Annotated in this window: 46 protein-coding genes, 1 tRNA gene and 2 pseudogenes; 29 read left to right on the top strand and 20 right to left on the bottom strand. The window is 62.0% G+C overall.

Going from position 1 to position 50675, the window contains the following annotated elements; all coding sequences use genetic code 11:
• On the bottom strand, positions 1–1053 hold a 1053-nt coding region (locus tag G3N97_RS08940), incomplete at its 3' end, for a YihY/virulence factor BrkB family protein (RefSeq protein WP_205992891.1).
• Between the two features lie 312 nt (positions 1054–1365).
• On the opposite strand from G3N97_RS08940, the gene fdnG reads away from it, so the two are divergent.
• The 7 genes from fdnG (at position 1366) to G3N97_RS08905 (ending at position 10614) form a co-directional block, all read left to right on the top strand.
• A complete protein-coding gene (gene fdnG / locus G3N97_RS08935; RefSeq protein WP_205992890.1) occupies positions 1366–4437 on the top strand; it encodes a formate dehydrogenase-N subunit alpha in 3072 nt (1023 codons plus the stop codon).
• A 9-nt stretch (positions 4438–4446) separates the two neighbouring features.
• Entirely contained in the window at positions 4447–5394 is a 948-nt protein-coding gene (gene fdxH, locus G3N97_RS08930) for a formate dehydrogenase subunit beta (protein ID WP_205992889.1), read from the top strand.
• Positions 5381–6007 (top strand): formate dehydrogenase subunit gamma, encoded by a 627-nt coding sequence (locus G3N97_RS08925; RefSeq protein ID WP_065059524.1) that lies wholly within the window; start codon positions 5381–5383, stop codon positions 6005–6007. The genes fdxH and G3N97_RS08925 overlap by 14 nt, the downstream gene beginning before the upstream one ends.
• Positions 6008–6118: 111 nt before the next feature.
• Entirely contained in the window at positions 6119–7051 is a 933-nt protein-coding gene (fdhE, locus tag G3N97_RS08920; protein ID WP_205992888.1) for a formate dehydrogenase accessory protein FdhE, read from the top strand.
• Between the two features lie 89 nt (positions 7052–7140).
• A complete protein-coding gene (gene selA, locus G3N97_RS08915; RefSeq protein WP_241030480.1) occupies positions 7141–8562 on the top strand; it encodes an L-seryl-tRNA(Sec) selenium transferase in 1422 nt (473 codons plus the stop codon).
• A complete protein-coding gene (gene selB, locus G3N97_RS08910) occupies positions 8559–10472 on the top strand; it encodes a selenocysteine-specific translation elongation factor (protein WP_205992886.1) in 1914 nt (637 codons plus the stop codon). Before selA ends, selB begins: the two co-directional genes overlap by 4 nt.
• Positions 10473–10518: 46 nt before the next feature.
• Positions 10519–10614: transfer RNA gene (locus G3N97_RS08905), tRNA-Sec, on the top strand.
• Between the two features lie 148 nt (positions 10615–10762).
• Here the strand turns inward: G3N97_RS08905 and G3N97_RS08900 are convergent.
• Positions 10763–11920: an AraC family transcriptional regulator gene (locus G3N97_RS08900; protein WP_346778036.1), complete on the bottom strand. Its 1158-nt coding sequence runs from the start codon at positions 11918–11920 to the stop codon at positions 10763–10765.
• Here G3N97_RS08900 and G3N97_RS08895 point away from each other — a divergent pair.
• Positions 11807–12763: an SDR family NAD(P)-dependent oxidoreductase gene (locus G3N97_RS08895; protein WP_205992895.1), complete on the top strand. Its 957-nt coding sequence runs from the start codon at positions 11807–11809 to the stop codon at positions 12761–12763. The genes G3N97_RS08900 and G3N97_RS08895 overlap by 114 nt on opposite strands.
• Before the next feature lie 58 nt (positions 12764–12821).
• Here G3N97_RS08895 and G3N97_RS08890 read toward each other — a convergent pair whose 3' ends face one another.
• Positions 12822–13706, bottom strand: a complete 885-nt coding sequence (locus G3N97_RS08890; RefSeq protein WP_205992884.1) for a LysR family transcriptional regulator — start codon at positions 13704–13706, stop codon at positions 12822–12824.
• A 128-nt stretch (positions 13707–13834) separates the two neighbouring features.
• Here G3N97_RS08890 and argC point away from each other — a divergent pair, with 128 nt between their 5' ends.
• Positions 13835–14764 carry an N-acetyl-gamma-glutamyl-phosphate reductase gene (gene argC, locus G3N97_RS08885; protein WP_205992883.1) on the top strand — a complete coding sequence of 310 codons (930 nt, stop codon included), beginning with the start codon at positions 13835–13837 and terminating at the stop codon, positions 14762–14764.
• Positions 14765–14905: 141 nt separating this feature from the next.
• Here the strand turns inward: argC and G3N97_RS08880 are convergent, their stop codons facing one another.
• The 3 genes from G3N97_RS08880 to G3N97_RS08870 all read right to left on the bottom strand — a co-directional run bounded on the left by G3N97_RS08880 (position 14906) and on the right by G3N97_RS08870 (position 17033).
• Positions 14906–15961, bottom strand: a complete 1056-nt coding sequence (locus G3N97_RS08880; protein WP_205992882.1) for a hypothetical protein — start codon at positions 15959–15961, stop codon at positions 14906–14908.
• Between the two features lie 355 nt (positions 15962–16316).
• Positions 16317–16676: a hypothetical protein gene (locus G3N97_RS08875; protein WP_205992881.1), complete on the bottom strand. Its 360-nt coding sequence runs from the start codon at positions 16674–16676 to the stop codon at positions 16317–16319.
• Between the two features lie 183 nt (positions 16677–16859).
• Positions 16860–17033 carry a hypothetical protein gene (locus G3N97_RS08870; protein ID WP_205992880.1) on the bottom strand — a complete coding sequence of 58 codons (174 nt, stop codon included), beginning with the start codon at positions 17031–17033 and terminating at the stop codon, positions 16860–16862.
• A 273-nt stretch (positions 17034–17306) separates the two neighbouring features.
• Between G3N97_RS08870 and thiM the strand changes: the two genes are divergently transcribed.
• On the top strand, positions 17307–18086 hold the full coding sequence (gene thiM, locus G3N97_RS08865) for a hydroxyethylthiazole kinase (RefSeq protein WP_205992894.1): 780 nt from the start codon (positions 17307–17309) through the stop codon (positions 18084–18086).
• A 27-nt stretch (positions 18087–18113) separates the two neighbouring features.
• On the opposite strand, the gene nrdG is transcribed toward thiM, so the two are convergent.
• The 3 genes from nrdG to G3N97_RS08850 form a co-directional block, all read right to left on the bottom strand.
• The gene (nrdG, locus tag G3N97_RS08860) at positions 18114–18587 is read right to left on the bottom strand and encodes an anaerobic ribonucleoside-triphosphate reductase activating protein (protein WP_205992879.1); all 474 of its coding nucleotides are present in this window, start codon (positions 18585–18587) and stop codon (positions 18114–18116) included.
• A gap of 36 nt (positions 18588–18623) precedes the next feature.
• Entirely contained in the window at positions 18624–20774 is a 2151-nt protein-coding gene (gene nrdD / locus G3N97_RS08855; RefSeq protein WP_205992878.1) for an anaerobic ribonucleoside-triphosphate reductase, read from the bottom strand.
• 447 nt (positions 20775–21221) lie between these two features.
• A complete protein-coding gene (locus G3N97_RS08850; RefSeq protein ID WP_205992877.1) occupies positions 21222–21947 on the bottom strand; it encodes a class II aldolase/adducin family protein in 726 nt (241 codons plus the stop codon).
• A gap of 140 nt (positions 21948–22087) precedes the next feature.
• Here G3N97_RS08850 and G3N97_RS08845 point away from each other — a divergent pair, with 140 nt between their 5' ends.
• Both G3N97_RS08845 and G3N97_RS08840 read left to right on the top strand, forming a co-directional pair.
• Positions 22088–22816 (top strand): LysR family transcriptional regulator, encoded by a 729-nt coding sequence (locus tag G3N97_RS08845; protein WP_205992876.1) that lies wholly within the window; start codon positions 22088–22090, stop codon positions 22814–22816.
• The gene (locus tag G3N97_RS08840) at positions 22720–23058 is read left to right on the top strand and encodes a LysR substrate-binding domain-containing protein (RefSeq protein ID WP_346778035.1); all 339 of its coding nucleotides are present in this window, start codon (positions 22720–22722) and stop codon (positions 23056–23058) included. Before G3N97_RS08845 ends, G3N97_RS08840 begins: the two co-directional genes overlap by 97 nt.
• Before the next feature lie 349 nt (positions 23059–23407).
• Here the strand turns inward: G3N97_RS08840 and G3N97_RS08835 are convergent, their stop codons facing one another.
• Complete coding sequence (locus G3N97_RS08835; RefSeq protein WP_205992874.1) at positions 23408–24943, bottom strand: methyl-accepting chemotaxis protein; 1536 nt, start codon at positions 24941–24943, stop codon at positions 23408–23410.
• Between the two features lie 9 nt (positions 24944–24952).
• Complete coding sequence (locus G3N97_RS08830; RefSeq protein WP_205992873.1) at positions 24953–25357, bottom strand: hypothetical protein; 405 nt, start codon at positions 25355–25357, stop codon at positions 24953–24955.
• A 367-nt stretch (positions 25358–25724) separates the two neighbouring features.
• Here G3N97_RS08830 and G3N97_RS08825 point away from each other — a divergent pair, with 367 nt between their 5' ends.
• The 3 genes from G3N97_RS08825 (at position 25725) to G3N97_RS08815 (ending at position 27802) form a co-directional block, all read left to right on the top strand.
• Positions 25725–26300: a carboxymuconolactone decarboxylase family protein gene (locus tag G3N97_RS08825; protein ID WP_205992872.1), complete on the top strand. Its 576-nt coding sequence runs from the start codon at positions 25725–25727 to the stop codon at positions 26298–26300.
• Positions 26301–26340: 40 nt separating this feature from the next.
• Positions 26341–27012: a peroxiredoxin-like family protein gene (locus G3N97_RS08820; protein ID WP_205992871.1), complete on the top strand. Its 672-nt coding sequence runs from the start codon at positions 26341–26343 to the stop codon at positions 27010–27012.
• Between the two features lie 73 nt (positions 27013–27085).
• Positions 27086–27802, top strand: coding sequence for an SDR family oxidoreductase (locus G3N97_RS08815; RefSeq protein WP_205992870.1), 717 nt, complete (start codon positions 27086–27088; stop codon positions 27800–27802).
• 9 nt (positions 27803–27811) lie between these two features.
• Here the strand turns inward: G3N97_RS08815 and G3N97_RS08810 are convergent, their stop codons facing one another.
• On the bottom strand, positions 27812–28705 hold the full coding sequence (locus G3N97_RS08810; RefSeq protein ID WP_205992869.1) for a LysR family transcriptional regulator: 894 nt from the start codon (positions 28703–28705) through the stop codon (positions 27812–27814).
• 184 nt (positions 28706–28889) lie between these two features.
• Here G3N97_RS08810 and G3N97_RS08805 point away from each other — a divergent pair, with 184 nt between their 5' ends.
• A complete protein-coding gene (locus G3N97_RS08805; RefSeq protein WP_346778034.1) occupies positions 28890–29597 on the top strand; it encodes a glutathione S-transferase family protein in 708 nt (235 codons plus the stop codon).
• Positions 29594–29761, top strand: coding sequence for a hypothetical protein (locus G3N97_RS08800; protein WP_205992868.1), 168 nt, complete (start codon positions 29594–29596; stop codon positions 29759–29761). Before G3N97_RS08805 ends, G3N97_RS08800 begins: the two co-directional genes overlap by 4 nt.
• Positions 29762–30197: 436 nt before the next feature.
• Here G3N97_RS08800 and G3N97_RS40140 read toward each other — a convergent pair.
• Positions 30198–30374 (bottom strand): annotated as a pseudogene (locus tag G3N97_RS40140) (DUF2837 family protein); the annotation flags it as partial.
• Between the two features lie 173 nt (positions 30375–30547).
• Here G3N97_RS40140 and G3N97_RS08785 point away from each other — a divergent pair.
• Complete coding sequence (locus tag G3N97_RS08785) at positions 30548–30982, top strand: heme-binding protein (RefSeq protein ID WP_205992867.1); 435 nt, start codon at positions 30548–30550, stop codon at positions 30980–30982.
• Between the two features lie 313 nt (positions 30983–31295).
• Here the strand turns inward: G3N97_RS08785 and G3N97_RS08780 are convergent, their stop codons facing one another.
• From G3N97_RS08780 to G3N97_RS08755, 6 genes and pseudogenes are all read right to left on the bottom strand, one after another.
• A complete protein-coding gene (locus tag G3N97_RS08780; protein WP_205992866.1) occupies positions 31296–32537 on the bottom strand; it encodes a PepSY-associated TM helix domain-containing protein in 1242 nt (413 codons plus the stop codon).
• A 465-nt stretch (positions 32538–33002) separates the two neighbouring features.
• On the bottom strand, positions 33003–33506 hold the full coding sequence (locus tag G3N97_RS08775) for a prolyl-tRNA synthetase associated domain-containing protein (RefSeq protein WP_205992865.1): 504 nt from the start codon (positions 33504–33506) through the stop codon (positions 33003–33005).
• Positions 33507–33584: 78 nt separating this feature from the next.
• Entirely contained in the window at positions 33585–34997 is a 1413-nt protein-coding gene (locus G3N97_RS08770) for an aspartate ammonia-lyase (protein WP_205992864.1), read from the bottom strand.
• Positions 34990–35973 (bottom strand): LysR family transcriptional regulator, encoded by a 984-nt coding sequence (locus tag G3N97_RS08765; RefSeq protein WP_205992863.1) that lies wholly within the window; start codon positions 35971–35973, stop codon positions 34990–34992. The genes G3N97_RS08770 and G3N97_RS08765 overlap by 8 nt, the downstream gene beginning before the upstream one ends.
• Before the next feature lie 50 nt (positions 35974–36023).
• Positions 36024–37391, bottom strand: coding sequence for an MFS transporter (locus tag G3N97_RS08760; protein WP_346778037.1), 1368 nt, complete (start codon positions 37389–37391; stop codon positions 36024–36026).
• A 273-nt stretch (positions 37392–37664) separates the two neighbouring features.
• Positions 37665–37880, bottom strand: a pseudogene (locus G3N97_RS08755) (LysR substrate-binding domain-containing protein); the annotation flags it as partial.
• Between the two features lie 251 nt (positions 37881–38131).
• Here G3N97_RS08755 and G3N97_RS08750 point away from each other — a divergent pair.
• From G3N97_RS08750 to G3N97_RS08710, 9 genes are all read left to right on the top strand, one after another.
• Positions 38132–38611, top strand: coding sequence for a DUF2946 domain-containing protein (locus G3N97_RS08750; protein WP_241030474.1), 480 nt, complete (start codon positions 38132–38134; stop codon positions 38609–38611).
• A 173-nt stretch (positions 38612–38784) separates the two neighbouring features.
• The gene (locus tag G3N97_RS08745; RefSeq protein ID WP_205992860.1) at positions 38785–39147 is read left to right on the top strand and encodes a DUF2946 domain-containing protein; all 363 of its coding nucleotides are present in this window, start codon (positions 38785–38787) and stop codon (positions 39145–39147) included.
• Between the two features lie 283 nt (positions 39148–39430).
• Positions 39431–39910, top strand: a complete 480-nt coding sequence (gene traD / locus G3N97_RS08740; protein ID WP_205992859.1) for a conjugal transfer protein TraD — start codon at positions 39431–39433, stop codon at positions 39908–39910.
• 300 nt (positions 39911–40210) lie between these two features.
• Complete coding sequence (locus tag G3N97_RS08735; RefSeq protein ID WP_205992858.1) at positions 40211–41809, top strand: cytochrome ubiquinol oxidase subunit I; 1599 nt, start codon at positions 40211–40213, stop codon at positions 41807–41809.
• 3 nt (positions 41810–41812) lie between these two features.
• Positions 41813–42946, top strand: a complete 1134-nt coding sequence (gene cydB, locus G3N97_RS08730; RefSeq protein WP_205992857.1) for a cytochrome d ubiquinol oxidase subunit II — start codon at positions 41813–41815, stop codon at positions 42944–42946.
• Between the two features lie 11 nt (positions 42947–42957).
• Positions 42958–43191, top strand: coding sequence for a hypothetical protein (locus G3N97_RS08725; RefSeq protein WP_205992856.1), 234 nt, complete (start codon positions 42958–42960; stop codon positions 43189–43191).
• A gap of 53 nt (positions 43192–43244) precedes the next feature.
• Positions 43245–45074, top strand: coding sequence for a thiol reductant ABC exporter subunit CydD (gene cydD, locus G3N97_RS08720; RefSeq protein WP_205992855.1), 1830 nt, complete (start codon positions 43245–43247; stop codon positions 45072–45074).
• Positions 45071–46861: a thiol reductant ABC exporter subunit CydC gene (cydC, locus tag G3N97_RS08715; RefSeq protein WP_205992854.1), complete on the top strand. Its 1791-nt coding sequence runs from the start codon at positions 45071–45073 to the stop codon at positions 46859–46861. The genes cydD and cydC overlap by 4 nt, the downstream gene beginning before the upstream one ends.
• Positions 46862–47208: 347 nt before the next feature.
• Positions 47209–47835, top strand: coding sequence for a hypothetical protein (locus G3N97_RS08710; RefSeq protein ID WP_205992853.1), 627 nt, complete (start codon positions 47209–47211; stop codon positions 47833–47835).
• Between the two features lie 110 nt (positions 47836–47945).
• On the opposite strand, the gene G3N97_RS08705 is transcribed toward G3N97_RS08710, so the two are convergent.
• Complete coding sequence (locus tag G3N97_RS08705; protein WP_241030473.1) at positions 47946–49592, bottom strand: ABC transporter ATP-binding protein; 1647 nt, start codon at positions 49590–49592, stop codon at positions 47946–47948.
• Between the two features lie 293 nt (positions 49593–49885).
• Between G3N97_RS08705 and G3N97_RS08700 the strand changes: the two genes are divergently transcribed.
• Positions 49886–50389, top strand: coding sequence for a sigma-70 family RNA polymerase sigma factor (locus G3N97_RS08700; protein ID WP_241030475.1), 504 nt, complete (start codon positions 49886–49888; stop codon positions 50387–50389).
• Positions 50390–50416: 27 nt separating this feature from the next.
• On the top strand, positions 50417–50675 hold a 259-nt coding region (locus G3N97_RS08695), incomplete at its 3' end, for a DUF4880 domain-containing protein (RefSeq protein ID WP_205992850.1).

The raw sequence follows: 50675 nt of genomic DNA, 5'->3' as shown, positions 1-50675 counted from the left end.
GCTGCCGACGTTAGCCGGAACCACTGCACCAACCGCGCCGTCCACACTTCCCGCCGCCACGGCGCGCGCCGTCTGCAAGCCCGCCGCGGCTTCGCGCATCGGCGCGATGGTGGATGCGGCCAGCACCGAAGCGAGCTTGGCGCGGCTGCCCGGCGGCGTTTCTTCGAGCATGCCCCACGCGCCGCGCGGATCGTGCAGACGGCCGCGCGCGGCGGAAAATTCCGCGCCGAGCAGCAGCACCGCCGCCGAGAAATACAGCCACATCAGCAGCACGGCCAGCGAACCGGCGGCGCCGAACGCCGTCGCCATGCCCGCGTGCGCCAGGTAGAGCGCGAACAACTTCTTGCCGACCGAAAAGAGCACCGCCGCGACGAGGCCGCCGACCAGCGCATCGCGCCAGAGCACGGGCGCATCGGGCAGAAAGCGCAGCAATCCCGCGAACGCGACCGCGAGCACCAGCAGCCCGACCACCAGTTGCACGACATTGCCGATGATCAAATAAGTCGACTCGCCCATCAGCCACTGGCCGACGAAGGTGATACCCGCGTCGAGCACGAGCGAAACGATCAGAAGAAACGCCACGCCCAGCACGAGGCCGAACGAGATCAGCCGCACACGCACGAGCGCGATGACCGACGAGGCGCGCGGCCCTTCCAGCGGCCACACTATATTGAGTGCGGAATTGAGCGACGAAAACGTTGCGGAAGCGCCGATCGCCAGCATCGCCAGCGAGATCAGGGCGGCCACGCCGCCTGCGTCGCCCGCGCGATGGGCGTTCTGCACGATGGTGGTGATGGCGGCGGCGGCGTCGTTGCCGAGCACGTTGTGGACTTCGCGGAACAGCTGGCCGCGCGCCGCATCCGCGCCGAAGAACCAGCCCGCCACGGCGATCACCATGACCAGCGTGGGCGCGAGCGAAAACGCGGAATAGAAGGCGATGCTGGCGGCGAGCGACGGGCAGCGGTCGGCGATGAACTGGCGGCAGGCGCCCACGGCCCACGACGCTTCTTTGCGTGCGGCCGATTCGAGCCGCTCGGAGGAAATAGTTGCCATGATCGACGTCTCGCGGTTCGGCGTGAAAACAGGTGACGGACTTGCGGCAGGCTGCGGCGGTGGCATCGTCCGGCCGGTCGCGGCGCGCGCAACCGATGCCGCCGGCGTGGCGCGGATCCGGACTCGGCAGCGCGCCTCGCACACCCCTCGGGCCAGCGCCGGCGCGGCCGCCACCACGCGCTCGTCACACGAATATAGCAAGCTGGATGCCCGGGTGCGCCGCACCTGCGCGCGCGGTGCATCTCCCGCGATCCGGCGCCCAAAACGTCTTATACTGAAACGACCCACAACCAGAAAGCCGAGGACGCAATCATGTTGCAGATGTCCCGGCGTCAGTTCCTCAAGGTCACGGCTACGTCGCTGGCGGGATCCAGCCTCGCGTTGATGGGCTTCGCGCCCGCCGACGCGCTTGCCGAAGTCCGACAATACAAACTGGCGCGCACTACTGAAACCCGCAATACCTGCCCGTACTGCTCGGTAGGCTGCGGCATCCTCATGTACGGTCTCGGCGACGGCGCGAAAAACGCCACCGCGAGCATCATCCACATCGAGGGCGATCCCGATCATCCGGTCAACCGCGGCACGCTCTGCCCGAAGGGCGCGAGCCTGATCGACTTCATCCACAGCCCGAACCGGCTCAAGTATCCGGAATACCGCGCGGCGGGATCGAACGAGTGGAAACGCATCTCGTGGGACGAGGCGCTCGACCGCATCGCGAAGCTGCTCAAGGAGGATCGCGACGCGAACTTCATCGAGAAAACGGCGGACGGCAAGACCGTCAACCGCTGGCTGACCACCGGCATGCTGGCCGCGTCGGCGGGCAGCAACGAAGTCGGTTATCTCACGCATAAAGTGGCCCGCTCGATGGGCCTGCTGGCATTCGACAACCAGGCGCGTGTCTGACACGGCCCGACGGTGGCAGGTCTTGCCCCGACGTTTGGCCGTGGTGCGATGACGAACCATTGGGTCGACATTCGCAATGCGGACGTGATTCTGGTGATGGGCGGCAATGCGGCCGAGGCGCACCCGTGCGGCTTCAAGTGGGTCACGGAGGCGAAGGCGCACCGCAAGGCGCGGCTCATCGTGGTGGATCCGCGCTTCACGCGCACGGCATCGGTCGCGGACTATTACGCGCCGATTCGCACCGGCACGGACATCGCGTTCCTTGGCGCCGTCATCAACTGGCTGCTCACGAACGACAGGATCCAGCACGAGTACGTGAAGAACTACACGGACTTCTCGTTCATCGTGCGCGACGATTACGCGTTCAACGACGGCATCTACTCGGGCTACGATCCGGCGAAGCACGCATATCCGGACAAGACGTCGTGGAACTACGAAATCGGAGACGACGGTTTCGTGAAAACCGACGACACCTTGCAGAATCCGCGCTGCGTGTATCAGCTGCTCAAACAGCATTACTCGCGCTATACGCCCGAGATGGTGGAGAAGGTCTGCGGCACGCCGAAGGATAAATTCCTGAAGGTGTGCGAAATGCTGGCGAGCACGGCCGTGCCGGGCCGCGCCGGGACGATTCTCTACGCGCTCGGCTGGACCCATCATTCGATCGGCGCGCAGATGATCCGCACCGGCGCGATGGTGCAACTGCTGTTGGGCAACATCGGCATCGCGGGCGGCGGCATGAACGCGCTGCGCGGGCATTCGAACATCCAGGGTCTCACCGACCTCGGGCTGATGTCGAACCTGCTGCCCGGCTACATGACACTGCCGAGCGAGGCCGAGCAGGACTACGACGGCTACATCAAGAAGCGCGCCTCGCAGCCCATGCGGCCCAATCAGCTGAGCTACTGGCAGCACTACGGTGCGTTCTTCGTGAGCTTCATGAAGGCGTGGTGGGGCGACAACGCGACCCAGGAAAACAACTGGGGCTACGACTGGCTGCCCAAGCTCGACAAGCCCTACGATCTGCTGCAGACCATCGAGCTGATGAATCAGGGCAAGGTCAACGGCTATATCTGCCAGGGCTTCAACGTGATCGCGTCGGCGCCCGACAAGGCCAAGACGCTGTCCGCGCTCGGCAAGCTCAAGTGGCTCGTCATCATGGATCCGCTCGCGACCGAAACGTCCGAGTTCTGGAAGAAGTACGGCGACTTCAACGATGTCGACACGTCGTCGATCCAGACCGAGGTGTTCCGTCTGCCCACGACCTGCTTCGCGGAAGAAAACGGCTCGCTCGTGAGTTCGAGCCGCGTGCTGCAATGGCACTGGAAGGGCGCGGAGCCGCCGTTCGAGGCGCGGAGCGATCTGGAGATCATGTCGGGTCTGTTCCTGCGCATTCGCGCGGCGTATCAGAAGGATGGCGGCAAGCTGCCCGATCCGATCGTCAAGCTGAGCTGGCCGTATTCCGATCCCGCGAGTCCTACGCCCGAGGAACTGGCGAAGGAATACAACGGCAAGGCGCTCGCCGATCAGACCGACCCGAAGGACCCGACCAAGGTGCTCGTGAAGAAGGGCGAGCAGCTTGCCGGCTTCGCGCAACTGAAGGACGACGGCACGACCGCGAGCGGCTGCTGGATCTTCTGCGGCGCGTGGACCCAGGCGGGCAACCAGATGGGCCGGCGCGACAACTCGGACCCGACCGGCATCGGTCAGACGCTCAACTGGGCGTGGGCGTGGCCCGTGAACCGGCGCATTCTGTACAACCGCGCCTCGTGCGATACGGCGGGCAAGCCGTTCGATCCGACCCGCAAGCTGATCGGCTGGAACGGCGCGGCGTGGACGGGCGCGGACGTGCCCGACTACAAGGTCGATGAAGCGCCCGATCTCGGCATGGGTCCGTTCATCATGAACCCCGAGGGCGTGGCGCGTTTCTTCGCGCGCGACGGCATGAACGAAGGACCGTTCCCCGAGCATTACGAGCCCTTCGAGAATCCGCTCGGCTACAACCCGTTCCATCCCAACAATGCGCAGGCCACCAGCAATCCGGCGGCGCGCGTGTTCCCGGACGACCGCAAGACGTTCGGCACCGCGCAGAACTTCCCGCATGTCGCGACCACGTATCGCCTCACCGAGCACTTCCACTTCTGGACCAAGCACGCACGGCTGAACGCCATCATCCAGCCGCAGCAATTCGTCGAGATCGGCGAGGAGCTGGCGAAGGAAGTGGGCGTGGTCGAAGGCGGACGCGTCAAGGTGTCGAGCAACCGCGGCTATCTGATCGCGGTGGCCGTGGTCACCAAGCGCATCAAGGCGCTCATGATCGACGGCAAGAAGGTGCACACCGTGGGCGTGCCGCTGCACTGGGGCTTCACGGGACTGACGAAACCCGGCTATCTGACGAATACGCTCACGCCGCCCGTCGGCGACGGCAATTCGCAGACGCCCGAGTTCAAGTCCTTCCTCGTGAAAGTGGAAAAGGCCTAAGGGGGGAACATGGCACTACAGTCACTCGACGTCAAACGCCTCTCGGCCACCACCACGCCGCCGCCGGGCGTGCGCGAGCCCGTCACGGGCACGGTCGCGAAGCTCATCGACGTCACCAAATGCATCGGTTGCAAGGCGTGTCAGACGGCGTGCATGGAATGGAACGACCTGCGCGACGAAGTCGGCATCAATACCGGCGTGTACGACAATCCGCGCGATCTCACCGAGCACTCGTGGACCGTGATGCGTTACACGGAATACGAGAACCCGGACGGCAACCTCGAATGGCTGATCCGCAAGGACGGCTGCATGCATTGCGAGGATCCGGGTTGTCTGAAGGCGTGTCCTTCGCCGGGCGCGATCGTGCAGTACACGAACGGCATCGTCGATTTTCACGAGGAAAACTGCATCGGTTGCGGCTATTGCATCACGGGTTGTCCGTTCAATATTCCGCGGCTCTCGAAGACGGAACATCGCGTGTATAAATGCACGCTCTGTTCCGACCGCGTGGCCGTGGGCCAGGAGCCCGCCTGCGTGAAGACCTGCCCGACGGGCGCGATTGTGTTCGGCACCAAAGAGGACATGAAAGTGCACGCGGCCGAGCGCATCGAAGACCTCAAGGAGCGCGGCTTCGAGAACGCGGGGCTGTACGATCCGCCGGGCGTGAGCGGCACGCACGTGATGTACGTGCTGCATCACGCCGACAAACCGTCGCTCTATCACGGTCTGCCGGACCATCCGCGCATCAGTCCGCTCGTGCGTGTGTGGAAGGGCCTCGCCAAGCCGCTCGCGCTCGCGGGTATCGCGGTCGCGGCGCTGGCGGGTTTCTTCCACTACACGCGCATCGGCCCGAACGAAACGCATGCCGAAGACGAACAGGCCGCCGTGGACGAAGCGCGGCGCATTCGCGAGTCCCGCGGCGAACCTCCCGAGGAGCGCAACGATGAACGATTCTGAACCGCGTCTGATCCAGCGTTACACGGCCAACGAGCGCAGCAATCACTGGATCACGGCGATCACGTTCGTGCTGCTCGCGCTCTCCGGTCTCGCGATGTTTCATCCGGCGATGTTCTGGCTCTCCGCGCTGTTCGGCGGCGGTCAGTGGACGCGCATTCTGCATCCGTTCATCGGCCTCGTGATGTTCGTGTCGTTCATGATTCTCGCGCTGCGTTTCTGGCATCACAACTATCTGGACAAGGCCGACGTGCAATGGCTCAAACAGATGGACGACGTGCTCAACAACCGCGAGGACAAGCTGCCGGAAATCGGCAAATACAATGCGGGACAGAAGCTGTTATTCTTCACGCTGGTGGTTTGCCTCGTGCTGCTGCTCGTGAGCGGCATCGTGATCTGGCGTCGCTATTTCTCGTTCTATTTCCCGATCACGGTGATCCGCGTGGCCTCCGTCGTGCATGCGGCCGCGGCCTTCGTGCTGATCGTCTCCATCGTCGTGCATATCTATGCGGCGCTGTGGGTCAAGGGTTCGATCGGCGCCATGACGCGCGGTTATGTGACGTGGGGCTGGGCGCGCAAGCATCATCCGCGCTGGTTCCGCGAGAGCATCAAATAAGGCGCGCGTGCGCCCGCGCATGGCGCGGGGCGCGCGCTGCCGGCAAGCCGCCCGCCTGCGAAGGCGCGGCGGCTTTTTGTTTGTCGGAGTAGGTGTGGGAGAAGACTCGCCGTGACGCAACGCATTCTCGACCCTGAGCAGATTCAGACACAAGATCCTTCCGCGATTCCGCGCATTCGGCTGCCCGAACGCGCCACGCTGTTCAAGGAACGCGCGGCGCGGCTGCGCAAGCTCGCGGACCGCAATCCCATCGGCGGCTATATGCGTTTGATGGCGGCGCTCGTCGACGCGCAGCAGCAGGCGCTCGATCATTTCGATGCACGCATGCCCGAGCGCGAGGCCATCGATCACGCGCAACGCCATTCGATGCCGATCCTGCCCGCGCTCGGCGGCGAACGCGATCCGCAATGGCGCGAAGTGCTGCGCCGTCTCGCCGACCGCGTGGAAGCGGCGGGCGCGGTCACGCCCGCGCTCGCGAACGTGCTCGACAGCCTGCGCGCGATGAGCGACGCGCAGCTCGACGCGCAAGCCGACGCACTGCTCGCACAGCGTCACGCCGAAGTGTCGCCGGCCACCGCGCCGTTCATCATGGCCGCGCTGCAAGTGGTCTGGACCGATCTCGCGAGTCGCCTGAACGCGCGCGACGTGCCGTATGTCGATGCGCCGGGCGTGTGTCCCGTGTGCGGCACGCCGCCGGTCGCGAGCATCGTGCGCGTGGGCGGCGCGTTGCAGGGTTATCGCTTCACGCAATGCAGCCTGTGCGCCACCGAGCATCACGTGGTGCGCGTGAAGTGCACGAATTGCGATTCGACCAAGGGCATCGCGTATCACGGCATCGAAGGCGGCAATGACGCCGTGAAGGCCGAATCGTGCGACGAATGCCATACGTACCGCAAGATCGGCTATCAGGACAAAGACCTCGACTTCGAACCGCTCGCCGACGATCTCGCCAGCCTCACGCTCGATCTGCTGATGGGCGAGGCCGGTTACCGGCGCGCGAGCGCGAATCCGCTGCTGTATCCCGAAGCGCCTGCCGAGCAATGACGCCCACGCCGCCCATGAGCGAAACGGAACTGCAACACGGGGCTTCGTCCGGCGAGTCCGGCGCAAGCGATGCGCGCGCGCTCAACGCGATGCTCGCGCAGATGCCCGCGGTGGAACGCGTGATCGCGTCTGAAGAGGCACAACCGCTGATCGCCGAATACGGGCGCACGCAGGTGCTCGCGGCGATACGCGCAACCCTCGACGGCTGGCGGCGCGAGGCGCAGGCGGGCACGTTGAAGCCCGACGCGAACGCCAGCGCCGACGCCGCGCCGTTTTCCATCGCCCGCGTGATCGACGCCGCTTCGACCACCTTGCAGGCGCGCGCGCAAAGCGCGCTGCGCGCCGTGTTCAATCTCACCGGCACCGTGCTCCACACGAATCTGGGCCGCGCCTTGCTGCCCGACGAAGCGGTGCGCGCCGTCGTGCAGGCGCTCACGCAGCCCGCGAATCTGGAATTCGATCTGGCGACCGGCAAGCGCGGCGATCGCGACGATCTGATCGATGAACTCATCTGCGAACTCACGGGCGCGGAGGCGGCGACCGTCGTCAACAACAATGCGGCGGCGGTGCTGCTGTCGCTCTCGGCGCTGGCCGCGCGCAAGGATGTGATCGTCTCGCGCGGCGAACTCGTGGAGATTGGCGGCGCGTTTCGCATTCCCGACATCATGGGCCGCGCGGGCACGCGTCTGCGCGAAGTCGGCACGACCAATCGCACGCATCTGAAAGACTACGAGGCTGCGATCAGCGAACGCACCGCGCTGCTGATGAAAGTTCATTGCAGCAACTACGCGATCAGCGGCTTCACGAAGACCGTCGAACTCGACGAACTCGCGCCGCTCGCGCGTCAGCATGGTTTGCCCGTGGCGGTCGATCTCGGCAGCGGCACGCTCGCGGATCTCACGCAATGGGGCCTGCCCGCCGAACCCACGGTGCGCGAAACCGTGGAAGCGGGCGCGGATCTCGTGACCTTCAGCGGCGACAAATTGCTCGGCGGCCCGCAGGCCGGTTTGATCGTCGGGCGCAAGGAACTCATCGCGAAGATCAAGAAGCATCCGCTCAAGCGCGCGCTGCGCGTGGGCAAGCTCACGCTCGCCGCGCTCGAACCTGTGCTGCGGCTCTATCGCGCGCCCGAACTGCTGCGCGAACGGCTCACCACGCTGCGTCTGCTCACGCGTCCCGCGCAAGAGATGCACGACGCCGCCACGCGTGCGCTGCCCGCGCTGCAGCGCGCGCTCGGCGAAGGCTACACGGCCAATATCGAGCCGATGTTCAGCCAGATCGGCAGCGGCGCCTTGCCCGTCGATCTGCTGCCGAGCAGCGGCTTCGCGATCCGCCACGCGGGCAAGGGCGGCAGCGGGCGTGCGTTGCTCAAACTGGAGCGTGCGTTGCGCGCGCTGCCGCGTCCCGTGATCGGCCGCATTGCCGACGACGCCTTGCGTCTCGATCTGCGCTGCGTCGAAGGCGCGGACGAAGCGGCCTTCATCGCGCAATTCGCGGAGTTGCGCCTGTGATCGTCGGTACGGCAGGGCATATCGATCACGGCAAGACCACGCTCGTACGCGCGCTGACCGGCGTCGACACGGACCGCCTCAAGGAAGAGAAGGCGCGCGGCATTTCCATCGAACTCGGCTATGCGTACACGCCGCTCGCGAACGGCGACGTGCTCGGTTTCATCGACGTGCCGGGCCACGAAGAACTCGTGCATACGATGGCGGCGGGCGCGTGCGGTATCGACTTCGCCCTGCTCGTGATTGCCGCCGACGACGGCGTGATGCCGCAAACGCGCGAGCATCTGGCGATTCTGCAATTGCTGGGCGTCACGCACGGTGCGATCGCGCTGACGAAGACCGATCGCGTGGATGCCGCGCGGCTTGCGCAAGTGCGCGCGGAAATCGACGCGTGGCTCGCGCCGGGCGTATTGGCGGGCGCGCCGTGCTTCGAAACGAACGCGACGCAACAGGATGACGCGGGCGTCGCGCAACTCGACGCGTTTCTGCGTGAGCGTGCGACCGCGTGGCAGGCGCGCCGCGACGACGGTCTGTTCCGGCTGGCCGTCGATCGCGTGTTCACGTTGACGGGACAAGGCACGGTGGTGACCGGCACGGTGTTCGCGGGACGCGTGCAGACCGGCGACGCCATGCTGCTCGCGCCCGCCGGCGAAACGGTGCGCGTGCGCAGCATCCACGCGCAAAACCGCGCCGCCGAAACCGGACGTGCGGGCGAGCGTTGCGCGCTCAATCTCGCGGGCATCGACAAGGCGCAGATCGCGCGTGGCGACTGGATCGTCGACGCGCGGCTTGCGCAAATGGCGACGCGTCTCGACGTCGAACTGCATCTGCTCGCCGACGCGGGCATCACGCTCACGCACTGGTCGCCGCTGCACGTGCATCTGGGGACGACGCATCGCGTCGCCAATGTCGCGCTGCTCGACGGCGATGCGCTGGGCGCGGGCGAAACGGCGCGCGTGCAACTCGTATTCGACGCGCCGCTGCATGCGCTGCCGGGCGACCGTTTCATCGTGCGCAATGCGCAGGCGAGCCGCACGGTGGGCGGCGGGCGCGTGCTCGATCCGTTCGGTCCGTCGCGGCGCAGACGCACGCCGGAGCGTCGCGCGTGGCTCGATGCGCTGCGCGTGTGGCTCGACGAAGGACGCATCGATGCGCTGATCGCCGAAGCGCCGCGCGGTCTCGCGCTCGCGACGCTCACGCAGTTGACCGGACAGGCCGCCGATACGCTCGCGTTGCCCGTGGATGCCGTGACGATCGCGGCGCAAGGGCGCACCGAGGAAGCGGTCGTGCTCGCGCGCGATCACTGGACGCGTCTCGCGGCGCGCATCGTCGAAGTGCTGGGCGATTTTCATGCGCGCTCGCCCGACGAACAGGGGCCGGACGCGTCGCGTTTGCGTCGCATGGCGGCGCCCCTGGTCAGCGATACGGTCTGGCGCGCGGCGGTGGATGCGCTCGTCGACGAAGGACGTATCGCGCGCAGCGGGCCGTGGCTGCATCTGCCTTCGCATGCGGTGACGCTGGATGCGCAGGAGGAAGCGTTGGCCGCGCGGCTCATGCCGCTGATCGCGCTAGGACGCTACGATCCGCCGTGGGTGCGCGATCTGGCGAAAGAAGTGCAGGAATCCGAAGAAAAGGTGCGGGCGATGTTGCGTAAATTGTCACGACTGGGCAGGCTTTATCAGATCGTGCGTGATCTGTTTTACGATCAGGATGTGGTGCATGAGCTTGCGCGTCTGGTGGAGAAGCTCGCCCAGGAGCAGGGCGTGGGCGCAGCCGCGTTTCGCGATGCGTCGGGCCTTGGGAGAAAGCGCGCGATTCAGATTCTGGAGTTCTTCGATCGCGTTGGATATACTCGTTTCCAGCGCGAACTGCATGTGTTGAGACCCGATAGCCGTATGCATGAATGGCTGTGAAATATGCGGTCGAAGGTCGACGACATTGGCAGGTTGAGTGGTCACAGGAAGGCAATCGCATCGGGTGGTGCGGCCGGGCTTCAAACCCGGTTGGGGACGTCAGCCGTTCCCGGGATGGTTCGACTCCATCTGCTTTCCGCCAGTTTTTTGGTTGCGTGAAAATCGCGTCCGTTGTTGTATTGAGGTTGCGATTTAAGTGGCAGAGAAGGCCTCTATCCGATGCGCGCTTTCGACAGACGCATCCCGGTGCCGCGCTCGAAGACGACCGCCTCGACGCCGCTTGAGTCGATTCATGCGCCAGCTAGCGTGCATGCGGCTCGAAATTCTCGCGGAGAGTGGCCGACGAGCCGTTTGAATGAATGGCTGAACGCACTATCGGAATCGTAGCCGAGCGATTGTGCGACCTTCGATACCGTCACATCCGATTGCCGCAGCGCGCGCATCGCGAGCTGCATGCGCCAGCGATGCGCGTATTCGAGTGGGCCGAAGCCCATCCGTTGCTTGAAGCGGGCCGCGAAGGTTGAGCGCGAAACATGGCAACGGGCCGCGAGATCCTCGACCGTCCAGCGCCGCGCCGGGTCCGCATGAATCGCCGTGATTCCCGTCGCGATGCGCGAGTCCGCGAGCGCGGCGAGCCAGCCCGTCTCGCCATGCGCGTGCGTCTCGGCATGCACCCGCAGAATCTGCACGAGCATCATGTGCGCGAGGTGGCGCACCATCAGCGATGCGCCGAGCGACGGCGCGCCGAATTCGTGAGCAAGACGCTGCAACGCCCAACGCAGTACGGTCGCCGGTTCGGAGCGACCGCTCACGACGACGACGGGCGGCAGGCTGCCGAGCAGCAGTTGCGCGCTGTCCTCGAACGTGAACCGGCCGCCCACGAGAAAGCAATTCTCCGGCGCGCCATAACGGGCGATGCCATTCTCCATCTCGCGATAGACATCGGCGGCCGCGACCGGCGGCACCGCCAGATCGCTCGCCAGCACAAACCGGCGCGGTGCGGCGAGCAGGAAGCAGTCGCCCGCCTCCAGTCGTATCGGCGGGCCGGCATCCTCGACCGCGAGCCAGCAACTGCCGTCGACCACCGCGTTGAACTTGATGCCGTCGGGCGGCGGGATGTCGACCGCCCAATCGCCGCCCGCGCGCAGGCCGGTGAAATACGAACTGCGCGTTTCCAGCAGCGACAACATGTCGGACAACGGATCCATTGGAGAACCTTGGACGATCTCGATGATATTCCGGAGTTTAAGGCATTCTCTGTCTGAATCTGCTTGTCGACAATACGACGTGACGGCCCGCCGATTCCGGTGCGCGTCATCTATGTGAGCGTGCAGATCATGAACCAGCAGATTCCCGTTTCCTCCGGTTTCGGTGCGACTTCGACGGCGCGCGATGTGCTCGCCGGTATCGATTTGACTGGCGCGACCGCGATCGTGACTGGCGGGCACTCGGGCCTGGGGCTCGAAACAACGCGCGCGTTGGCCGCGGCCGGCGCTCAAGTGGTCGTTGGCGCACGGCAGCCTGACGTCGCTCGCCACGCGACGCGAGAGATCGACGGTGTCGAGATCGCCGAGCTCGATCTCGCGGACCTCGCGAGTGTGCGTGCATTTGCCAGGCACTTTGTCGATGCGCGTCGCGCCGTGCGCATCGTGATCAACAGCGCGGGTGTCATGGCCTGTCCCGAGACGCGCATCGGCCCGGGCTGGGAAGCCCAGTTCGCGATCAATCATCTCGGACACTACGCGCTCATCAACGGGCTGTGGCCCGTGCTCACGCGCGCAGAAGGGGCGCGCGTGATCGCGGTGTCGTCGCTCGGTCATCGTCTGTCGCCGATTCGTTGGGACGACGTGCAGTTCACCGGCGCGTACGACAAATGGCTCGCGTACGGGCAGTCGAAGACCGCCAATGCGCTGTTCGCGGCTCACCTGGATGGACTCGGCGCGCCGCATGGCGTGCGTGCGTTCTCGCTGCATCCGGGAAAGATCGTGACGCCGCTGCAGCGTCATCTGGCGCGTGAAGAAATGATGGCGCTAGGCTGGGTGGATGAGCGCGGTGCGCCGATTGATCCGACGTTCAAAACCGCCGAGCAAGGCGCCGCGACCCAGGTATGGGCAGCGACGTCGCCACGACTCGACGGCCTCGGCGGTGTGTACTGCGAGGACTGTGACGTCGCGCCGATCACGACGGGCAACGAGGAAGGCGGCGTGCGCCCCTACGCAATCGATCCTGAGCAGGCCGCACGCCTCTGGCAACTGTCCGCGCAACTGACGGGGGCGAATGCATTCGCATAGCGTCGCTGAGCGGCGTTGCAGGAAATAGTCGGACCGTGAAACGGAGGTTTGGGATCGACTACGCCAGTCGCAAAGCCCACAACACATCAAGTACATGTTGCGTGGACGGCTCAACGTACCCGGCACGATACGCAATACCGAGCCGTCGCCACAACGCAGGGCGTAGCGGACGCATGACGATGCGCTTGTCGGGTAGCGGCGTCGTGGCTTCATGGGGCAACAGCGCTGCGCCGTAACCCGCCGCTACCAGACTCTTGATCGCATCGTTGTAGTTAAGCTCGATGCGCGGCGCAGGGTGGTGCCCCCCGGCCGCGAACCACTCCGTCGTCAAGCGCGAGAGACGCGTGGTCGCGTCATTGAGAATGAGCGGCTGGGCCGCGAGCCAATCAGGCGTCACACGCGCCGGACATGGCCAATGGGCCGGCACGAAGGCCATCACGGGATCGCGGCGCCAGGGCTTGATGACGAGCCCGGCCACCGCGGGCTGAGGGAGCGCGACCAGCCCGATATCCAGTGTCCCCTCCACCAGCCGCGACAGCGTCTCTTGCGACGTCAGCACGGCAATCTGAATGTCGATGGCGGGGTGATGCTCGCGCAGCGTCTCCAGCGCCTGAGGCAGTAGATGCGCGATCACGCCCGTGGATGCGCCGAGACGCGCGCGTCCTTCGAGCCCTTCGACCTGCCGCTGAATATCGTCCAACGCCTGCTCCGCGTCGGCGAGCAGCCGGCGCGCGCGCTCCACCAGCACATCGCCGATCGACGTCGGCCCCACATGGCCGCGCCTGCGTAGTAGCAGCGGCGCCCCGACGCGTTCTTCGAGTTCGGCGATGTGAAGGCTGACCGTGGGCGGCGCGAGGTGCAATGCGCGCGCCGCATCGGCGAAGGAACCCCGGTCGGTGACTGCAACCAGGGTGCGCAAACGGTCCAGACTGATCTCTCGCATGATATCGACCAGATTCAGAAAAACTGAATGTAGAAGTCACGAAATTCAACTTTCCCTATTCTAACCTTCCGCGCAACATAGGGCTTCTTCTACCTGTTAGCACTCACAATCAGCGGAGCGATCCCCGTATGCGTTCTCCCGTAGTTTTCATCGACGGCGACCAGGGCACCACTGGGCTGCAAATCCACGAACGGCTGCGCGATCGCACCGATATCCGCGTGTTCACGCTCGCGGCCGCCGAGCGCAAAGATCCGAAGCGTCGCGCGGAAGCGATCAACGCCTGCGATATCGCCATGCTCTGTTTGCCGGATGCCGTCGCGCGCGAGGCCGTAGACGCCATCGTGAATCCTGACGTGCGAGTGATCGACGCCAGCTCGGCGCATCGGACCCATCCGGATTGGGTTTACGGTTTTCCGGAAATGACGCCGGGGCAGGCGGAGCGCATCGCGAACGCGCGCAGGGTGACGAATCCCGGCTGCTATCCGACGGGCGCAATCGGCTTGCTGCATCCCTTGATCGCAGCCGGGCTCATACCGGACAGTTACCCGATCAGTATTCATGCGGTTTCCGGCTACACGGGACGCGGGCGTGCTGGCGTGGACGAACATGAAGGGCCGGGCGCGGCCAACGCGCCGTCGTATCAGATCTATGGTCTGGAGCTTGCGCACAAGCACACGCCGGAGATCGAGCGACATGCCGGGCTCGCGCAGCGTCCTGTTTTTGTTCCCGCATATGGCGCGTTCCGGCAGGGCATCGTGCTAACGGTGCCGCTGGTGTCGCGCCTGCTTGCATCCGGCGCGGATGGCGCGACGTTGCACGCCTGCCTCACGCGCCACTATGCCGATGCGGCTCATGTACGCGTCTTGCCACTGCAGGAATCCGGCGCGTTAAAGCATCTGGATCCGCAGGTGCTGAATGGAACGAACGATATGAACCTGTGCGTTTTCCAGAACGTGGAGCACGGGCAGGTACTGCTAGCCGCGGTTTTCGATAATCTCGGCAAGGGCGCATCGGGCGCGGCTGTTCAGAACCTGAATCTGATGCTGGGTCGCGGATAACGAATAGCGAATGGCAAGCGCGTCGCCGCTATTGACGAGCTTCCGGGATCGAGACTGAGTAGCCGTTGGAATCTGTTGCGGGGAACGGCGCGAGTCAGTCAAAAGCCACCGAGTCCGCTAAACAGTTTTTCCCTGACGCTATCAGCCGCGTCGACGCCAGTTCGGCACGGCGCTGAAAATCCGCGCAACGATGGAACCCTGTGCCCGAACCGTTTCTCTTCTCGCGCCACCAGCAAGCGCTCCAGCCGAGGGCTCTGCCTGATCTTCGCCGAGCAGATCGTGAATGGCAGCGTACCCATCGCCGCGGTACACATGCTCGACGAGGCGATGGATCTTGCCAAGGGGCTCGGACAGCCAGTTATAGGTCGATGGCAGATCCGCCGCCGCATGGCTGCAACTCGCGAGAAACGCGTCGAACGCTGCCCGATGGCTGCTGCTTCGTCCGCGGAAGACGTGCAGCATTGACGCCGACGCAGGAGTCTTGACCGTTGCACTGATCACCGAAGGCAGAACCTCGTCGCGAAAGCCGCGCTCGTCGGCGTAATGCGATGCGAGCACATGGTCTTTCAGCGCACTCAGTTCCTCGACCGTCGTACAGCGACGGGCCGCGATACCGTAGTTGTTGGTCTGATAGCGGAAATCATGCGGCTTACGCTCACCCCACTGGAAATCCGGCGTAATGTCGCCAGTGACGAAAGTGGAATGGCGCTCGCTGCCGAGGCGGAACAACGGTGTCACGATGCTGTCGGCATCCGTCTTTGCCGCGCGGATGACCTCCGGCAGATGCGGCGCGAAGAAGTCGTCGTCGTCATGGAAATAGACGTAGCCACTCTCCACCGAAGCACACTGCGCGACAATCGAAAGCTGGTCGAGCGTCAGCATTCTGGCATCGGGGATCGCCGAGATATTGCGGCGCGAAAGCATCGCGACTGCATGCCGGAAGGTAAAGAAGTCGATGGAGAAACGCCGGTTCCATTCGCCGATCAACGACACCAGCCGATCGGGGAAGCCCGGCACAGGATGGTCCGGAACGTAACGGGAAGGATCGATGGCCAGGCCCTGGCGATAATCCCGGGAAAGGCTTTGCCAATCCGGCGATTGTCGACGCACGAAAACGACTGCCGCGGTCACTAGGTACCTCAAATGGGCTGAGACGGCTGGCCGCATCTTCTTGCCGACGATCAACGCGAACGACACATCGCGTGTCCGGCCGGGTGCGCGCCAGGTGCAGATTGCTGCGATCGCAATTGTACCGATGGCGCCTGGAAGGCGTTTACGCTTGATTACGCGGTCTTTCTGATGTTTTCAGGGTTGGGAGACGGCCGCGCGTCGTGCGTCGCTTGCGAGGTAGTTATCGCGCACATCAATAACGTTCTTTCGTGCCCGTCCTTGTGTTGAACGTCGAACGCTGAGCGCTCAATATCGTTCAATTTCGAAAGGGCGGCTCGGGGCGGGCGCTCAGCAGAAAGACTTCTCGTTAGCCGTCGCTGAGGAGGCGAGGGCGTTTGTCGACCCGATGCCGTCCTTCGATCCCAGCAATAGCGGACCATCGTCATCGCTGTTCGGCGGTGAATACAAAAGCCTCTTCGGCATCTGACGATGCCCAACTTACGAGTTCGGAACCAAACCGATTGATCGTTGCAGGTTCCAATTCGACTGCGAACCGCGAGTGCGCGCTTACGAGACGCGTACCACTTCTCTGGCATTCAATCTCGAGTGCCGAATGGCCAACCCCATCGAAAACAAATGCGCGTAGTGCTATCGAGCCGCTTTCAAAGGTAACTTCGTCTTTGGGGGACTGGGGAAACCTGCACAGGGAGCAACCGAAGGCTTCAAGAGTTTCCAGATCGCCGTAGAAATTAACTTTTGCCGCGAAACCAGAGGCTTGGACGGAAAATTGAAATTTCAGCATGCCATCGTGATCTCGCCATAACGGCTCAAGGGTAAGTAGCACTCCAACTCCGAACTCAGGTTCCTGGGATGTTCAAACATCTTTTAACGCAGCAGATGGGTGATCCAAACGTTGAGATTGACGACAATCTCGGCGGCAACTACGACCGTTTGTTCATGGCCGACATCCTGCCTGACGTATCGGTCAGTTATAGCCGAGGATCGCTACAGTCGCAACGTCGGCCCGGTCGACGGGATTGCCGGATAACCAGACGGTTGGTTTTTGTAGCAGCGCCCGGTATGACGTCGAGTTCGTACTGACCTCGCGCTCGTCGCGTTGTGCGCCTTTTTCCTCTGACTTGAATTCGATTTGGCTCATGAGTGATCCTTGTGGACGGTAGCTCAATTCATTCGATACGATGAGTGGTTCAATGAACGTTGTTGCGGGATATTCGCTTCGGCTTGCAGGGGCGAAACGCGACCACTATACCCATCCGTTCTCGCGCTTCGTATGCGCCACGCAGTCGCTACCGGAACGTTGCGCGCTCCGATGTTGGCGCTGGCGGGCGGGGGGCGATCAGCAAGGATGTGCCAGGATCTATGCGGGCGCGCGCAAGCGCAGGATGCGCCCGGAATCGAGGGGAGCGATGTCATGCAGACTGTTTCATGGAAAGACGCAACGGTGCGCGCCGATCTCGCCGCGCTCAAACAGGGGCGGCCGTTTGTCTACGGGCTGACAAACTACATCGCCGCGAATCTCAGTGCGAACGTATTGCTCGCGGTCGGCGCAGCACCGGCGATCGGCGCGGCGATGGACTGGCCAACGCGATTCGCAGCGGGCGCGGGCGCACTGTGGATCAACGGGGCCGCGCTGATGAGCAGCGGTCCCGAGACACTCGAAGCGGCCGCGCGATCCGCACACTCGGCTGCGACTCCGTGGGTCTTCGACCCAGTCGCATTCGGTGCGGGAAGTCTTGAGTACGATTCGCTGCTGAGAGATTTACTCAGGTTTCGGCCGGGCATCATTCGCGGCAATGCGAGCGAACTGATTGCGCTCGCCGGCGGCCATGCAGATGCAAAGGGCGTCGATACGACCGCGCGGTCCGTCGACGCAATTCCGTACGTGCAGCGCCTTGCCCGCGAGTCGGGCGCCGTGGTCGCGGTGAGCGGTGATGTGGACTACGTGACGGACGGCGATCAGGTGCTCGCGATCGAAGGAGGCGATGCGCGACTCACGCAGGTGACCGGCGCCGGATGTGCGCTGGGCGCGCTCTGCGCGGCGTTGCTGGCTCACGCGCCCACGGCGTTACGCGCGGCGGTTGCGGCGCACGCGATCTACGCGGTCGCGGCCGAGCGCGCAGCGCCGGCGCGCGGGACGGGCAGTTTTGCCGTCGCGTTTCTCGACGAGCTTTCCGAACTGTCCGCCGATTAAAGGATGAGCGTCGATCGGCCAATGCAGTCAACAGCGGTCTGCAGCAATACGGCGATCTTCGGTCACGCGAACCAGGCGCTGGTTGTCAGAGCCTCTCCATGGCTTTACGGTCGGATTGTCGGCCTGAAATTTACCGTCAATCAGGACATCGACGAAGTCCATGACGGCAAGGCCTTGTACTTCCTCGAATAGATAGCCTGTCCACATCCAGATATCTTTGTCCGGGTAACGGTATTTGAAAGCGCGGCAAAGCGCGAGGATGCTATCCCGGTTCCTCGGAAAGAGTGGGTCGCCACCCGTTAGACTCAGGCCGTCGTGAGCTACGCAGGAGGCGAGAAGCGCCTCCTGCACGTCGGACGTGAAAGGCCGTCCGGATTGGCGGTTCCATGTCGAGCGGTTATAGCACCCCTCACATGCGTGAGCGCATCCAGTGACGAAAAGCGTGACCCGAAGCCCTTCTCCGTTCACGACGTCGTGTGTGTAGTAGCGGTCGTAGTTCATCTCAGATGCGGTCAGTTGCGCAACCGTGCGCCCAGTTCATTGAGCCTGACCGTGATGGCTATCGGCGAGGTGTTTCACTCGACGCATCACTTCCTTTTGCTTGCCGGCGTTAAATGGCCGTGCGTTCGGGCTACCCAGGTAGCCACAGACGCGTCGGGTTACGGACAGCGACGCACCGTCATGGTTGCCGCAGTGAGGGCAGGTAAAACCGTCGGCGGTAGCCGATGCTTCACCCATAAAACCACACAGCCCGCATGAATCGACTGGCGTATTGGTGCCGAAGTAGGGGACATGCTGACAGGCGTAATCCCAGATGCGTTCGAGCGCTTTCAGGTTGTGTCGCATGTTGGGCAGTTCGACATAGCTGATGTGGCCACCTAACGCCGAACTTGCATACCCTGATTCGAAGTCAAGTTTCTGAAAAGGGTTGACCTTGCGGTAGACGTCAAGATGAAACGAGTTCGTGTAATAGCCCTTATCGGTGACGTCGGCGACGTCGCCGAAGCGATCGCGATCGAGCTTGCAGAATCGGTTGCACAGCGATTCGCTCGGCGTCGAATAGAGAGAAAATCCGAGCTGGGTTTCAGTCTTCCATCGTGCTGCGGTCGCGGCCATCCGGGCAACAAGATCGCGCAAAAACTCCTGGGCTTCCGCGCTATCGAACGGATGCTGGCCGAAAAGCACAACGGCCACTTCATGTAATCCGATATAGCCCAGCGAAATCGATGCGCGGCTATCGCGCAACAAGGTCATGATGTCGTCTTCCGGATTCAGGCGCACGCCGAACGCACCTTCCATATACAGAATCGGCGCGACTTTCGCCTTCACGCCTTCGAGTCGCTGAACGCGTACCATCAACGCCCGGCGGCATACCTCGAGCCTTTCGTCCAGCAAAGAGTAGAACGTTTCAAGACTCCCGTTTGATTCGAGAGCGACGCGAGGCAAATTCAGACTTACCACGCCGAGATTGTTGCGGCCATCGAGCACTTCATGACCGTTTGCATCTTTCCACACCGACAGGAAACTGCGACAACCCATCGGTGACACAGGCACGCTCGAACCTGTCAACTCACGGTTTAGCTTCGCCGAAATGATGTCCGGATACATCCGCTTCGATGCACATTCCAGTGCAAGCTGCTTGATGTCGTAGTTGGGATCGCCCGGGCTGAGGTTGAGGCCCTCTTCGAGAAAGAAGACCAGCTTCGGGAACACTGGCGTTACCCCTTCTTTTCCCAGACCCTTGATGCGAACTTCAAGGATCGCGCGCTGGATCGCTCGCTCTTGCCAGGAACGGCCCATGCCGAACGAGAACGTGACGAACGGCTGCTGACCGTTTGAACTGAACAACGTATTGATCTCGTATTCGCAACCCTGGATTCCGTCATAGGCCTCCTTCTCGGTACGTTCGCGCGCGTAGCGTTCGGCATCGGGGATCCGGTACGCGCGAGCGACCTCGAGGTTCTTCTCGTAGGTCTTTTGCACATAAGGGGCCAGCGTCTGATCGATGTTCGGTATGGTGGTGCCGCCGTACTGATGGCTCGCCACCTGGGCGATGATTTGAGCTGTTACGGCGCATGCGACGCCGACGGACCTCGGGCTTTCAATCTTGGCGTTGCCTAGGCGGAACCCATCAGCGAGCATGCCCTTGAGATCGACCAGACAACAGTTCGTGAAGGGCAGGAAAGGAGAGTAATCGAGGTCGTGATAATGAATGTCGCCGCTGTTATGTGCTTGCAAGATGTCTTTCGGCAGGAACTGACTGGCGAACTGTTTTGAGACGATGCCGGCCATCAGATCACGCATCACGGGGAATACGTTTGCGTCCTTGTTGGCGTTTTCGGTCGTGACATCTTCGTCGGTACTGTGGACGAGGCCCATCAGCTTTGCATGAAGTTCGGAGCCTTGCGAGCGGACATTGTCGCGGTCATGCCGGTACTGAATGTACACGCGAGCGACCTCGGGAAATTCCCGCATCAACGTCATTTCCACACTCGCCTGGATCGCGGGAATGTTGAGCTGCGTTACGTTTGCTGCACGGCATCGCGCGTCGACCAGCGTGGCGACATGTTTTGCCAGCGCTGGGGCGGCGGCGTGGTTGGCGGCGAGTGCGGCTTTTAGACACGCTGCCTCGATTTTCCGAAGGTCGTAGGGCACAACAGCGCCATCGCGCTTGGTTACTTTGAGCATATCCACCCCGGCATTGCTGCGTCATTTTCCGATGTGCTTCAGCCCCATTGGTCGTGGCTGAGTATTGAGATGGGAATTTACTATATGTAGTGTTTTGTTGAGGGTGAAAATCTACGTATGGTGTATGCGTTTTGCTGGAGACCTGATCCGCGTCAAGCGCAAGTGATCGGACCCACGCGGGTGATGCCCGCGGCGACGAGTTGGAGAGCGCCTGTCTCCTGGCGAGAGTTGAGGCGCCTGCAGGGCTTCTCCCTGGCAGGTGATCGATTTACGGCGTTGCGACCGCGGGGTGACGGAGTTCGCGATACATCGGAAAGGTGTACTGAGGAGTTGTCCCGTGTGACAAGTTGGCGGAATTGTCGGCTTGGACGTTGTGATCTTCGAGGCCGTCTGCGGCTCAAACCGGAATCTTGCTTTGGGCTGAAGTTCAGCGCGGCATCGTCGAGATCAGGAAGCGCCTGTGTAACGCTGCCAGAGCGCCCACGGTTTGCCCACCGCGCTCATATTGGTTTTGTCCGCAAGCAATCCTTCTTCTTCGTCGAGGTACGTTACGGGGCCGCCTAGCGCGATGGCTTGCTGCTGGATGACCGCGTTGCGCTCCGTATAGATGGCCCGATAGACAGCGCCCGGCAGCGACTCGCTTGTCGCCACGTAGCCGTGACCGCGCATGAGTGCTACGGGGGCTTCGCCGAGCACCTGCGCGAGCGCGACGCCCTGTTCCGCAGCGCGCACGAGCATATCGGTGCAGCCGAAGCACGTGCGGATGTCGAACACGGGTGCGCCCTTTGCAAGGAAGCCAGCCATATGGTAGACGGCGCGCAGCGGGTGCGTAGCAATGCCGAACGGGATAACCGAGGGCGCGTGGCTGTGCACGACCGCTCGCACATCGCGGCGCGCACGATAGATCTCTGCGTGGATTGGCACTTCGAGGTAAGGCTTGGCGCCTTCGCCTTCGGAGATCGAGCCGTCCAGGCGCATCGTGATGATGTCGTCGACTTCGACGAGTTCGGGCGCGCACGAGCGCGAGATGAGGAATTCGCCTTCGCGATCCGGGTGGCGCACGCTGACGTGACCGAACGCGTCAAGCACACCGTGATGCGCCAGAACGCGGTTTGCGGCGACGAGCTCCCGTTTGAGCGCGAGATGTTTTGTGCAAGAATCGAGGGCGTCCATCGTGGTCGTAACGCATCCGGGTTGACGAGAATTTCAGTCTAACGACGCGACTCCGCGATGTCACACGAGCATTTCTAGCGGCGTGCGCGAGTTTTTCTCGTGCACCTGCGTCCTTGTCGCCTATTTGATGCCATTGCGCTATGCCCACGCCGCTGCCGCCGCTCAACGCGCTCAAGACATTCGAATCGGCCGCGCGTCATTTGAGCTTCCGCAAGGCGGCTGAGGAGTTGCACGTGACGCCCGCTGCCGTTGGGCATCAGGTCAACTCGCTCGAGGCCTATCTCGGCGTGCTACTGTTCGAACGCACCAGGAAGGGCCTCGTGCTGACCCAGGCGGGGCGCCTCTGGATACCGAAGCTCAGCGAGAGCTTTCGCACCATGCGGGAATCGATCGATCTGCTCACGCGCTTCAAGGACAAGGAGACGCTGACGGTTGGCTGCCCGCCTTCGTTCTCGAATCGCTGGCTGATGCCGCGCCTGCATCGCTTCCTGATGCAGCATGCGAATCTCGACGTGCACGTCGTCTCCTGGATGCTCGGCTTCGGTCACTCGTGGACCACACAGGAAGCTGAAGCAGACGCGGTGCGTCAGCGGGTCGATGAAGTCGATGTCGTGATTGTGCTCGGTAGCGGTGACTATGGGCCGCTGCACGTCGACGCGCTACTGCCGCTCACGCTCACCCCTCTACTGCCGCCCGTGCTCGCGGCGAAGGTATCCCCGGAGCGACCCGAGTCGCTCGCCGAACTGCCGATACTGCACGACAACCGGGGATCGTGCATGGGGGTGTGTCTTACTGGCGCAAGTGGGCAGAATTCGCGGGCATTAGCGTTCCGGATGAGTCACAGGGTCACCATTTCTCGCACGCGATGACTGCACTCGAAGCTGCTGCGGATGGTATGGGTGTCGTGGTCAGCTCACCCGCGCTGGCGTTGCCCGATTTGCGCAGCGGCAGGCTGGTGGCGCCGTTCGCCGTGCAGGCGGATTGCGGTGCTGCTTACCACGCGGTTGTCGCTGAACCGAGCCGCAGCACGCAGCTATTCATCGAGTGGCTGCACGCCGAAGTCGATGCGACGACCCTCTCGCTGCAGGAGCTCAAACGCTCAATGCGGTGAGTGAATAGCTGTTGGCAGAGCCTCTCGCGAAGCAACGTACGTGGTAGCCGTGGCGACGCTCAAGCGATTTCTCCCGCAAGTTCTGGCGACACAGAGCGCACGGTCTGCTGCTTTAAGGGCGATGCCTGAAGCTGAGTATTCACGAGACACAACGACGCTGCGACAAATGCGGTTGTGTCGCATCGATTTCATGCTGATGTGCGTGAGGCGGCAGGTTACCCAGCTAAGTTCGAAGTGAACGAGGGCGAGCCGTGTAACTGAAGCCGCTCGCACCAACCTTCGCCGATCGGAAGCGTGCCGTGCGATCCAATGCACCCACCATCGCACCCAACGGCGCAGGTTTTACCGTTCACCCCGCGAACACCGCCACCGCATCCTCCAGCCGCTGCGCCCGCGCGCTCAGCGCCTCGGCTTCGGCGGCCGCGTCCTGCACCATGCGTGCGTTCTTCTGCGTCACGCCGTCGAGCTGCGTCATCGCTACGTTGACCTGGCCGATGCCGTCGGCTTGCTCGCGCGTTGCGAGGCTGATCTCCTGGATCAGGTCGACGACCCGCGTGACCTGCTTCACGATATCGCCCATCGCATGTCCCGCCTTGCCGACCAGTTCGCTGCCCGCGCTGGTTTTCGACACGCTGTCGTTGATGAGCGTCGCGATCTGCCGCGCCGCCGTGGCGCTGCGCTGCGCGAGCGTGCGTACTTCGCCCGCAACCACGGCGAAGCCGCGACCGTGCTCGCCCGCACGCGCCGCTTCAACGGCGGCATTGAGCGCGAGAATATTAGTCTGAAACGCAATGCCGTCGATCACGTCGATGATTTCGCGAATCTTGTGGCTCGACGCGGTGATATCGCTCATCGTCGCGACCACTTCGTGTACCGTATGGCTGCCCGTGCCGGCGGCCGAACTGGTTGCCTTCGCCAGCTTACCGGCCTGGTCGGCGGTGTCGGCGTTGTTCCTCACCGTAGCCGTGATCTGCTCCATCGTCGCGGCGGTTTCTTCCAGGCTCGCGGCGGCTTCCTCGCTGCGCTGGGAGATGTCGCCGTTGCGTTTGACGATGTCGTCGCTCGCGCCGTGCAACGCCTTGAGCTGCGCGCACACGTCGTCAACCAGCGAACGCAAGTTCAAGCCGCTCTGATGAATCGCGCGCTCGATCATGCCGATCTCATCCACGCGATTCAGCCGCGCGTCGCCCACCGCCTGACCCGCCGCGATAGCCTGCGCCTGCGCAAGCACTTCACGCAACGGCCGGCCGATCTGCGCTTCGAGCCACGCTGCGAGCAGCACGGCAATGCCTGCGCTCACGCCTATCAGCGGGCGACTCGCGCCGAGCAGCACAATGCTCGACGCCGTCAACAGAAACGCGGCGAACACACCGCCGCGAATGCGCCAACGCACCGGCATCGTGCGTCGCCACGCGGTCCAGGCAAGCCAGCCTTTGCGCACGACCAGGCCTTGATGAAACCGCAGGCCGCGCGCGGTGCCGGCGAGAAAGTCGACGTAGAGTTTGGCCGCAGCATTGACTTCCTCGCGCGCCGGTTTGGTGCGCACGGAAAGAAAGCCCGCGATGTTGCCGTCGCGATAAATCGGCGTGGCATTCGCGCGAACCCAATAATGATCGCCGTCTTTACGGCGATTTTTTACCAGTGCGGTCCAGGACAATCCTGCTTTCAACGTTTGCCACATATCCGCAAACGCTTGCGGCGGCATATCAGGATGCCGAACGATATTGTGTGAAGAATAAAGCAACTCGTTGGCGCTAAATCCACTCGCCTTGATAAACGCATCGTTAGCGTAAGTAATATTACCGTAAATATCGGTTTGGGAAAGCAGGGTGGTGGCGTCGTCGAGCTCGTACTCGCGTTGAGTGACGGGGAGATTCGTGCGCACGTGGTTCCTTCACTTTGGATTGCGAAATTCGCTGCTAAATTTATCGCGAGAATAATTCATTCGCCAATTCAGGAGAAACGAATACGGCAATGGGGTGTGCATCGCGACAGTACGTCGCAGAGCGCAAACGTTGCCGTTCGAATGGCGCAATAAAATGAAGGGTTGAATGGCAGCGACGCGTTGTTCGTATTGATTTGTGCGTGCACTTATGGCGTCGGCTATCCAGTCGCGATGGCGCATTTCGGTTTCGTCGTCCGCGGGAAAGAGACATTCGAGTTGCAGTTCCTGCGTGACCATGGGGAGATAACGCAGCACGCCGCCTTCGTGGCGAAAGCCGAGCGGTATGAACGGCGTTGCCGCCGCCGACATCGACGATGGCGAAGGCGCCATCCACTTGCGCCAGTCGCGCGGCACGTCGGATCACGCGAGCAAGGCGTCGAGCAGGCGTTGCGTACCGTCGTCGATTGCGCGTCAGATGGTGTCGACAAGCCGATGGGTTGTACTTTGGCCCTTGCGAGCGCACCTGACACGTACTCATCGAACATCGTTCAGAATCAATCACGTCGGTCTCCCTCAGGTTGGCCGAATCCGTCGCGAACATCTTTCGGGGAGCTGCGCGCTCACGCGAAGAATATGACTATAGGCAACACAGTATCGCTGGTGCTTGCAAACGTGGCCGGCCATTCCACGAAGGAATAAGTTCTATCACCGCTGCCTGCCTTCTTGCAGCGCGGCGTCCGCCCGATCATGTGTTCACCGTCAACCCACAGAGGAATCAACGATGAACACCTTCAACGCCTACACCATCGACACCGCACCGGCCGACTCGAAGCCCGTGCTCGAAGGCACGAAAGCAGCCTTCGGCTTCGTCCCCAATCTGCAGTCTTTCATGGCGGAATCGCCCGAATTGCTGGCCGGCTATTCGGCGCTCTGGGATCTGTTTTCGAAAAGCACGCTGACGCCGCACGAACAGCAGGTCGTCTATCTGACCTCGAATTTCGAAAACGACTGCCACTACTGCATGGCCGGCCACAGCACGCTCGCAAAGATGATCAAGATGGACCCGGCCGTGATCGACGCGTTGCGCGCCGGCACCGAACTTCCCGATGCGAAGCTCGAAGCGCTGCATCGCTTCACGACCGTCGTGGTGCGTGAGCGCGGTTTTGCTACCGATGCCGACATCGACGCATTCCTCGCCGCCGGCTACACGCGCCGCAACGTGTTCGAGGTGATTCTCGGCGTGGCGACGAAGGTGATGAGCAACTACACGAATCACATCGTGCATACGCCTTACGACGCCTTCATGAAGGGCAACGAGTGGACCAGGCCGCAGACGAGCGTCGCGGCCAGCGCCTGAGCGCAGGTCCTCACTCGATCATCCGACACAGGAGAAGGGCATGTCACTGCAGGACAAACTCGACGCATTCAAAGCGGACTTCAAGGGCGGCAAAGCGCCGTACTACGCACCGCCGGAGATTCACCCGATCATGGAGCGCGCCACCGCCGAACTGATCGCAAGCGGTCAGGCAACCCGCGCAATCAAGGCAGGCGAGCGCGCGCCCAGCTTCACGCTCAAGGATCAGGACGGCAACGACGTGTCGTCGGCGGAGCTGCTGCGTCGCGGCCCGCTCGTCGTCACGTTCTATCGTGGCGTGTGGTGCCCGTACTGCAACATCGAGCTACAGGCGATCAACGACGTGCTCCCGCAGATCGAAGGATACGGTGCGAGCGTTGTGGCCATCTCGCCGCAGACGCCCGTGAACAGCCGCAAGTCCGTGCGCGATAACAAGCTCGGCTTTCCGGTGTTGAGCGACGCGAAGGGCGAGGTCGGTGCCGCGTTCGGTCTGCGCTTCGCGCTGCCCGATTATCTGGTCGATCTCTACAAGGCCCTGAAAAACGATCTGCCCGCGTTCAACGCCGATCCGTCATGGACGTTGTCGATGCCCGCGCGCTACGTGATTGGCCAGGATGGCATCGTGCTGTATTCGGAAGTGAATCCCGATTACACGCATCGTCCCGATCCGGTCGATATGTTTCCGGTCCTGGAGCGCGCGCAGGCAAAGGTGTGAGCGAACGCGCAGGTCATCGCCGCCTTCGGGCGGTTTTTCTTTTCGCCGACGTTATTTCACTCAATTGACCATCATGACAAAGCGCACTTTTCTGGTAACGGGCGCGACCAAAGGCATCGGTCTCGCGCTCAGCGAGCGGCTCGTCGCGGCGGGGCATCAGGTCATCGGCATCGCGCGTTCGCACGCGGCGTTTCCTGGTAAGCTCATCACGCTGGACCTCGGCGATCGCGATGCCACCAACGTAGCATTGCGCGAGTTGGCACAACGCCATCGTGTCGATGGCATCGTCAACAATGTCGGGCTGGTTCGGCCGCAACGCGTCGAAGCGGTCGATCTCGATGTGCTCGACGAAGTCTTCTCGGTGAATCTTCATCCGGCCGTCCAAACCGTGCAGGCGTTTTTGCCTGGCATGCGCGAGCGCGGCTGGGGGCGCATCGTCAATATCTCCAGCCTCACCATTCTGGGCATCACGCAACGCACGGCCTACGCTGCTGCAAAAGCTGCGCTCGTGAGCTTCGCCCGCACCTGGGCGCTGGAACTTGCAACGACAGGCGTCACGGTGAATTCGGTGGCGCCCGGTCCCACCGAAACGCAGTTGTTCCGCGCGAACAATCCGCCTGGAAGCGAAGGCGAGCAGCGCTATCTGTCGGGCGTGCCGATGGGGCGCTTCGGCAAGCCGCAAGAGATCGCCGCGGCCATCGCGTTCCTGCTTTCCGATGACGCAGGTTTCATCACCGGGCAGACGCTTTTCGTTGATGGGGGCGCTTCAATCGGCAAGGCCGGAATCTGAAGGCCAGTTTTAGGTCTGTCCCGCGAACAGGCTTTCGACGAAGGCGACGAAAGCACGCGCCTTCGTCGTTGCCATCCGCCCGGAAGGAAAGACCGCCCATACATCGACGCCCGGCAGCGTCCAGTCCGTGAGCACCGCCTGCACGGAGCCGTCCGCGAGTTCCGGCGCGAACATCCATTCGGAGGCCACGGCCAGTCCCAGATCGGCGAGGACGGCGGCGCGCATTCCTTCGGCCGCGCTCACCCGAACGCGGCCCGAGACCGTGACGGCCACTTCGGTGCCGTCCGCGTGTCCGAAGGCCCACGCGTCTCCACCGCTGCGCATGGCATGAACGATCGCCCGATGCTGACTGAGTTCCGCGGGCGTTTGCGGCACGCCATGCCGTGCGAAGTACGCCTTCGTGCCGACCACCAGGCGCTTTCCGCTTGCGACGCGACGCGCGGTCATCGCGGAGTCGTCGAGTCGGCCCATGCGCAACGCGACGTCGACGCCTTCTTCGAGCAGATCGATCGGACGATCGTCCATCACGATCTCCACATCGAGTCTCGGGTGCTGCTCGAGGAACGCGCCAAGCGCGGGGATGACGTGCAGCCGCGCGAAGGTCACGGCGGCGCCCACACGCAGCTTTCCGACCAGTCCCTCCGATGACTCACGCACCGAATATTCCGCGCGATCGGCTTCTTCGATCGCGAGGCACGCGTGTTCGTAGAAGCGCTGGCCAGCATCGGTGGGGGTGAGGCCGCGGGTCGAGCGCAACAGGAGGCGTGCGTTCAGATGGTCTTCGAGTTGCGCGATCGACTTCGATACGGCGGGTTGTCCAATCTGCAGCCGACGCGCCGCCGCCGAGAACGAACCCGCCTCTACGACGGCGACGAAGGTTTCCATTGCGGCCAGACGATCCATGCGGGCGGGGTCTCGGGAGTAGGGACGACCGCGCAACTATACAGCAGCCGGATGCAGTGAGCGCAGCGCGGGGCGGCACGCTTTTCCGCAGTCCGCGCAAGGATCGCAATAGCCCCGCGATGACACCGCGCGACCGGCACAGGCGCGCCCATGCCTGCGCGGAATAACTTCTATCGCCGCGACGGTGCTTCCGGTGCAGAGGCCAATCGCCGACAGTTACGTCATCCCATTCACGGTCTCAGGAGTCAATTCCATGTATCGGGTCTACGCGTTTTCCACGCCGAATTCCGTCAAGGTGCCGATCGCGCTCGAAGAACTCAGTCTGCAATACGAGCTGCATTCGGTGAACGTCAGGAAGGGCGAGCAGAAGCACGCCGATTTCGTCGCCTTGAATCCGAATGGAAAGGTGCCGGTGCTTCGCGACGATGAGCGAGGCTTCACGCTGAGCGAGTCGGCGGCGATCCTGGTCTATCTCGCGGAGCGTCACGGCGCGCTGCTCGCGCAGGAGCCGGTGACGCGCGCGCGCACCTTCGAGCAGCTGTTTGTGCATGCGTCAGGCCTCAGTCCGGCCTTCGGGCAGGCCGGATATTTTCTGCGCTCCGCGCCGTCCGGATCGTCGGAGCACACGCTGGACCGCTTCGCGCAGGAAGCCCGTCGTCAGCTCGGATTGCTCGACGCTGTACTTTCCGCACGCACCTTCGTCGCGGGCGATGAATTCTCCATCGCTGACATCGCCCATTTCGGCTGGATCTGGCGCCGGACATTTCCGGACCTGACGCTGGACGGCGCGCCGAACGTGCAACGCTGGTACGACGCTGTATCGAATCGCCCGGCGGTCGGACGGGCAATCGCAAGAATCGAATCGCTCGCTGAAGACCGGCAGGTGGCATGAAAAACGCCGTGTCGACATCCCGTCCATTGATTGCGTTCGTCATTCTTTCGATCGCAGTGGGAATCGTAATTAGCCGCCCTTCGTCGATGCAACGATCCGTGCCGTTATCTGGCGCTGCGGTAAGCGCCGAGCTTGCCCGCGTCATGGGCTTCGGCATGGTGTAGATACGCGCAGTATTTACGAACTTTGAATCAACATCTACGTGAACAAAATGGACAAACTCTTTAGCCCGATCAGTGTCGGACCTTTCGAACTCGATCACCGCGTCGTGCTCGCGCCGCTCACGCGCATGCGCACCGGCCATGTACGGACTACGCGCCTGATTCAGTCACGACGGCGTAACGGAGTGAGTGGGGCGTCGGTGGCGCGCGCTCCGGAAATGATAGGTAGGGCGAGCGGCGCGTCATCGGCGCAAAGCGGCCGTTTGAACGCCCGGTGTCCGAAGTGGCCGAACGTCTGCTCCTGGTCGGGTGCCGCCCCATGCGTATTGCATAGGGCGGCGCACATCGAGTTGAGGCGAGAGTCGGCTCGCGACTCACAAGGGACAGTCGAGCATCTTCGAAGCGGCCGCCCCAGCACACAGTGGACCAGCTCTAACGTCTAGATTAGCTCGGCGACGCTTACGATGATGAGCGCGGCAGGAACAAGGATTATCTGTGCACACACTGTTCCGATGACATGTGCCTCCGCAAGGGTAGTGTTGGTTCACCGAAAGCTATTCCAGGAGATGGTCACTTCGATGACGCAGTCCGTCATCACGGAAACCTGCGGATCGAGTCCGCTGTTTCGTGGGGGATACGCCAGCTATCCCTTCCGTTAATTTGAAAATGTATTTCTTAATGCGGCGTTTTAGAGCGCGCATCGGCAATATACGATGAGATATTCGCTGCCAGGCTGCATCGGCCAGGGATTCCGTTTTGCGGCAACCGCATACCAACGCCAGTTACGAAATGTCCAATTCATCTTCCAGGAATTTTTCCGCCGCCCATCAGCAGATCACCCTTGCTGGCGCGCGCCATGTAATCGCCTTGGCGCACGAGCAGGCACGTCATTTCGGCGTGTCGATCGGAGTGGCCGTGGTTGACCGTAGCGGCGAACTAGTCGCCTTTGAGCGCGACGACAACGCTGCACTTGTCACCACTCATGTAGCCGTTGCAAAGGCGCGGACTGCGGCTCTATTGCGCGCTCCATCAAAAGTGTTCGAAGATTTCGTCAATAGCGGTCTGCCGAGCTTTCTGGCCACACCTGGCGTCACTCCGCTGCAAGGTGGCGTACCCCTGATGCTCGACAATGAAGTCATTGGTGCCGTTGGCGTCAGCGGCGGCTCTGGAGAGCAGGACGTCGCCATTGCCACGTCAGCCGCCGCAGTGTTGAGCTCCCGATGAGGATGAGCGACTCTCTGCAAGGCAAGACTCTTGTGTTGTTGGGTGGCAGATCAGGTTTTGGGCTGCAAGTGGCGCAGTTTGCTGGCGACAAGGGAGCCAGGCTAATTATCGTTGGCCGTAACGGTGATGGCCTCCATGCTGCACAGCAGGTGTCGCGTCAGTGAGGCTGAGGCGAGCACGGCGGATCGATGGTGCAGAGTGCGCTCAGAGATTTCCATGCCTACGCTGGCTTTGTGCTGTCACCAAAGGAAGCGTGTCACGAGGTCGGCGCGTTGCTTGTCGTTCGTTGCACCGTGCCTGGGACCCACTCCCGCTATACGAGCCGATCTTCTACTGGTCTGCGACTTCGGCTGCGCTCGGCCTTTCGCTTGGCCGCGTGCTTGTTCAGGTACATGGTGCACCCCGACACGAACAACACAGTCGGGGAAAGCCCGGCGATGAGCCAGATCGCCTTGATGAAATAGAACGCGCCACCGGGTCCCCATTGCCCGTAATGGACAAACATGATCCAGCTGTCGATGCGCGCATCGAGCGGCACGGAAGCGGGAGATTGAACCTGGATGGTGGCGGGTCCCGTTGCGCGCAAGCTCACGCTTGTCAGTCGAGGCGAAACCAGATGATCCGGCAGGGAGCCGAGCATGACAGTCGTTATTCCTGAGTCGATGTCGACGCGCACCGGGACGTGGGACGGCTCAACCGAACGCGCCAGTTCCACGGCGCGCGAATAAGGGAGCGTCGAAAAAGCCTGGCCGCGCTGCGCGGTAATCGTCGAGGTGGCGGGAATGGCACGTAATGAATCGTGAAGCTTGTCGTTAACCGACAGGAATAACCACCTGGCCGCACTGGGCCATAGATGCAGCGTTGCAGTCGTCACGATGGAAAACAGCACGACGAATACGTAGAAGCCGATCGTATTATGGAGGTCGACCACAATCCGCTTGATGCTCGCGCCGAACTTGATGCGCGTTCGTGCCTTGAATTGTTTGCGAAAATGCTCGACGGACGGCCACCATAGCCAAAGTCCCGACGCTACGAGAACAAGGAGAAAGAGCACTGCATAGGTGTGAAACGTATATCCGATGTCTTCGAGAAGCAGGTGAGCGTGCAGATTATGCACAACGTAGAAAAAAGTCCCGCCTACAAGATGCTCGCCGAGTGCTTTGCCCGTGTATGGATCGATGAACAACTCGTGCCTGTCGTGACGGCCCTGCGCGACAGGCGGGGCGACTGGCGAATACGGATTGATCACTCGGCCATGCCAGTCGGGCGGCGTCGCTGGAATGTAGTTGATGATCATCGAATCATCGAGTGACTGCGGCAGCTGGATCGAGAAATTGGTTACGCCTGCGTGATTTCGTTGAAAGTCCGCGATCAGGGTGTCGAGCGGTAAACGTGTTGTGGGCGTCGGGGTGGCGACCTTGTAGAGATCCGGCGCCAGTGCTCGCTCAATCTCCGATTTGAAAACCAGCGTGCTGCCGGTTAAACCCAGTAATGCGAAATAGGCACCGAGGACGATACCAATCCACAGGTGAGCGAAATGCAAAAGGCCGCGCATTTGTTTTATGTCGAATGTCCAGGCTAAACGAGTGTACGCGAACCATACCGACCGCCCACTGACGCAGAACTGGCAGGATTGTCAAAAACGCGATCTCGCTTCGGCCAGGGTTTGGCATGGGGACGCAAATCTGCTTGCGGCAACATGGGGACCCGCTGCCGCGAAGGTCGCCGATCAGTCCGGCCACCACCATGACGAAGCCGGTTATCTGATACCCATCAGCTTTTCATGTTGATACGCAGGCCACGTCCCTCGTGAGATCAAATCCCAGCAGTGCTCACGACTGCCGAATTCGATCTGTAACGCGACTAAGCTGAGGCGTATTTTGAAGCGCTTCGCGCAGCGGGCGCTGACGCCAAAGTCATTCGACGTGACGATATCGTCCGCTGGTCACCGGTTGTCCAGATCTTTATCCAGCAGAACATTCGCCAGTTCGCGGGCGCGCTAGACCGGCCGAATGGTGGGCTACGCCGCAACCCGCGCGACGAGTTTCAGCCATTGCGCTGGATGATCAATGGCAGCGAGGAAACTGTCGAGTCCATTTCTGGAAAGCAATACACTTGCATTGTTTTCCAAAGGGTGAAAGAGGAAGTCTGATTCGTTCGCCAGGTCAATATCCACGCACAGGCGCACTTGATTCGCCTCGTCGTTGATCAGCGCGAATGGGCTCAGCGAGCCGGTGCGGATGCCCAGCAATTCGAAAAGCTTGTCTGCGGAGGCGAACGAAAGTCGCTTGCAGCCAAGCGTTTCAGACAGCATGCCAAGATCCAGCGATTTTTCCGCCGTCGTCACGACCAGAAAATAGTGGCCCTTCTTGTCCTGCAGAAGCAGATTCTTGCAACGGGCCCCGGATAAATCGAGTACCAGCGTGCTGGACTCAGCCATGTTGAGAATGGGTTCGTGTTCTTCGCATGAGAACGGAATTTTCCATTCTTCGAGGCGTGTCAGTAGATCATTTTTTCCGAGCATGCTGTCGTTTCTCTTTGTACGCCATCGACCCTGGAAGCGCGCCCGGGTCGATGGTCACTGTCCGTCGCGGCTCAATGCCTAATCGCCAAAGACAGGGTGTGAAGCCTGACGAATTGCCGCAATCGTGTCGTCAGGAGAAAGCACTCCGGTCTCGTCCAGAATCGAGACCAGCGAACGACCTTCGGCCACAGACTGGCGTGCCAACTTGCTGACGCGAGCATAACCAATTTTGGGAACCAGCGCAGTCGCCACGGCCATCGACTCCATCAGATGCCGCTCATTGCGCTCGACGTCGGCCTTGATGCCCTTGATGCATTTTTCACCAAAGCGCTGGATGCCATGGGTCAGCAGGGAAACGCTGTCGAATACACGCGATGCCACCACCGGCTCGAAATGGTTGATTTCCAGCTCACCGTATTGAACTGCCTGGGCGACGGCAACGTCGTTGCCGACCACGGCGAAGCTCAACTGGATCATTGCCATCGGCAGCACCGGGTTGACTTTGCCTGGCATGATGGACGAGCCGGCTTGCGCTTCCGGCAGCGTGAGTTCGCCCACACCGCCGACGGGGCCCGACGAAAGCACCGTCAAATCCGATGCGACCTTCGCGAGCGACACGGCACAGGTGCGAAGTTCAGCCGACACGCGCGAGAACACGTCCATGTTCTGCATGGCATCGAACGGATTGGCGGGCGCCTGATAGTCCACGCCTGTCACGTCTTTCAGGCTTGTGTAGACGAGCGCGCGGTAGCCGGCTGGGGCACCGAATCCCGTTCCGATCGCCGTGCCGCCCAAAGGAAGCGTGCGAAGCTTGTCGCGTACTGCAACGAGTTCCTCGGCCAGTCGTTCGGTCAGTGACGCATAGCCGCCGAACAGCTGGCCCAGTCTCATCGGTTGCGCATCCTGCAGGCAGGTGCGGCCGAGGTGGAGGATGTCGGCGAACTCGATCGCCTTGCCCTTGAACAGCGTCGCGAGCTGGGTGACTTCCCGGATGAGCGGCCCGAGCATCGCGTACGTGGCGATTTTCAGGGCGGCCGGGTAAGCGTCGTTGGTCGATTGCGAGCGGTTGACGTGGTCATTGGGATGAACGACTTCGTAGCTGCCCGCTGGATGCCCCAGAATCTGCTGGGCGCGATTCGCGATCACTTCATTGAAGTTCATGTTCGTCGACGTGCCGCCCGAACCTTCCATCAGGTCGACGATCAACGACGAGTCGAATTGTCCTTCGATGATTTCCTTGCACGCGGCGACGATGGCCTCGCATTGCTCGCCGTTGATGACGTCATTATCGCGATTGGCAAGCGCTGCGGCCCATTTGACCTGGGCGAATGCATTTCTGAATTCGGGGTAATGCGCGATATTCAGGGGCGACACCGTGAGATTATCGAAACCTCGCACGGTGTTCACGCCATACAGTTTGTCGCCGGGAATCGGGACCTCGCCGACATAATCACGTTCGATGCGATGTTCGCCTTGAGCAAGCTTATTCATTTGCATTCCTTCCGCCAACAGTAATGAGTTGTTCGATGTTCGCGCCGAGCGCTTTGAGTCTCGGCATGAACGATGTCTCGATGACTTCGCGGGCGGTCTCGCACGCGTCGTCGAAAAATGCGTTGTATTCGTCGCGGCGCGCCACGAGATAGAGCGAACGCTCGAGGCCCAGTTTCTCGACCAGGTGCGGCGCAACGCGTGCAGCGTGCGTGATGCCCTGAAGCAGGCACATGGGCGAGGTGATGGCCCATCCAATGCCTTCGGCCACCATCGATGTCAGCGCGTCGGCGTTATCGAGTTCGAGCCGGTTCGGTGCACGGACGTCGATACGCCGGAGGTATCGCTCGATCTGCATCCCCACCTGGGAAGTCCGGTTGAAGCGAACGATCGGCAGTCGGTTCGTCAACGTTTTCAGATCGTCGATGGTCTTCACGGGAGCATCGAGATTCCTTGGCGTAATCACCAGATAGCGCTCGGAAAACAGTCGATATCGAACGACGTCGTTCGCGTCCATCAGCGGATCGCTCGTGACGATCAGGTCCAGGTCGCGACGCAGTAGCGCTTCGCCCTGTTGCGGGCTCAAACCAGTACGGATCGACAATTGCGATACTTTCCCCAGCAGCTTTTTCGTAAATACCGACCCGCATGTCGAAGCGAATGAATCGACCAGACCAATGCGCAAATCGGGTTTGATGCCTTGTCCCGCTTCGACGACCTGTGCCTTGAGATTGGCGATTTCCTCGCTCAGCACGGCACCGCGATTTCTGAGTGCAATGCCGAAAGGCGTCAGCGCCATTGGCCGGGTCGTGCGATTGACGAGCACGACGCCCAGATCGTCTTCCAGCTGTCGAGTGATCTGCGATACGCCCGACTGCGAGATGCCCATGCGCGCGGCGGCAGCTGACATGCTGCCTTCTTCCGCCACAGCGACGAAGACCTGTACAGCGTGTATATCGAGAGGTTTGTTCGACGGCATGTCGTGTCCTGATGAGAGTGATCGTGCCTGTGTTCCGGCATCGCGCATCGTCAGATGCGTTTCCTGCCGCCTGGCGTCGACGTTGCGAAGGAGGCGTCATGCTGGCCGGACGTTTCGGTGGCGTCGTCTTCGGCTTGATCGGATTTCACATCGGAAAGATTCGCGCTGCCGGTTTCGGGCGCCATCAGCTGGCAGAAGATGCCGCCAAAGAGCAGGACGCCTATGCAAACACCCAGCGCCGTGTGAATGCCGACATGTTGTACGGCAAGCGGCAGCAGAAACGTGCTGATGGCCGAGCCGAAGCGGCTGGAAGCCACCGCGAGGCCCACGCCGGACGCACGCAGATGCGTCGGAAACAACTCGGGCGGATAGACGAACTCCAGGTTCGCCGCCGCTGAAAGCACGCAGGCAAACAGACCGAAAACAAGCATGGTCCCGGTCGCGCCGAAATTCGAGTAGGTCAGCACGGCAAGTCCGAATGCCGCGAGGTAGAACGTGCCGAGCAGGAAGGCGCGCCGCGAGATCCGGTCGACGAGCAGCAGGCCGATGACTGCGCCCGCGAGGAGCAGGACGTTGTAGACAAGGCCGCCCACGAATTTGTCCTTGACGTGCAGCGCTTCGAGGACCTTCGGCGCGAATGTGCCCAGCGCGAAATAGGGAATGACCTGGCACGTGTAGAACACGCAGCCGACCAGCGTGTTTCTGCGCCAGCGCGGCGAAAAGAGTTGTGACCATGTGCCTTCGTGCTGCGCGGTCGCGGGCACCGTGGAGGCGAGCGTAACGTCGGCACCGAAGCGGCGATGCACGATCGCGAGCGCTTCGGCGCGGCGGCCGCGCTTCATCAGCCACATCGGCGACTCGGGCACGATCAGCCGGAACGGAAGAATGAGAAGTGCCGGCACACCGCTTGCCGCGAGCATGAATCGCCAGGCATCGGGGCCGATGTCACGCATGGCGAACCCTGCAATATAAGCGCCGACATAACCCGCGGCCCATGCCGCAGCCAGTACGCTCAACAGGCGGCCGCGAAACCGGCGAGGGGAGAACTCGGTCACGAGCGATTTGCTGACCACGTAGTCGGCGCCGAGAATCAGTCCCAGCAGCAGGCGCAAAGCCAGCAGCTGTGACGGTGCCGTCACGAAATATTGTGCGGCGGAGACGACTGCAAACAGCAGCATGTCGTAGGCAAAGATGGTGCGCCGGCCATAGCGGTCGGCAATCGGGCCGGCCAGCATGCTGCCGAGAAACAGACCGGCCAGCGACGCGGCGCCCAGCAATCCCATCCACAGAGCGTCGAGATGCAGCGGGCCGACGGCCATGCTGACCGCGATGCCGATGATGCCGAGTACGAAGCCGTCGCTGAACTGTCCGCCGGTCCCGCTGAACGCAACGCCAACGTGGAATGGGCGAAGCGGCACGTCTTCGAGTAACACCTGTCTGTTCACAATCGTCTCCTGTCTCCGAGCAGTGCTTCATGCACCTTGGATCGCAGTGTAGGACGGTGATTTCAGAAAAACAGCATGTGAGATGACAGTATCACTAAATCTAATACTGCGCCGCAGTAGCGCTGAATCCGGCTCGATTTCTTGTTAATACGGACCGCTCAAACTGCAGAAACTGCGCGGTTGTGCAGGGCGCCGAATGGCCTTTCGAGAGTGAGGCGCAGGCGATCAACGGCATTCGATGTGTGGCTAAAGCGTGAGCCCGGCTTCCTCAAGCAGCCAGCCACGGAAAGCCTGGAGCTTCGGCGAGGTCGCGCATTCTGCCCGATAGACGATGTAGTACGCCAACTCCGACACGAGCTTTTCGTGCGGAAAAAGCGCGATGAGCCGACCCGCCGCGAGATCGTCCTTGGCCATGACGCTGCGCGCCAGGGCGACTCCTTGACCATCGATCCATGACAACAGCCATTTTGCGGCGAATGCAGGACCGACCGTAATGGTTAGCGGACCGCGCTTCGTACCGGCGTGGAGGAGGCGTTCATCCCGAAACGAGATCGCATTTTCAGCAGTGGCGTCGAGGAGATCAAGACAGTTTTTCCTCGCCTACTTGCTAGAAAATCTTTCATCGCCGTTCTGGCGTCGATGCTTCCCGCGAAGGAGACGTCGCGTGAGTCATCCGAGCTTGATCGCACCTGTCCCGACGACCGCGACTGCGCATGAGTGACCAAGTCGAGACATTTCGCCGCAGAAACGCGTCCGGGCACGGCAGTGCTGGTTTTAGCGTGCAGATTTGCTATCGCGATTTAACGCAAGTGAGCTACTATGCGCGCATGACTGAATTTCCCCGCGTTCGAAAACAATTCGGTATCTGGTTAGCGCTGCTGGCCATGTGCCTGATTGTCTTTGCGCCGCTTATTAGTCAGTTCAGTGCGGCCGAGCGCGGACGAACACCCGTTGCAATAGTCTGCTCGGCCAGTGGACATACGCCCGGTTCTCAGCTTCACGACGCCGTGGATCTGTCGGCCTGTGGTTACTGCAATTTGCTGGCTACGTCGGCGCCGCCGCCGATCGTCATGGCGATGACGAGCTGGCTTCCGCTGCTCACTGCTGTTTTCGCGACGCCTGCACGGCGGGTGGAACTTACCGGCATCGCGTACCTCGCGGGCTACCCGCGCGCTCCACCTTCCCTCCCCTGAAGCGTCAGTTCACGCTTCAATTCCCCGCTATTTGACGATCTCCACGCCTGGTTAGCTTTGGCTTTGGCGCGGTTTGCCTGTGCACGATCATTCGCTGTACTACGTACATTGAATTTTATCATGTAAAGGGCGCGGTATTTCCGCACCACGCCAGATACTTCGCGCCAACTGATATGAATGCTCACGCTCGGACCTTTACGACTGCATGGCTTGGCTTGATCGCCATGTGTCTTCTCGTTCTCGCGCCGATTGTGAGTCAGCTTGTCGTCGCGCATCGCGAGGGACAGCCGGTGGGCGAGTTGTGCTCCGCAAGCGCGGGCGTTGCCGCTCGACACGCCGGTGAAGGCCTGTCGCTCGACGCGTGCGATTACTGCGGGTTGTTGGCCTCACATCCCGCGATGCCGTCTATTCCAGCGGTCGCCCTGCATCTGATTGCAGTCACTCAAAGCGCCACGCTGTTGCCCCTGACCGTGCGCTTCACACCGCACGGCGCATTCCCATCCGGCCGACCACGAGCGCCGCCGTCCTTCGGCTGATCATCGCCTTTTTGGCGAATTCCAATGGTTGTCACATCGCTCGTGCGTAATACGCGCATGCGCCGTTTGGCTGCGTGCGAACTTTGACAACCGTGTTCTCGGCGGATTTCCTGTCTGGTGTGTCTTGCACCAGCAGGACGCAATCGAATGCTGGCCTTTGTACATGCAATTTATTGAGTGGCGTTATCGACGTTTTATCGGTCTCCGTGCCGCATCGATCCAATTCACGGATTGGCGATCAACCGTCGATTCACGATATCCGCTCGATTGCATCGGAGATGACATGAAAGATCAATGGCTCGACGAATACGTCCCGACGCTACGTGAGCTAAAGACCCCGACAGCACATCAGCGCGCGATGCTGATTCTGTTTGACAAGCCGGACCGCAGCGCCGACGAAGAGCGCAAGCTCTCCGTGCTGATCGCAGCGGAAAAGGCGGCGCTCCGGGCGCAAAGAGCGCGCGCCAATGCCGCTCGCGCGCTCAAGGACGATCGGTTATTGAAACGGCGAGCGCGGGATCAACTCGCCATTGTGCGTGGTGCGCTGATCGACTACGCCGTGCTGGAAAGTCGCGATCCTGGCGAGTTGCTTGGGGCACTGTTGCGGTTTATGGATGAAGGTACGCCATCAGAACGCCAAAGCTGGAAGCAGGAGGGCGACGCCTTGATAGCGAGGCAAATCGCTCGCGGGTTGCCTCAGCGGAATACGTTCATCAACGCTGCATCGAAGGAAAAACTGGATGAATCGAGTATCGAGAGCTGATGTCCAGTGTCCCGCTGATATGAGTGCGCAGTGGACACGTCACGATACTGACGTGCAAAGCAGGATAAAAGTTCCGTCCTGTTCGTTGGAACGCTGTTTTTCGAGATGCGTTATCGGTCAGATTGATTTCAATCAAAAGCGCTTAGAGCAACGTGTACGTATATTTCAAATTATTCATTGCATGGGAGATGCAGCTTTTCGAAGGAGTTTTCGGTGTAAATCTTCTCATTGATAGGTGATGTATGAATTTCATAAAAATAAAAATTACTTATTGTCACGTTCCTCACGGGGTACCGAGTCATGGTTAGCTCTTCCGTTGTCGAGTTGTCGCGAATCCAGTTCGCGGCGACGGCGCTTTACCACTACCTTTTCATTCCCGTCACACTCGGGATGACATTCTTTCTGGCGGCCATTGAGACGGTGTACGTCGTCACGGGCAAGCCCATCTATAAGCAGATGGCCCAATTCTGGGGCAAGCTCTTTTTGATCAACTTCGCGCTGGGTGTGGCCACCGGTCTGACGATGGAGTTCGAGTTCGGCACCAACTGGTCGTTCTACTCCAGCTTCGTCGGCGACGTGTTCGGTGCGCCGTTGGCGATCGAAGGGCTGATGGCCTTTTTCCTCGAGTCCACCTTTATCGGCATGATGGTGTTCGGCTGGGAACGACTCGGACGCGGCAAGCATCTGGCCGTGACCTATCTCGTCGCGCTGGGCTCGAATCTCTCGGCACTGTGGATTCTGGTGGCGAACAGCTTCATGCAGTCGCCGCGTGGACTGGCGTTTGACTATCACACGCTGCGATTGCAGTTGACCAGCTTCAGCGACCTGATTTTCAGCCCCGAAGCCCAGGCGAAATTCGTGCATACGAGTGTCGCGGGCTATGTCACGTCGGCGATCGCTGTGTGTGGCATCAGCGCGTTCTACATGGCGCGTAACCGCCATCTCGAACTCGCGCGCCGCTCGTTCCGGATGGCCGCCGTGTTCGGCGTGCTGGCGACCGCCGGTGTCATCACGCTGGGCGATGCGCTCGGGTTCGTCGGCGGGAATGCGCAGCCGGCGAAGCTCGCGGCGATGGAAGCCATCTGGCAGCCGGAGAAGGCGCCGATGGCCTTCAATGCGATTGCCTTCCCCTCGCAGAAGGACGAGACGAACTACGGCGCGATTCAGGTGCCGTACGTGCTGTCTCTGCTGGAGACGCACTCGCTCGACGGCACGGTGCCCGCGATCAGCGAACTGGAAAAGCAGGCGGAAGCGCGCGTCCACAACGGCGTGCCCGCCGTGCAGGCATTGAAGGTGTTGTCCGCCAATCCTGACGACGCCAGCGCGCTGGCCGTCTTCAACCAGCACAAGGACGATCTTGGCTACGGCTTCCTGGCACAGCGTTACGCGGATGATCTCTCGACGTTGACGCCGACGCAGGTCACGCAAGCAGCGAAGGATTCCATTCCGCCTGTCGCGCCCGTGTTCTGGGCGTTTCGCGTGATGGTGGGCATGGGTCTGCTGATGTTCGTCTTCTTCGTGCTGGCCATGATCTTCAGCGTGCGCAACGACGTCCACAAGCGTCGCTGGTTCTTGCGACTCGTCCCGTGGATGATTCCGGTGCCGTTCATCGCAAACGAATGCGGGTGGATCGTTGCCGAAGTGGGACGTCAGCCGTGGACCGTCTATAACGTGTTGCCCACGTGGATGTCCGCGTCGACGCATAGCGTCGGCTATATGGTCTTTTCGTTGATCGGCTTTGTGTCGATCTACACGATCTTCATCGTGATCGAAATGATGCTGATGGTGAAAGCCATCAAGCAAGGTCCGGACGATGTCCATCCGCCGCGAAATCCGGCCACCGATCTGTTGCCAGGCTTTGCGAGCATGGCCGCGCTGAGCCATACCGAGGAGGTTTGAGCCATGGAAGTCTATCTGGGGTTGAAGGTCGTCTGGTGGCTGATCGTGGGTGTGGTCCTGATCGGCGTCGGCGCGATGGTCGGTATGGATATGGGCGTGGGCACGTTGCTGCGCTATGTCGGGCGCTCGGACATCGAGCGGCGTGTGGCGCTGAATGTCGTGGGGCCGCATTGGGAAGGCAATCAGGTCTGGTTCATTCTGGGCGGCGGCGGTTTGTTCGCCGCTTTTCCGCTGATCTACGGCACGGCTTTTTCAGGCTTCTACATTGTCATGCTGTTGCTGCTGTGGAGCATGATCGTTCGTCCGCTGGCGTTTGAATATCGCAGCAAACTGCCCGGCGAAGGCTGGCGCAACGGTTGGGACTGGATGATGCTTGTCAGCGGCTTCGTGCCGATGCTGGTGTTCGGCGCCGCTTTCGGCAACGTGCTGCAAGGCGTGCCGTTCCATCTTTCCTGGAACATGACGTCGTACTACACCGGTAGTTTCGTGTCCTTGTTCAACCCGTTCGCGATTCTCTGCGGCGTGCTGTCCGTCACGCTGTCCTGCTACATGGGCGCGGCCACGATCAGCAACGGCACCGACGGCGTGATGGCCGAGCGCGCTCGCAAGGCGGGCGTGCTGTCCGGTCTCGCATCGTTCGTGCTGTTTGCGATCGGCGGTGTCTGGATGAAGAGCATCACCGGCTACGCGCTGACGGGCGGCCCGCAACCCGGCGCCGTGCAAACGCCTCTGCAACAGACCGTCGTGCTGCAGCAAGGCGCGTGGTTCAGCAACTTCAACGCGCATCCGGCGCTGTGGATCTTGCCGGCAGCGGCATTGCTCGCACTGTTGATCGGTAGCGCGGCCATTTCGCGCCGACGTGGCTATCTCGCATGGTGGCTCGGCCTCGTCGTGTGGGCCGGCGTGATCGGTTCGGTCGGCGCGGCGATGTTCCCGTTCATGATGCCGTCGAGCGCCGAGCCGTCGCACAGCCTGACCATCTGGAATGCAAGTTCGAGCGAGTTGACGCTGGGCTGGATGCTCGGCTTCGCGTGTGTCTTCGTCCCGCTGATCATCTGGTACACGAGCTGGTGCTTCTATGTCATGCGCGGCAAGGTGACCGCGAAGCACGTCGAGGCGGATGAGCACGCGTACTGAGGAAAACGATCATGAAAATTTTTCTGCAATTTGTGATGTTGATGGTGATCGGCGGCCTGGCGATTCTGCTGGCGATCGTGTTGGGCGACCGTGGCGCGTGGTATCTCGCGTGGATGCTGGGAACCGTCGTGATCGTGCTGGTGGCGGCCGCGGCAGGTTTGATGCTGGATACGCAGGACGAGTTGACCGGCGAGGGCGATCTGGAGCGGCCCGAACCGGACCGGAGTCGGGCGGCGCAGCATTGACCTCGCACCCGCGACGGTTTTCTCGGGCAACACTGTGAATGACGAGTTGAGTCATGCGTTTCAGCAATCGTTCTTCCGGCCTCCCGGCCGACTGGTTAAAGCAACGCGCTGTCACGGTGCGTGGCCTGCTCAGGCGGTCGTTGGCCGCTAACGCGCTGTCCTCCGTGGCGCTGTGCGTTCAGGCGTGGTTGCTGGCGCAGATGCTGTATGCGGCGTCGTTCCAGCAACGTCCGTGGCGGAGTTTGCTGCCGTCGGCGTTTGCATTTGCGGTGCTCGCGCTCGCGCGATGGGGTCTGTCGATGGCAAGCCGGCACTATGGCTTTCGCGCGGGCCGGCAGCAGGTCGCGGAGGTTCGTGCAACCTTGCTGGCGCATTTGCAGCAGTTGGGTCCTGCGTGGCTGGCGCGCGAGTCCAGCGGCGTGTGGGTGACCCGGCTCGTCGACGGTGCAGGCGCGCTCGAAGCGTATTACGCGCGCTATTTGCCGCAGATGGCGTCGGCGGCGGTGCTGCCGATCGTCGTGCTGGTCGCGGTCTTTCCCGCCGACTGGGTTGCGGCCACCGTGCTGCTGCTGACCGCGCCGCTGGTGCCGATCTTCATGATCCTGCTCGGCAACGCCGCCGAACGCGCGAGTCAACGTCGCTGGACTGTGCTGACCCGTCTGGGCGCACAGTTCAACGATCTGTTGCAGGGTCTCGTCACGTTGCGGCTGTTTGGCGCCGGCGAGCGTGCGGGTCAACTGCTGGAGATCGGTAGCGAGACTTATCGGCGCGGGACGATGGCGGTTCTGCGTGTCGCGTTCTTGTCGTCGCTGGTGCTTGAGTTTTTCTCGACGGTCAGCATCGCCGTGGTGGCGGTGCTGACCGGCTTTCGCCTGCTGTGGGGCGAGCAGGTGTTCTCGCACGCCATGTTTGTGTTGTTATTGGCCCCCGAATTCTATTTGCCGCTGCGTGGCCTTGGCGCGTTACGTCACGTAAAAATGGATGCGCTCGCGATTGCCCGGGACGCTCGCATGCTGCTGGAAACGCCTGTTGAGCCGCAAGCACATGAAGTCCACCAGGTTTCGGCAGCGGCGTCAGCCGCAACGATCGCTCGCGACGTTTCGCACACGGATCGGCCGATCGCGTTGCCGCAGGACACTGCATCGCGTATTGCGCGGACGGTGACGTTACAGCATGTCAGTTTCCACTATCCCGATGGCCGTGCAGGCTTGCACGACCTGAACATCGAATTCGCATCGGGCACGACGACCGCCGTCATCGGCCCCAGCGGCGCGGGCAAGAGCACGCTGCTGCAACTCGTGCTGGGTTTGCAGCGACCGCAACACGGTACGTTGCTGATGGACGGCGTGGCCCTCGACGATGCCGCATCGTGCTGGTGGCGCGAACAACTCGCGTGGTTGCCGCAGCGGCCCAGATTGTTTGCCGGCACGCTGCGCGAGAATCTGCTGATCGCCTCGCCCGGCGCCAGTCAGGCCGCGCTGGTTCGTGCCGCTTCGCAAGCCGGTTTGAGCGCCGTGATCGCCGGTCTGCCGCGCGGTTGGGACACGCCGCTCGGCGAGCATGGCTATGGTCTGTCTGGCGGCGAGGCGCAACGCGTCGCGTTGGCGCGCGCGTTGTTGCGCGACGCGCCGGTGCTGGTCCTCGACGAACCGATGCAACAACTGGACGAAGCGTCGATCGCCATCATCGACGAAGCGCTCGAACAGATCGCCACGGAAGGCCGCACGATTATTCAGGTTGGACATCGCATGGCACAGGCTCGACGAGCCGACCGCGTCGTCGTGCTCGATGACGGCCGTCTTGTGCAACAAGGACCGCCGGCCACACTTGAGCGGGTCGATGGACTTTACGCGGCCTTGCTGGCCGCCGATGGTTTGGTATGAAAACGACGTCCCCCCAATCTTTGCGCGCGAACGCCAACCGCGAGGCGACGCCTGACGTTTCGCGCTCGTCGTGGAGCGTGTTCTGGCGACTGCTGAAGCTGATGCGCGCCTATCGGAGCTGGATGGCGTTGGGCGTGCTGCTTGCCAGTCTCGCAGCCATCGCCGGAATCGGCTTGATGGGTTTGTCCGGCTGGTTTCTCGCGAGCATGGGCCTTGCCGGCGTCGCGGGTGTCAGCATGAATTACTTTGTGCCGGCGGCGATTATCCGTGGCGCGGCGATTGTCCGCACCGCTGGACGCTACGCGGAGAAGCTCATCAACCACGACGTCACGCTACGTGCAATGAGCACACTGCGCGTTGAGTTGTTCGCCCGATTGTTGCCGCTCGCGCCCGCGCGCACCGGCTTCCTTGGGCATGCGGAGTTGTTCTCGCGTCTGCGCGCGGACGTCGACCGTCTTGAGCACGCGTATCTCGCCGTGCTGTTGCCGATCCTCGTCGCGGCGATCGCGTTGCCGTTGGTGACCGTCGTGCTCGCGTGTTTCGTCTGGCAGGTCGCAGCGCTCAGCGTCGCGATGGTTTTGCTGGTCGCGGTGATTCTGCCTTACGTGTTGGCGCGGCGCAGTGCGGCGTCGTCGGTGGCGGTGGTCGAACTGGAGGCCAGGTTGCGTACGCTGACCAGCGACGCGCTTCTGGGCGCGGCGGAATTGCGTCTGTATGGCGGCGAAGCCATACAGGCGGAGCGGATTGCCGCGCTGACCGAAGAGCATGGCAGGGTACGCGCTCAACTGGACCGTCTGCAGGCCGCTGGCGGCGCGCTGGTCGGCCTGGCCGCGCAAGCAACGACGATCGCCACCGTGCTGCTCGGCGCACGCGCTTTGCAACAGCACCATCTCGCACCCGCGGAGTTGTCGATGATCGTGCTGCTGGCCCTCGCGCAATTCGACGTGCTGCTCACGTTGCCCGAAGCGATCAGTCAATTGGGCGCGACCTTGGTCTCGGCATCGCGCGTGTTCGCGTTGATCGACGCCGCCCCGGCGGTGGGCGATCCGGCGCAGGGTTTGCCGCGTCCCACGCGCACCGATATCCGCTTCCACGACGTCGCGATGAGCTATGCGCCGACCGACGAGTCCGAACGCGACACCGCGAAGCGATGGGCACTGTGCGGCGTCGATCTGGACGTGCCGGCCGGTCGTCGGGTCGCGATCGTCGGGCCGTCCGGCGCGGGAAAGAGCAGTCTGATCGGCGCGCTGCTGCGCTTTTATCCGATCCAGCGCGGACGCATTGAACTCGGCGGTCAGCCGCTCGAGGCATACGCAGGCGACAGCGTGCGCGACATGATCGCGGTGGTCGAACAACGCACGCACATCTTTAACGGCAGCTTGCTGGACAATCTGCTGGTCGGCCGCCCCGATGCGACAGCGGAACAGATTCACGCTGCAATCAGGACCGCGCAGCTGGAGGAGTTCGTCGCCGGTTTGCCTGAAGGATTGAATGCGTGGTTGGGCGAGGCGGGCGTGCTGTTGTCGGGAGGCGAAGCGAGGCGTGTGTCGATCGCGCGCGCGTTGCTGGCCGATCGCCCGATTCTGGTGCTCGATGAACCGACCGAAGGCCTCGACGCTGCCACCGCGCACTCGTTGTTAAGTGCGCTAGACAGTTTGATGCAGGGGCGGACGGTGATCCTCATTACCCATCGGCTGGAAGGCCTGGCCGAGCTTGTGGATGAGCGTTATACACTGCGGAGTGGGCGAGTCGTCAGGGAACCGATCGGTGAGTTTTCGCGGGTTTGATTCTTGAAGGAAGCGCATAGAGCGAGGGCGGCCGGGACGGTGTAGCGGGAGCGGGGCAGCGAGGTTGCGTTGGTCGCTCCGGATGTTACCGCTATCCGAATCCTGAAAGTGTGACGGAGCAATTGCAGTCAACCCGTCATCAGGATAGCAGCCGGTCAGATACCGTCAGAGACACACAGCCCCACGCCTGTAGTCTGACTAGCAGCCATTCCGGTCCACCACGACCGATCTGGCCGCGCGCATTCCCTTCCTCCGCCAGACCGGCATGCGGCGCAACGGCCAGGGTGCGGCAACGCCGCAACTTCAGGCTCATCTTCCTTTCTGGCGGATTGATAAGGAGCACTATCATGATTTTGTGGGGCAATGAACATGAAGCACGCGCAAAGGCTCTGGCCACGGCGTGCAACGAAACGGCTGCCGACATCGCGGGCCTGTCGGTTTCTAGCGAAGGCATTCAGGCGCCGGCGTGTTCGGATGCGACGTTGACCATCTGGGGACACGGCGATGAAACCAGCCTCGCCGAACTGCTCGACGTGCAGATGGGCCAGCTGATCCAGAACTGGCGCACCCGCAACAGCGCACTGAAAACGGTGGAACTGGTGACCTGCAATGCACAGCACAACCAGAACCCGCTGGCGGGTTACGCGACGCGCGTGGCGAAGTTCGTTGAACGCAAATACCGCGATGTCGTCGTCAAGGCGCTGCCGAAGGGCCAGTACGCCGACGACTATTCCATTCTGTGGGCAGCCCCGAATCCACCGGCGTTCTGCTATATCACCGCACCGTCGAAAACCACGTTCGATCACGCCAATCAGCTTTTCAAGACGCTGGAACCGCAGAAAAATTACGATCTTGCCGCGGTCGCGACTGATATGGCGAAGGCCCGCACGCTTGCGGAGCCGAACAACTTCACCGTCATGTCGAGCACACTCGGGAGTTTGCGCCCGATGCTGGTGACCATCAAGACGGCTTGAAGGACGGCTTGATCCGCACTACGCATGAATGAGCAGGCGCACGCCACCCGCGACGAAGATGCCTATCCCGTCGCGGGCACCCATAACGTCAACCCTGTTCACCGCGCGCATCAGCCGACGCGTGACGCCTGACTGAGCGCATCGTCTTCATCGGCCGTCCGCTCTTCAGAAACCGCAAGCCGCGCCAGATCGAAGATATGATCCGCGCTCCGGATCACACTGGTGCGATGCGTAATGGCGACGACCGTAACGTCGCTGACCACGTCGCGAATCGCTTTCATGATGTCGGCCTCGGTGGCCTCATCGAGCGCGGAGCTGGCTTCGTCGAGCAGCAACACGCTCGGGTTGCCGTAGAGCGCACGCGCGATGGCAATGCGTTGCCGTTCGCCGCCGGACAGCTTCAAACCGCGCTCGCCGACGACGGTATCGAACCCCTCCGGCAGCGCGTCGATGCGATCGAGAATGGCGGCTTTTGCGGCGGCCTCGCGTAACCGGGTCTCGTCCGCTTGACGTCCGAGCACGATGTTCGATCTCAGCGATTCGTTCAGCAGAAATATGTCTTGAGGCACGACGCCGATCGAGCGATACCACGCGCCGTGCCGAATCGTGGCGAGATTGACGCCATTAAAACTGATCTCGCCGCTCAACGGAGAAAGCGCTTTGAGCGCCAGCTTGAAGATCGTCGATTTGCCCGAACCGGACGGTCCCCTGAGAAAGGTGATCGCGCCGCGTTGCGCGACGAAGCTGACGCCCGCTATCCCTCGGCCGTCGTCGTAACGAAAGCCGACGTTGCGAAATTCCAGGCGGCCGTTGCCCTCAGTTGACACGTCTGCCGTGGCCGTCGAATCGTCGTGAGCCGGAGCCGACCACATCTGCGCGAACGGACGGATCTGGGCGAGACACTTCGACATATGTTCAATCGACAATCCTGCCATTTCAAACGGCCGGTTGAGTTGCAGCAGCAGCGCGTTGAAGAGCACGACATCGCCGATCGATATCGCGCCCGCATGGTAACGAGGAAGCAGCACGAGAAACGCAATACCGAACTGCACCGCAAGCGCCACGCCGTATCCGCACGCAAAGCGGATGCGCTTTCGCGAAAAGCTGCGCCAGCTGCGCAGAATCTCGGTCGCGCCGTCGTTGAAGCGTTGGCTCATCCACGACTGGCTGTTGAAATAGCGCAGCGTGTCGATCGACGAAAGCGCATTGCCGACGAGTCGCGCGTTCGACTGGCTTGCGTTGGTGGCGCTCTCGATTTCGGGCGTCGTGCGCACATTGGCGTAGTAAGTCAGGGCGATGAATACGGCGCCATACGCGAGCACGATCAGCGCGAGTCCTGTATTCAGTTGAATGCCCAGTACGACCAGCGTGATGATCAGTTGGAGCGCGCCAGGAATGACGATGCTCAATGCCAGTTGAACGATCACGTTCAGCGCCTGCGCGCCCTGGTTCTGGGCCGACTGGATCTCGACCGGGTTGTGCTCCACGAAAAAACGCAGATCCTTGTGGGCGATGCGATCGAAGAATTGCGTCGATGCAATGTACTTGAGCGTTTCGGCGTTCACGACCGTCAGGAAGCGGACCGTGTGATCGAGGATCAGCGCGGCGCCGCTCATCGCGGCATACAGCATGAAGCCGAGCGCGATCGTCTGAACGGGATCGCGATGACCGAGTCGATCGATCAAGCGGCTGAAGATCAGCGGAGCGGCCACGTTGATCGCGGCAAGGATCGCCAGGACCGATGCGACGAGCAGCATCGAGCCGCGCGATCGTTTCCAGAACTCTCGCAGAATGCCGTGGATGGGCGAGAGGGCGGCGTGTGCATCTTTGAATGGTGCGATGGGCAAAGGCATCTCCAAAAAAACACGGAACAGCTCGCTGGGCGTCGCGGGCAGGCTGTCATACGGCCTTTCTCCGTGGCGTCAGGGCCACGAAGAAGTTGCCCAAAATATGCAAACTAAGTTATAAATGGTAATCATTCCCATTTAAGAAGTCCACGCGTTCGTGCCAGACGGGGCCGTTTATGTCGACTGTTGAACCTCCGGTGCAGATGGATCTGCACGCGCTGTACGGCGACCACCACGGCTGGCTCAGAGGCTGGCTGCAACGTCGTCTCGGCAATGCGGCTGACGCTGGCGACATCGCTCACGACGTTTTCCTGCGTCTGATCGTCAAGCCGGCCGCGCGGGGTTTCGCGACTCAGGCCGAGGCGCGCGCCTATTTGCGCCTGATGGCGAAAGGGCTGTGCACTGATCACTGGCGTCGCCGCGAAGTCGAGCAGGCGTGGCTCGATACGCTGGCCGCGCAGCCGGAGCCGATCGAGCCTTCGCCTGAGTTCCGTGCCATTGTCATCGAGACGATTCTGGAAATCGGCAATCTGCTCGCCAGGCTTTCCGGCAAGGCGCAGCGCGCTTTCGTGCTGGCGCAGATCTACGGTTTTACCACGCCTGAGATTGCCGCCGAACTTGCGGTGTCGGAGCGGATGGTGCAGAAGTATCTCGCGAGCGCCATGTTACAGCTGGCGCTCGTCGATGCCGGGCTCGCGCACCGCTAGCCGCGCACACGCACACACACACACAGCATGACAGTCACCGAACAGGCGGTGCGCGCCGACCATGCGAGTCTCGAGCAGGCGGCGCAGTGGTACGCGTCGCTGCACGCGGGCGGCGCGAACGACGCGCAGCGCGCCGCGTGGACGCGCTGGCTCGACGAGCGTCCCGAGCATCGTCAGGCATGGGCGCATATCGAGGCGGTCAGCCGCCGCTTCGAGCCGATGCGCGCCCCGCACCCCCCCCCCCCCCCCCCCCCCCCCCCCCCCCCCCCCCCCCCCCCCCCCCCCC

It is taken from the genome of Paraburkholderia sp. Ac-20347 (genome assembly GCF_017104805.1).
Classification (GTDB): Bacteria; Pseudomonadota; Gammaproteobacteria; order Burkholderiales; family Burkholderiaceae; genus Paraburkholderia; species Paraburkholderia tropica.
This window is presented reverse-complemented; position numbering and strand designations above follow the sequence as displayed.

Excerpts from the sequence above, each read along its gene's own strand:
- fdxH (WP_205992889.1), top strand. The coding sequence starts at position 4,447 with ATGGCACTACAGTCACTCGACGTCAAACGCCTCTCGGCCACCACCACG.
- G3N97_RS08925 (WP_065059524.1), top strand. The coding sequence starts at position 5,381 with ATGAACGATTCTGAACCGCGTCTGATCCAGCGTTACACGGCCAACGAG.
- selA (WP_241030480.1), top strand. The coding sequence starts at position 7,141 with ATGCTCGCGCAGATGCCCGCGGTGGAACGCGTGATCGCGTCTGAAGAG.
- G3N97_RS08890 (WP_205992884.1), bottom strand. The coding sequence starts at position 13,706 with ATGCGAGAGATCAGTCTGGACCGTTTGCGCACCCTGGTTGCAGTCACC.
- argC (WP_205992883.1), top strand. The coding sequence starts at position 13,835 with ATGCGTTCTCCCGTAGTTTTCATCGACGGCGACCAGGGCACCACTGGG.
- G3N97_RS08875 (WP_205992881.1), bottom strand. The coding sequence starts at position 16,676 with ATGCTGAAATTTCAATTTTCCGTCCAAGCCTCTGGTTTCGCGGCAAAA.
- G3N97_RS08870 (WP_205992880.1), bottom strand. The coding sequence starts at position 17,033 with ATGAGCCAAATCGAATTCAAGTCAGAGGAAAAAGGCGCACAACGCGAC.
- thiM (WP_205992894.1), top strand. The coding sequence starts at position 17,307 with ATGCAGACTGTTTCATGGAAAGACGCAACGGTGCGCGCCGATCTCGCC.
- nrdG (WP_205992879.1), bottom strand. The coding sequence starts at position 18,587 with ATGAACTACGACCGCTACTACACACACGACGTCGTGAACGGAGAAGGG.
- nrdD (WP_205992878.1), bottom strand. The coding sequence starts at position 20,774 with ATGCTCAAAGTAACCAAGCGCGATGGCGCTGTTGTGCCCTACGACCTT.
- G3N97_RS08850 (WP_205992877.1), bottom strand. The coding sequence starts at position 21,947 with ATGGACGCCCTCGATTCTTGCACAAAACATCTCGCGCTCAAACGGGAG.
- G3N97_RS08845 (WP_205992876.1), top strand. The coding sequence starts at position 22,088 with ATGCCCACGCCGCTGCCGCCGCTCAACGCGCTCAAGACATTCGAATCG.
- G3N97_RS08825 (WP_205992872.1), top strand. The coding sequence starts at position 25,725 with ATGAACACCTTCAACGCCTACACCATCGACACCGCACCGGCCGACTCG.
- G3N97_RS08820 (WP_205992871.1), top strand. The coding sequence starts at position 26,341 with ATGTCACTGCAGGACAAACTCGACGCATTCAAAGCGGACTTCAAGGGC.
- G3N97_RS08815 (WP_205992870.1), top strand. The coding sequence starts at position 27,086 with ATGACAAAGCGCACTTTTCTGGTAACGGGCGCGACCAAAGGCATCGGT.
- G3N97_RS08810 (WP_205992869.1), bottom strand. The coding sequence starts at position 28,705 with ATGGATCGTCTGGCCGCAATGGAAACCTTCGTCGCCGTCGTAGAGGCG.
- G3N97_RS08800 (WP_205992868.1), top strand. The coding sequence starts at position 29,594 with ATGAAAAACGCCGTGTCGACATCCCGTCCATTGATTGCGTTCGTCATT.
- G3N97_RS08785 (WP_205992867.1), top strand. The coding sequence starts at position 30,548 with ATGTCCAATTCATCTTCCAGGAATTTTTCCGCCGCCCATCAGCAGATC.
- G3N97_RS08780 (WP_205992866.1), bottom strand. The coding sequence starts at position 32,537 with ATGCGCGGCCTTTTGCATTTCGCTCACCTGTGGATTGGTATCGTCCTC.
- G3N97_RS08775 (WP_205992865.1), bottom strand. The coding sequence starts at position 33,506 with ATGCTCGGAAAAAATGATCTACTGACACGCCTCGAAGAATGGAAAATT.
- G3N97_RS08770 (WP_205992864.1), bottom strand. The coding sequence starts at position 34,997 with ATGAATAAGCTTGCTCAAGGCGAACATCGCATCGAACGTGATTATGTC.
- G3N97_RS08765 (WP_205992863.1), bottom strand. The coding sequence starts at position 35,973 with ATGCCGTCGAACAAACCTCTCGATATACACGCTGTACAGGTCTTCGTC.
- G3N97_RS08750 (WP_241030474.1), top strand. The coding sequence starts at position 38,132 with ATGAGTGACCAAGTCGAGACATTTCGCCGCAGAAACGCGTCCGGGCAC.
- G3N97_RS08745 (WP_205992860.1), top strand. The coding sequence starts at position 38,785 with ATGAATGCTCACGCTCGGACCTTTACGACTGCATGGCTTGGCTTGATC.
- traD (WP_205992859.1), top strand. The coding sequence starts at position 39,431 with ATGAAAGATCAATGGCTCGACGAATACGTCCCGACGCTACGTGAGCTA.
- G3N97_RS08735 (WP_205992858.1), top strand. The coding sequence starts at position 40,211 with ATGGTTAGCTCTTCCGTTGTCGAGTTGTCGCGAATCCAGTTCGCGGCG.
- cydB (WP_205992857.1), top strand. The coding sequence starts at position 41,813 with ATGGAAGTCTATCTGGGGTTGAAGGTCGTCTGGTGGCTGATCGTGGGT.
- G3N97_RS08725 (WP_205992856.1), top strand. The coding sequence starts at position 42,958 with ATGAAAATTTTTCTGCAATTTGTGATGTTGATGGTGATCGGCGGCCTG.
- cydD (WP_205992855.1), top strand. The coding sequence starts at position 43,245 with ATGCGTTTCAGCAATCGTTCTTCCGGCCTCCCGGCCGACTGGTTAAAG.
- cydC (WP_205992854.1), top strand. The coding sequence starts at position 45,071 with ATGAAAACGACGTCCCCCCAATCTTTGCGCGCGAACGCCAACCGCGAG.
- G3N97_RS08710 (WP_205992853.1), top strand. The coding sequence starts at position 47,209 with ATGATTTTGTGGGGCAATGAACATGAAGCACGCGCAAAGGCTCTGGCC.
- G3N97_RS08705 (WP_241030473.1), bottom strand. The coding sequence starts at position 49,592 with ATGCTGCTCGTCGCATCGGTCCTGGCGATCCTTGCCGCGATCAACGTG.
- G3N97_RS08700 (WP_241030475.1), top strand. The coding sequence starts at position 49,886 with ATGGATCTGCACGCGCTGTACGGCGACCACCACGGCTGGCTCAGAGGC.